Here is a 57671-nt window from a genome sequence, read left to right on the forward strand (position 1 = left end):
GCGTACGACATCCCCCTGCGGGGGACGCCGGTCACTCTTCTTTGCCTCGGCAAAGAAGACTAACGAGAAGAAAGCCGACCCTGCCGGGGGCAGAGCAATCAGGCCTATGAGGCTCGGTGGTTTCGTCGTACGGCCCTGAGTGTTGGCTGGCGTGCCTTGCCGGCTCGAAGGGCCGTGAAATCGCATGACCCATGGGTTTCGTGGTGGGGCCCCTGACCTCGTGCGCGGTGCCCGCTCCCACATCTGCCGTTCGCGACGCGAATTGCTGCAGCGTATCGTGCCTTGCTGGTTTCGTGGTTTTGTCTCTCACGGCGAATACCGTGCCATTTGACACCCTGCCGTACCGGCGCTGGCTATGGCTGGACGCCAGCTTCGTCGTTTCGTGGTGGGGACCGTGGCCCGGTCAGCGAACACGGAAGCATAGGGTGATGGTGTTGGCGGTTCGCTACCACTTCGTGAGCGGGGCCGCAGGTTGAGCGGGGGGGCCACCGCGCCCACCACGAAACCCATTATTGAAAAGTTGCGCGGCGTTCGCCACCGCGAACGGCAGGGACCGAACAATCGCCGCGCTTGCCGCCAGAGACAAACCACGAAACAGTAAGCCTCGAAGAATCGTGGCCCGTTGCCCCGCGAACGGCAGATGGGTGAATGGGCAGGGCGCCCGCCATCGGGGGCCGCACCACGAAACCCGTGTGGCCCGCAGCGCTATCGCCGTTGAAACCGGTAGGACATGCCAGCCGAAGCCACTGCCCGCACGACGGAATCACTGCCGCCAAATCGTCTGATTGCTCTGCCCCCGGCAGGGTCGGCTTTCTTCTCGTTAGTCTTCTTTGCCGAAGCAAAGAAGAGTGACCGGCGTCCCCCGCAGGGGGATGTCGTACGCTGTTGGGTAAAACAACCAACACCGCCCAAACAAAACCCCAAACACCCAACAACACGCCAACTGTTCTGCCCTTGGGTTCAAAAACCACCCTCAATTAAACCCCCCTACCCCTCCCTAACCAACTGCGGCAAAACCGGCAACTCCCCCGCCACCTCAGCAATCATCCTCCGCATCCACATAACATCCGGCGCAGCATGACACCGCTCATGCCAAAGCTGATAAAACCGCATCCGCGGAAACACCACCGGCGAAGGCACCATCTTCAACGGCAGGTACTGCGCATAGTGCGCGGCAAACTGCCGCCCCGTGGTGAACACCATATCGGTCTTCATCAGCACATACGGCACCAGCCCGAAATACGGCAACGTAACCTGGATATTGCGCTTGTACCCCTGCTCAGCCAGCGCCTGGTCAATCATGCTGCGCTGCATCGAAGCATAGGGCGCGGGCGCAAGATGAGGCATCTCCAGGTAATGCTTGAGGGTCAGCCCCTTGCGCGCCAACGGATGCTGCGCCCCCAGCATGCACACCACCTCATCGTCGAACAGCGGCGAGATATGCAGATGTTCCGGCGGCGACAGCCAGTTGCCGACCACGATGTCGAGCTGCCCTTGTTCCAGGCTGTCGAGGAAGTCGCTCGATGACGTCATCGGGTGCACGAACAGCTTGGCGCCGGGCGCAAGCCGGCGCACACGCTCGACGATATTGGGCAGGAAGAAGGCGTCCAGGTAGTCCGGCGCCCCCAGGTGGAAGGTACGGGTAGTGGTGGCGGGGTCGAAATGCTGGGGCGGCCGGGCGATGCGGTCCATGGCCGCCAGGCTCTGCTCGGCCAGTTGCAGCAGCTCACGGCCGCGCTCGGTCGGCACCATGCCGCTCTTGCCGCGCACCAGGATGGCATCCCCGGTGATTTCCCTTAGCCGCTTGAGCGTATTGCTGATAGCGGGCTGCGACTGACCGAGCCGGACTGCGGTGCGGGTCACGCTCTGCTCGGTCAGCAGCGTGTGCAGCACCCGCAGCAAATAGGTATCGAGATGGTCGCGTCCGTGCATGGCGAGGGGGCGCCAGGCGCGCATGGCAGCCGGTGGCGTGGGGGGTGGGAACGGCGCATAGTGTATGTCAGGCACCCCGTCATTGGTCAAATCCGGCTGCCGCACTCCTCGTCAGCCGTGCAACGCTCTCCCCTCTTGATGGGGCATATCACCTGGGCCGAATATTGCATCATCGGCACCAGTGCTATGTTTGCCCCCATCACAAAGAGAGAAGACACCATGGAGACGCAAACCATCCGCTTTTACCACCGCGGCCAGGTCCAGGAGGTCGCCGATGCCCCCGTGACCCGCACCGTGCTGCAGTACCTGCGCGAGGACGCGCGCTGCACGGGCACCAAGGAGGGCTGCGCCGAAGGCGATTGCGGTGCGTGCACCGTGGTGCTAGGCGAACTGGGCGAGGACGGCCAGGTCGCCTTCAAGGCGGTCAATTCCTGCATCCAGTTCCTGCCCACGCTGGACGGCCGCGCCCTGATCACCGTGGAAGACCTGCGCCAGGCCGACGGCGCGCTGCACCCGGTACAGCAAGCGATGGTGGAGTGCCACGGCTCCCAGTGTGGCTTCTGCACCCCCGGCTTCGTGATGTCGCTGTGGGCGCTGTACCAGCAAAAGGCCGAAGACGCCGGCACCGGCCGCGCGCCGGCCCGCGAGACCATCTGCGACGCCCTCACAGGCAATCTGTGCCGCTGCACCGGCTACCGTCCCATCATCGAGGCCGGCCAGCGCATGATGGCGCTGCCGGCGCCGCAGGCCAGCAAGCTGGACCCGCGGCAGATCGCCGACACGCTGCGCTCGCTGCAACGCGAAGGCACGTTCCACTACAGCGCCGGCGGCCAGCACTTCTACGCGCCCCGCACGGCATCGGCTTTCGCCGCCATCAAGGCGGCGGAGCCGGGCGCGCGCATCCTGGCCGGCAGCACCGACGTGGGCCTGTGGGTGACCAAGCAGTTCCGGGAGCTCGGCAACCTGCTGTACGTGGGCCAGGTATCCGACCTCAACAGTATCGAGCAGGTGGACGGCGCCGTGGAAATCGGCGCGGCGGTCTCGCTGGAGCGCGCCTATGCGGCGCTCAATGCCACGCACCCCGAACTGGAAGAAATGTGGAAGCGTTTTGCCTCGCTGCCGATCCGCAACGCCGGCACGCTGGGGGGCAATATTGCCAACGGCTCGCCCATTGGCGACTCCATGCCCGCGCTGATCGCCCTTGGCACCGAAGTGGTGCTGCAGCGCGGCGAAGCGCGCCGCGCGCTGCCGCTGGAAGACCTCTACCTGGCCTACCAGAAGACCGCCATGGCCGAGGGCGAGTTCGTCGCGGCCCTGCGCGTGCCGCTCGCGGGGCCGGAGCACTTCCGTACCTACAAGCTGTCAAAACGCTTTGACGAGGACATTTCCGCTGTCTGTGCGGCCTTTGCGCTGACGCTGGAAAACGGCGTGATCCATCATGCACGCGTGGCCTTCGGCGGCATGGCCGCCACGCCCAAGCGCGGCGCCCTGACGGAAGCCGCGCTGGTCGGCCAACCCTGGACCGAAACCACCGCCCGGGCCGCCATGAGCGCGCTGGCGCAGGACTTCACGCCGCTGACCGACATGCGCTCCACCGCCGCCTACCGCAGCCGTGGCGCCGCCAACCTGCTGTACCGCTTCTGGCTGGAAACGCGCGCCGACGCGCTGCCAGCCGCCGCCGTCAATGTCCGCGCCCCCGGCGCCGGCCAGATCGTCGCCACCGTCGCCACCGCATAAGGATAGATCGGCATGAACAAGCAAACCGAACCCTTCCTGCTCGACGCCGAGATCGAGGCCAAGGCCGCCGTCTCCACGCCACAAGTGGGCATTTCGCGCCCGCATGAATCGGCCCACCTGCACGTGGCCGGCACGGCCACTTATACCGACGACATTCCCGAGCTGGCCGGCACGCTGCACGCCGCGCTCGGCATGAGCACGCGCGCCCACGCCCGCATCAAGTCGATGTCGCTCGACAAGGTGCGCGCCGCGCCGGGCGTGGTGGCGGTGCTGACCGCCGAAGATATCCCCGCCGCCAACGAGTGCGGCCCGATCATCCATGACGACCCCATCCTGGCCAACGGCCTGGTGCAGTTCATCGGCCAGCCGATGTTCGTGGTGGTGGCCACCTCGCACGATGCCGCGCGCCGTGCCGCACGCCTGGGCAATGTCGAGTACGAGGACCTGGCGCCGGTGCTGTCGCCCGAGGCGGCGCACCAGGCCGGCAGCTATGTGCTGCCGCCGATGCACCTGACACGCGGCGAGCCGGCCAGCCATATCGCCGGTGCTGCGCACCGGGAGCAGGGCAGTATCCGCCTGGGCGGCCAGGAGCAGTTCTACCTGGAAGGCCAGATCGCCTACGCCGCGCCGAAGGAAAACGACGGCATGCACGTGTGGTGCTCGACCCAGCATCCCACCGAAATGCAGCATGCTGTCGCGCATATGCTGGGATGGCACGCGCACCAGGTGCTGGTGGAATGCCGGCGCATGGGCGGCGGCTTCGGTGGCAAGGAATCGCAATCGGCCATGTTCGCCTGCTGCGCCGCGCTGGCCGCGTGGAAGCTGCTGTGCCCGGTCAAGCTGCGTCCGGACCGCGACGACGACATGATGATCACCGGCAAGCGCCACGACTTCGTCTTCGATTTCGAAGTCGGCCACGATGCCGATGGCCGCATCGACGGCGTGTCGGTGGAGATGGTTTCGCGCGCCGGCTTCTCGGCCGACCTGTCCGGCCCGGTGATGACCCGCGCCATCTGCCACTTCGACAACGCCTACTGGCTGCCGAATGTGCAGATCGACGGCTACTGCGGCAAGACCAATACGCAGAGCAATACCGCCTTCCGCGGCTTCGGTGGCCCGCAAGGCGCCTTTGCCATCGAATACATCTTGGACAACGTGGCGCGCACCGTGGGCCGCGATGCGCTCGACGTGCGCCGCGCCAACCTGTACGGCAAGACCGAGCGCAATGTCACGCCTTACGGCCAGACCGTGGAAGACAACGTCATCCACGAACTGCTCGACGAACTGGAGGCCAGCAGCGCCTACCGCGAGCGCCGCGAGGCAACGCGCGCATTCAACGCCGGCAGCCCGGTACTGAAGAAGGGCATTGCCATCACCCCGGTGAAGTTCGGCATCTCCTTCAATGTGGCCCACTTCAACCAGGCCGGCGCGCTGGTGCACGTGTACAACGACGGCTCGGTACTGGTGAACCACGGCGGCACGGAAATGGGCCAGGGCCTGAACACCAAGGTGGCGATGGTGGTGGCGCACGAACTCGGCATCCGCCTGGAACGCGTGCGCGTCACCGCCACGGATACGAGCAAGGTGGCCAACACCTCGGCCACCGCCGCGTCCACCGGCACCGACCTGAACGGCAAGGCCGCCCAGGACGCGGCGCGGCAGATCCGCGAGCGGCTGGCTGCCTTTGCCGCGCGCCAGGCTGGCGTGGACGCGGACAGCGTGCAGTTCGGCGACGACCTGGTGGTGGCGGGCGAACTGCGCCTTGACTTCAGCGACCTGGCACGCCAGGCCTACGTGTCGCGCGTGCAGTTGTGGTCCGATGGTTTCTACACCACGCCCAAGCTGTACTGGGACCAGTCCAGGCTGCAGGGCCGGCCCTTCTACTACTACGCCTATGGCGCGGCCTGTTCCGAAGTGCTGGTGGACACGCTCACCGGCGAATGGCGCCTGTTGCGCGCGGACGTGCTGCACGATGCCGGCCGCTCCCTCAACCCGGCCATCGATATCGGCCAGGTCGAAGGTGGCTTTATCCAGGGCATGGGCTGGCTGACCACCGAGGAATTGTGGTGGAACAAGGATGGCAAGCTGATGACGCATGCGCCTTCGACCTACAAGATCCCGACCGTCAACGACTGCCCGGAAGCGTTCACCGTGCGGCTGTTCGAGAACGACAACGCGGAAGACAGCATCCATCGCTCSAAGGCSGTGGGCGAGCCGCCGCTGCTGCTGCCGTTCTCGGTGTTCTTCGCCATTCGCGATGCGGTGGCCAGCGTCGGGGATTACAAGGTGAACCCGCCGCTGGTGGCGCCTGCGACGAGCGAGGCGATCCTGGATGCGGTGGATGCCGTGCGGGTGGCTGCGCCGGTAGTGCAGTGAGCCGCACCCTCTGACACCGTAGCGACGTAACCAGCCTCACCAAAAGCATCAACCTAAAAAGGCATCACCATGCAGGACGCGCCCCTCAAACCCTTCCGCTTCGCCGACGCCACCCGCCTGGTGCGCGCCGGCGTGCCGGTGGCGATGGTCACCATCGCCGAAGTCAGAGGCTCGGCCCCGCGCGAGGCGGGCGTGCGCATGCTGGTGACCGCCGACGACCTGGTGGGCACCATCGGCGGCGGCCATCTGGAGTGGCGCGGCATGGAGATCGCGCGCACCATGCTGGCCGAGCGCGATGCGACGCGGCAGATCGTGCGCATCCCCCTGGGCCCGGCCCTGGGCCAATGCTGCGGCGGCGTGGTCCAGCTCGCCTTCGAGGTGCTGGGCGAGCCCGACCTGCCCTGGCTCGATGCGGTGCAGGCCGCCTTCTCCGCCAGCCGCGCGCTCACGCGCACCGTGCCGGCGGCCGGTCCGGTGCGGCACGCGGCGGCGCAGGCGGTCACGCCCTCGGTGAGCTTGCAAACCGATGGCGCCTGGACCGACGTCATGGTGCCCGATGAACTGCAGGTGGTGCTGTTCGGCGCCGGCCACGTTGGCCATGCGCTGGTCAAGGTGCTGGCCAACCTGCCGTGCCGGGTGCACTGGGTGGATGAGCGCGACACCTTGTTCCCGCCGGGCCTGCCCGACAACGTCACCCCGGAAGCCACGGATATCCCCGAAGCGGTGGTCGACCATGCCCCGGCCGGCAGCTATTTCCTGGTGATGACGCACAGCCACGCCCTGGACCAGACGCTGTGCGAGCGGATCTTGCGGCGCAATGACTTTGCCTATTTCGGCCTGATCGGTTCCAAGACCAAGCGCGCGCGCTTCGAGCATCGCATGGCGGAGCACGGGATTGACCCTGCCCGCTTTGCGGAAATGACGTGCCCGATGGGCGTCTCCGGCATCACGGACAAGGCTCCGGCTATGATTGCGGTTGCCATCGTCGCCCAGTTGCTGCAGGTTCGCGACCAGCGTCTCGCCCATCTGGGCGCGCTGAGCGCCAACCGCGGCGGCCAGGCGGCGAACACGACGCAAACCAAGACCGCAAAAGGAACCCCATGACGCTCGATGCCGCGCTCGCAGACCGTATCCGCCTGACGCCCAAGGCAGAACTGCACGTCCATATCGAAGGCACGCTCGAGCCCGAGCTGATCTTCCGGCTGGCCCAGCACAACAAGGTCAAGCTGCCGTATGCCAGCGTGGAATCCCTGCGCGAAGCCTACGCCTTCACCGACCTGCAATCCTTCCTTGACATTTACTACGCCGGCGCCAGCGTGCTGCTGACCGAGGACGATTTCTTCGACATGACGATGGCCTACGTGCAGCGCGCCGTAGCCGACAACGTGCGCCACGCCGAGATCTTCTTCGACCCGCAGACCCACACCGCGCGCGGCGTGCCCATCGGCGTGGTGATCGACGGCATCTCCGACGCGCTGGCCCAGGCCCGCACCCAGTTCGATTTCTCCAGCAGCCTGATCCTCTGCTTCCTGCGCCACCTGTCCGAGGAAGACGCCTTCGCCACGCTGGAAGCGGCGCTGCCCTACCGCGACCGTTTCGTCGGCGTGGGCCTGGATTCCTCCGAGCAGGGCAACCCGCCGGAGAAGTTCGCCCGCGTCTTCGCCCGCGCCCGCGAGCTGGGCCTGCGGCTGGTGGCGCACGCCGGCGAGGAAGGCCCGGCGCAGTATGTCACGGACGCGCTCGACATCCTCAAGGTGGAACGCATCGACCACGGCGTGCGCGCCATCGACGACCCCGCCCTGGTGGCGCGGCTGGCCCGCGAGCGCGTGGCGCTGACGGTGTGCCCGCTGTCCAACCAGAAGCTCAAGGTCTATCCCGACCTGCGCGACCACTCGCTGCACCGCCTGCTGGAAGCCGGCGTGCTGGTCACGCTGCACTCCGACGACCCCGCCTATTTCGGCGGCTATATGAACGCCAACTGGGAAGCCACCTTCGAAGCCCTGCCGCTGACCGCGGACGACGGCCACAAGCTGGCGCGCAATAGTTTCGAGGCGTCCTTCCTGCCCGCCACGCAGAAGGCCGCCTTCCTCGCCGAAGTCGACCACTTCTGGCAATCCCCCCTGCCCGCGACGGCCTCCACGGCCTGAGCGCGGTTCACACCAAGATGCCGGCGCGCCACGCGCGCGCCGGCGCATGACGAGACATCGCTATGACGACCACGCCCCCCAACCCGTCCATCACCCGCGCCATCCGTGGCCGCGTGCTGCACTTCCTGCGCGATCCGCAGTTTCATGACGACGCGTATCAGTATTGGGAAGACGGGGTGCTGGTTGTCACCGCCGGGCATGTCGCCGCGGTCGGCGACTACGCCGAGCTGGCCGCGCAGATCCCGGCCGGCGCCGAAGTGATCGACCGCCGCGGCAAGCTGATCGTGCCCGGTTTTATCGACACCCACGTGCATTACCCGCAGACCGACATCATCGCCTCGCCCTCGCCCGGCCTGCTGCACTGGCTGGAAACCTACACCTTCCCCGAGGAGCGCCGCTTCGCCGAGCCGGAGTACGCTGCGGCGGTGGCGGGCTTCTTTGCCGACGAGCTGCTGCGCAACGGCACCACCAGCGCCGTGGCCTGGAGCACCGTGCACACGGCCTCGGCCGACGCGCTGTTCGCCGAAGCGGACCGGCGCAACCTGCGCCTGGTGACCGGCAAGGTGCTGATGGACCGCAACTGCCCCGAATTCCTGCGCGACACCGCCGAGTCCGGCGCGCGCGATTCGGCTGACCTGATCTCGCGCTGGCACGGCAAGAACCGCCTGTCGTACGCGATCACGCCGCGCTTCGCGCCGACCTCCAGCGAGGCGCAACTGGCTGCCTGCGGCGAACTGGCCAAGGCCTATCCCGACGCCTATATCCAGACCCATGTGGCGGAAAACCGCGACGAAGTGAAGTGGGTTGCCGAACTGTTCCCGCAGGCGCGCAGCTATCTCGATATCTACGATCACTACGGCCTGCTGCGTCCGGGCGCGTTCTACGGCCACGCCATCTACCTCGACCAGGACGACCGCAAGCGCCTGGCCGACAGTGGCGCCGCGGTGGCGCACTGCCCCACCTCCAACCTGTTCCTGGGCAGCGGCTTCTACGACTTCCACCAGTCCGACGCCTATCGCCTCAACGTGACGCTGGCCACCGACGTGGGCGGCGGCACCTCGTTCTCGATGCTGCGCACCATGAATGCCGCGCACAAGGTGGCGCGCATGGGCGGCTATCACCTCACCGCGCTGCGCATGTTCTACCTGGCCACCCGCGCCGCCGCCGATGCGCTGGGCTGGAGCGAGCGCGTGGGCAGCTTCACGCCGGGCTGCGAGGCCGACTTCATCGTGCTCGATCCGCAGGCCACGCCGCTGATCGCCCGCCGCAGCGAGCGCTCGGAGACGCTGGAAGAGCAACTGTTCGCCTTCGCCATGCTGGGCGACGATCGTGTGATCGATGAGGTCTATGTGATGGGCGAGCCGGCAAGCGCGTCGGCCTCCGTCGCGCATTAATCATCACTTTCCACCGGGAAGCACCGGGTCCTGGCCACGCCGGCTTGACCCGGATCAACACCCCTGTCACGCAATCCTTCTAAGCTGTCACACCGTCGGCCCCCTGTGGCCGTGCATCGCCAGTCCCGGGCACAGCCAGGTGCCCGACCCCGCGTTCGACAACTGAAGGTTTTTGAATGATTGCCACGCAGCAAGCCCCCTTTCCGGAGCCGATTTCCCCTGAAGCGCCCCTGCCCTCGCGCAAGATCATCCGCGGCTGGCTGATCCCGCTGGGTCAGCGCAGCACCTCGCGCGCGCTGGCGCTGTTCGCGCTGGATACGGCGCTGTTCGTGGCCGCGCTGGCCGGGGTGGTGATGTTCTCCCACTGGCTCGCCAAGCTGGCGGCGGGCGTGCTGACCGGCATCATCATCGCCCGCCTGTTCATCATCGGCCACGATGCCTGCCACCAGAGCCTGACGCCCCGGCGCGGCCTCAACAAATGGCTGGGGCGGCTGACCTTCCTGCCGTCGCTCACGCCCTACAGCCTGTGGGAAGTCGGCCATAACGTGGTCCACCACGGCTATTCCAACCTCAAGGGCTTCGACTTCGTCTGGGCACCCTACTCGCTCGAGGAATTCCAGACGCTGCCGCGCTGGCGCCGCGCGCTGGAGCGCGTCTACCGCAACGGCTTCGGCGCGGGCCTGTACTACCTGGTCGAGATCTGGTGGTTCAAGATGTTCTTCCCCAGCCGCCGCCAGATGCCCACGCGCCGTGCTGTCTTCATGTGGGACTGCACGCTGGTGGCGATCTTCGGCGCCGCCTGGATCGGCGCGCTGGCCTGGCTGGCGGTGGCCAGCGGCCAGTCGGTCGCGCTGCTGGTGGGCCTGGGCTTCGTCGTGCCCTTCCTGGTATGGAATTTCACCGTGGGCTTCGTGCTCTATGTGCACCACACCCATACCAGCGTGGCCTGGTACGAGACCAAGACCATGTGGGCACGCGCCCAGCCTTTCGTCTCCACCACCGTGCACCTGCGCTTCCGCTACGGCATCGGCGCGGCCCTGCATCACATCATGGAGCACACCGCCCATCACGTTGACATGAGCGTGCCGCTGTACCGCCTCAAGCGCGCGCAGGCGCTGCTCGAACACGCGCTGCCGGGCCGCATCATCATCCAGAACTTCACCTGGCGCTGGTACTTCCAGACCGCGCGCCGCTGCAAGCTGTACGACTTCAAGGCGCTGTGCTGGACGGACTTCCAGGGCCGGCAGACCAGCGTCAACGCGCCCGTGCCGGCATAAGCGCCGCGCCCCGGCCAGCCGCCGGGGTTACTTCGGCTGCGCGGCCGCCTTGCCGCTGACCTCCGCCATGCGCGCCCGCATGGCATCGGCCGAACCGATCTGGTGGAACAGCGGGCCGCCCGGCGCAAAGCTGTCGGCCGTCGCCAGCCGCCCGATCACCACCGGTTCGAAGCCGGCATCCCGCACCAGTTGCTCGCCAACGCGCAGCGCGGCGGGATCGTCAGCCGCGATCGGCACGGCAATCAGCCCTTCGGCGCGGTGATGCTCGCTCGCGAATTTGGTGGCGCCCATGAAGTTGAAGGCACGAACGATGCGCGCGCCGCGCAGGTACTTTGCGGTGGTAATGCCGATGCCCTTGCGTGCCGCCTCTTCCGCGATGGCGCCATCGCGCGCCCGGATGGCATTGGTCGCATCCACCACGATCTTGCCGGCAAAGGCCTTGCCATGCTCGGCGGCGATATCGGGCAAGGCCTTGTATGGAACGGCCAGGAAAATCACCTTGGAAAAGGCCAGCGCCTCGGCGACCGTGCCCGCGCGGGCGAGCGGGCCGAGCTTGTCGACGAGCGGCTTGAGCTCTTCCGGATGACGCGAGGAGAACATCACAGGATGTCCCGCGCGCACCCACAAGCCGCCGACCGTTCCTCCGATACGGCCGGAGCCGATCACACCGATGGGAATCGGGCCGCCATCCCGGCTCGCCTGCGCACGCAAGCGCGCGGGCAACACGCCCAGCGCGAGCAGGGCAAAACCGAGACTGCGGCTTAGCAAGCGGCGGCGCCGGTCAACCGTACCGGCCTGACCGGCGCAAGCCACGGCGGCGGCCCCGGCGAAGCCGGTGCGCTCCGCACGGCCAGGCCTGAAGACGGGACGATCGGGAAACGGCATGGCGAACTCCTCGATCCGGTGAGGATCACGATGCTGCGACACAGCAAAACGGAGCGCCACGCCTTTCGGAAAGCCCGGTGGTGCGTGGCGAAGCGCTCTCGGGGGCACCTTCAAACTCTAGGCGAAAAATGCAGCGCCCGCGACAAACCGCCTGCGCGGCAGCCGGTTCGATTTGGCATGCGCCGGGCCGTGCACTACAGTAAGTATCACTTGCATCACCCTGGACGGCGTCGGCGTGCGCGATGCCTTGGTGACCGTGCGCCGGAATCCGTGCGCTTGCGTCCTTGTCCTCACGGAGAAGGTAATGCTCCCCGCCCTCCCCCGACCGCGCAGCCCAGGCCTGGCGCACGCAGCGCGGCGAACGGCGGCGAGGTGCGCACTGCTGGCGCTGGCCGCGGGCGCTCCGGTGGTTCTGGCCGCCGAAACGCCGCGGGACTTGCCCGCCGACGAGGTGCACAACCTCAAGGAAGTCACCGTGGTCGCGCCCGCGCCGCTGCCCTCGTTCTCCATCCCGCGCGAGGCGTTTCCCGGCAATGTGCAGACCGCCACGGATGCCGACATGGAGCGCGCCAAATCCGGCAACCTGTCATCGTTCCTCGGCGAGAACATGGAGAGCGTCGTGATCAACGATGTGCAAGGCAACCCGTACCTGAAGGACATCCTCTACCGCGGCTACCGGCTCTCGTCCACCCTTGGCGCGGGCCAGGGTCTGGCGCTCTACCTCGACGGCGTACGCCAGAATTCGGCGCTGGGCGACGTGGTCGACTGGACCGCGATCCCCGAGGCCGCCATCAGCACCATTACGCTGGTGCCGGGCAGCAATCCGCTGTACGGGCTCAACGCGCTCGGCGGCGCGCTGGCGCTGACCACCAAGTCCGGCGAGACACACCCCGGCGTGGAAGCCGACCTGAGCGTCGGCAGCCACGGCCGCGCGCGGCTGGATGTCAGCGCCGGGCAGATGCTGGGCGACGGCTGGCACGCCTTCGTCGCGGGCACGGGGTTCCGGGAGGACGGATGGCGCGAACTTTCCGGCAGCTGGCTGGGCAATCTCTTCGCCAAGGTAGGCCGCTCCACCACGGACACGCAATGGAGCGTGAGCCTGCTTGGCAGCACCAGCAGCCTGTCCGGCAACGGCTTGGTTCCCGACAGCATCTATGGCGTCCAGCGCAATGCCATCTACACCGCGCCGGACATCGCGCGCACACGCGCGTTCCAGGCGACGCTGAACGGCGCACACCAATTCAATGCCGAAGACCAGCTGGCACTGACCGCCTATCTGCGCGTGGGGCGCGCGCAGGCAACCACGGGCGACGTCAGCGACGCCTACCTGGACCGCCTGCTCGACTGCCAGGGCAACGCCGGCGACGACGGGTGCCAGCCCGGCAATGCGCCTGCCAACGCCGTGTTCAATACCTCGACCGTCAACACGCATGACTATGGCCTGTCCGCGCAGTGGTCGCATACCGGCGACATCCACAGCGCGGTACTGGGCGCCGCGGCCGCGCTGAGCCGCGCCGCGTACCGCCAGGACACACAGCCGGCCACATTCAACGCAGATCGCGTGGCGGTGGCGGACCCCGCTTCCTCGCCCACCACCGCGGCCTCGCTCGATGGCCGTACCACCACCTTCAGCCTGTATGCATCGGACACCATCAAGCTGTTGCCGCACAGTTATCTCACCGCGAGCGCACGCTGGAACACTTCGCGCACGCGCACCGAGATGACGTTGCCGAATGCCTCCGACGAGAGCTTCACGTTCTCGCGGCTCAACCCCGCGCTCGGCCTCTCGCACCAGTTGCTGAGCGGTCTCACCGTTTTCGCCTCGGCCTCGCAGGGCACGCGCATGCCCACCGCCATCGAGCTTGGCTGCGCCGACCCGGCCAATGCCTGCCAGTTGCCCACCGGCCTGCAGGCCGATCCTTACCTGCGGCAGGTGGTGTCGCGCACGTACGAATTCGGCGGCCGCTGGAAAGCCGCCGATGCCACCGACCTGACGCTGGCGCTGTACCGCAGCGACAACCGCGACGACATCCTGTTCGAGCGCTCGCCGGTCAGCCCGCTCGGCTTCTTCACGAACTTTCCCAAGACCCGCAGCCAGGGCCTGGAACTCGGCCTGCGCCAGCGTCTTGGCCGTCTGACGCTGCGCGCCGGCTACAGCTACCTGCAAGCCACCTACCAGGCCGACGGCCAGATCCAGACGCCGTTCGCGGCGCCCGTCAATGTGCGTCCCGGCACCCGCATGGCCGGCGTGCCGCTGCACAGTTTCAAGCTCGGCGTGGACTGGCGGGCAACGGACTCCGTCACGCTCGGCGGTTCCATGATCGTTTCGTCCTCGCGGCCCGTTGCCGGCAACGAAGACGGTGCATTGACCGCGCAGGATCCGCGTCTCGCCAGTACCGCCGGCTTCGCCCTGTTCAACCTGCGCGCGAGCTGGCAGGTCGACCCGCGCTGGCAGCTCTATGCGCGGGTGGACAATGTATTCGACCGCCGCTATGAAACCTATGGACAAGCAGGCCTCAGTGTATTTCCCGGCGGCACGCTGCTGCAGCCCGGCGCGTCGGTGCCGACCGAGCGCTTCGTCGCGCCGGGCGCGCCGCGTCTGTTCCTGGTGGGGGTGCGCTACGAATGGGATGGGCGTTAGTGGCTGCGGGCGCACCGAAAGTCCTTGGCAGCGACCACACCCTCGCCAAGAATAGAGCGACGCAGGGTTGCCATCCCGGGATGGCATGAAGCCGGCCGTCACGGCGAGCAACGCAATCGGGAGGCGCGCATGGCCACGGAAAAGGGATATCGCTGGCCGGGCCGGACCACGCTGGCGCTGTGTGCCGCGCTCGCCTGCGCCGCGTGCGCGTGGCGCGCACAGACGCCTGTCTCCCAGCCCGCCACGGCCTATGTATCCAGCGAGACCGGCGGCATCGCGGTGATTGACCTCGGCCGGCTCGAAGTCGCGCGCACCCTGGACACCGGCGGCAAGGGTCCGCGCGGCATCGGCATCAGCGCGGATGGCCGCTACCTGCTGGCCGCCAACAAGGGCACCAGCGACCTTTCCGTCATCGACACGCGCGACGGCCAACTGGTCAGGCGCATACCGATCGGCAAGAACCCGGAATTCGTGCGCGTGTCCGGCGGGCAGGCCTTCGTCACCTACGAGCCCGGCGAACGCAACGGGCCACCCGGAGCGGAACCCGCGCCGGAAGCCGGCAAGCCAGCCAAGGCCGGCGACGGCGCCCCGGTCCCGGCGGAAATCGCGGTGATCGATCTCAAGGACTGGCGCGTCACGCGCGCCATCCCCAGCGGGCTGGAAACCGAAGGCATCGAATTCTCGCCGGATGCTCGCCTGCTGCTGGTCACCAACGAGGGCGACGACACCGTCTCGGTCTACGAGCGCGCCAGCGGCCGCCGCCTCAATCTGCTCAAGACGCCGCCGGGATCGCGGCCACGCGGCATCAAGGTGAGCCCGGATGGGCGGCGCTATATCGTCACGCTCGAATCGGCGAACGCATTCCTGGTGCTCGACGCGGCCGACTACCGCATCCTGCGCACGGTGCCGACACGCGCCGGGCCCTACGGGGTCGCGTTCGACCGCGCCGGCGAACGCCTGTTCGTCGCGGCCTCGCGTGCCGACACCATCCAGGTCTTCGATGCGGGCAGCTATGAAAATATCGCCAACATCGCTACGGGCAAGCGCTGCTGGCATTTCAGCTTCACCCCCGACGACGCGCGGCTGCTGATCGCCTGCGGCCGCTCGAACGCGGTCTATGTGGTGGACGCGCGCAGCTACCAGCCGCTGCGGGAAATCGCCGGCGTCGCGCTGACCTGGGGCATCGTCACCTACCCGAAAAGCCCCGGGACGCTGGATGCGCCATGAACGCCGAGGCACACGATGTCTCATCGCGCCAGCGTCCGTGGATCGCCCGCATATAGGCCGAAAGGCCAATTGACGCACCAGGGAATCGCGGACAAAGTGAATCAGTCTGGAGCGCAATTCCATGTCGAGACTGGCTCAGGGGCCCGCATGACCCTCCTTCGGCGCGTCGTCAGAATGCTCTTGCCGGCTACGCTTCCGTGGCTCATGGCCGCCGGTTTGCCAGCGCATGCCGCGGACGGCGATACGCTTGCGCAGGCCAGGGCGCGCGGCACGCTGCGCTGCGGCGTCAGCGAAGGCATTGCAGGGTTCTCGGCGAAGGATGCCTCGGGCCGCTGGTCAGGCATCGACGCCGATTTCTGCCGCGCCGTAGCGGCCGCGGCCCTCGGCCAGGCGGACAAGGTGACATTCGTTCCGCTGAAGGCTTCAGGCAGGTTCCCGGCACTGCGCACCGGCGTGGTGGACCTGCTCAGCCGCAACACCACGTGGACCCTGGCGCGCGAGAGCACGCTGCGCGTGCAATTCGCCGGCATTCTCTATTACGACGGCCAGGCGTTCATGGTGTCCAGGCAAAACGGCATCCGGTCGATTGCGGGACTCGATCACGCCACGGTCTGCGTCGAAAAAGGTACGTCCAGCGAAGACCATCTGGCGACCTACTCCGCAGCGAATCGCCTGAGCGTGAAGCCGCTCGTCGTGGACTCCGCGACGGAGGTGGCCGACGCCTTTTTCTCGGGGCGCTGCAGCGCCTACACTGCCGACGCGTCCCAACTTGCGGCCGCGCGCCTGCGCGTCCGGGACGGATCGCAAGCCTACGCCATCCTGCCCGAGCGGATATCGAAGGAGCCGCTCGGTCCGGTCGTGCGCAACGACGACCAGCGCTGGCTGACGCTCGTCCGTTGGGTACTCTTCTCGCTCATTGCCGCGGAAGAAGCCGGGATCACGCAAGCCAGCGCGGGCGCACGCATGCGGGATCCGGCGGTGGCCCGCGCATTCGAAGCCGGCGCGGACGCCAGCCAGGCGCTCGGCGTCGAGCCCGGCTGGGCCGCGCGCGCGGTGCAGAGCGTGGGCAACTACGGAGAAATGTTCGATCGCAATCTCGGCGCGCAAAGCCCGCTCGGTCTCGAACGCGGACTTAACCGGCTCTGGACGCAGGGTGGCCTGATGTACGCGCCACCGGTGCGCTAGGTCCCATCGATGCAACGGGCAGCGGAGGCCGCCGCATGAGCGAACTGCAGATCTACATCGTCCTTGGCGTATTCGGGGCCGTGATTCTCACCATCGCCTTCAACCTGATGGACATGGCGGTGGCCGCCCTGATCGGCGTGTGCGTTCTGATCGCACTGGGGATCCTGAACGAGCAGGATCTGCTGAGCGCCACCCGCACCTCGGGTGGGCCGATCAGTCTGCTGTTCGGTGGCATGGTGGTGGCGCGCATCCTGTCCACCACCGGTCTCTTCGACCGCATCGGCGACCTGTACCTGAGCGCCACGGGCGGAAGCGGCAGGCGGTTCCTGCTGCTATTGATCGCGCTGGTCGCGCCCCTGTGCGCCTTCCTGCCGAACGCGACCACGGTCATCCTGATCGCGCCCATCATTATCCGGGTTGCCGTCGCCCTGGAAGTGGACATTGTCGGACCGATGGTGCTGACCGCCATCGTGAGCAATTCCGCCGGCCTGCTGACACTGGTGGGAGATCCGGCGACATTTCTCGTGGGCAGTTCGATCGGCATGACGTTTGGCGAGTACCTCCACCGCGTGAGCCTGGGTGGCGTCGTCGCCTTGCTCGTCATCGTCCCCCTGCTGCCGCTGCTGATGCCGGACCTTTGGCGCATGCGGCGTCCGTTGCCGCCGCGCGCGCAGCCGCGGCAGCTCGAGCGGCCCATCTACGCGGCGCTTTCGCTCGCCGTCCTGTTGACGATGGTGGGGCTGTTCGTTTTCGGCGAGCACCTGCCCACGCGGCTCGTGCCGCCCACGGTCGCGATGATCGCCAGTGCCCTCGCCCTGCTGGTCGGATATGAAGCCCGCTTCGAGCCAACCGACAGCGTGCTGCGGGACGTCGACTGGAAGACGCTGTTGTTCCTGGGGTGCATCTTCTGCCTGGTGCAAGCGGTGACCAAGACGGGGCTGATCCAGGTCATGGCGCTGAAGCTCCAGGCGTCGTTCGGCACCCAGCTGACGCTCGTTGCACTAGTGATGATTGTAGCCATCGGGCTGCTTTCCAGCCTGCTGGCCAACGTTCCCGTTGCGGCGGCGTCGATCCTGATGGTCAAGGGCTACCTGGTCGCGGCGGAAGTGGTGCCCGACGCAGCGCTTGCCGAGCAGTTCACCCAGTGGCCGGCGGCCGCGATTCCGGTGTTCGTCGGGATGATGTTCGGCGCAACGCTCGGCGGCAACGCCACCCTCATCGGCGCATCGGCCAACATCGTGGCCGCCGGCATCTGCGCGCGCGAGGGCAAGCCGGTCACGTTCGCCACATACATGCGCTATGGACTGCCAATCACCGTGGCCCAGCTTGCGGCGTCGGCGGTCTATGTCATCGTGCTAGCGCGCTTGATGCGCTGACGACGGGGTCCGGGTATTCGCAAACCCCGCGCAAACCCCGCGCAAACCCCGCGCAAACCCAGCGAAAATCCAGCCGATGCTCAGGCTGGCGTTGGCACCACGCGATAGTAGACGCCGTTGGCGCCATAGGAGGGCTTGAACCACGTGTTGCCGCACAAATAGTAAGTGCCGCCCTGCACGGTGGGCGTGATGCAGCCCGCTGGCAGCGTCGGGTAGATCGCCCCCATCGCAAACGCCGTACTGGCCGGGGCAGCGGCAGCCGTCGCCCCGGCGACCACGCCGGCGTTGTAGGCATTGGATGTGGCGGCGGCCGTATTCGCCGATGCCACGGCCGCGCCTGCCGCCACGCCGACCACCACGCCCGCCGCCGCGGCCCCTGCGGTGGACCAGCCACCGCAGTTGTAGCACCCGGACCCGTAGTTGTTCACGACGACCGGCGGATGGTACGCGGGGTACGTCGCACCGTAGTAGGGACTGTGGTACGCCGTCGCGCCCGAGGAGTTCGTATAGGTCGTATAGCCGGATCCCGTGGCGTGCGTCGCCGTGCCGCCATACGCACCGGTGGCGGTAGTGCCCTGCCCGTAGGTGTGGGTCGCGGTCCCGCCATAGCGGTTGGTGGCGGTCGTCTGCCCAGAACCTTCCGTGTGCGAGGCGGTGCCGCCGTAGCGGCCGGTTGCGGTCGTGCCCTCGCCGTAGGTGTGCGTTTCGCTGCCACCCCAGGCGTTGCTCCGGGTCGTGGAATCCGAACCGGGCGCATGCGAGGTCTCGCCTCCGCGATAGTTGGCGTGCGACCACGCCCCCGCAGGACCGGCCACGAGCGCCGGGATCAGCAACCCCATCAGATGCATGACGGCTTTCTTCATGATGCGTCTCCTCATTGCCCCTTGGCAGGCTTGAACTTCGGAGGAGGCTTCATTCCCGGCCCACCCTTTGCATCCGGCGGCTCGAACGCAATGCGCGCCGCGCCGGCCGCGCTGGCTGAAACGAAGGCGCTTGCGGGAACGGCGGCGTCCAGTTCCCAGTTGGAGAGTTCCAGCACATGGCGCAAGCGGGTACGGTCATTGAGGTAAACGGCATAGATGCGGCGCGGCAGCTTGTCCTGCGTGCCGATCCAGGCCTGCACGAACACATCCCCGGTGACATACGCCACCATGTCCGTTGTCGTATTCCCGACCACGCCTGACTGACCGATATAGAACGCGGTCTTCAGTCCGCCGGCGATGTCCTTGTAGGGATCCGTGACGATCACGTCGGTAAACGGGAAATAGATCGCCGCGGTATCGTAGGCCTTCTGCAGCGCGGCGTCGATGGTCGGCGGCGCGTCCGCGACGGCGACGAGGTTCTCTGCCGGCGCAAGTGCCATCATGCTCTTGCCGTCGTAGTAGAACTCCGAGGGGGGCCCGTCTCCGAGCGTGACGATCTTGAGCTTGTCCGGCCGCTGCATGACCACCTGCGATTTGGTGGAATAGACGAGCGGCGGACCGAGGCGGCTCGGACTTTCATAGGAAACGACGGCCGTGAACGCCATCGTCCTGGCAGCGGCCAGGCGGGCGCTCGCCTCTTTGAGGATGTCTACCGCGCGCGGTTCGATGCCGGCCTGGAACGCCGGCGCGGCAGCCTTGGGCACCGGCTTGGCGGCGGCCTTCGGCTTGTTCTGCGCCGGCTGGGACGGCTGTGCCATGCCGTTCGCGGACAGCAGCAAGCCCAGCACCACAAAGGCTGCGCGCAACAGCAATTTCTCGTTGATCATCGCGGTCTCGGTAGATCATTCAGTCTGGTGTTGCACCCGACGGCGATCACGGAATCATGCCGCACTCGAACATCTTGTTGACGATCGGCGCCGCCACCCTGTTGATGAACGCGTTGCGCATCTGCGGATCGTCGCGCAGCAACTGCACGGCTTCCTGCTCCTTCGCGGGCTTCGGCTGCCCCTGTTTCTGGGCTTTCTCCTGCCATAACTGCTCGCAGGACGCGCGCTGGTACTTTTGAACGAGCTTCTCGGCGACCTCGTTCATGATCGGGTACTGAGCCCTGGCGACACCMGCAAACAGCAGCGCCGGCACCACCGCAAACCACAGCAGACGCCTGGTCATGATCTTCCTCGCTTCGTCGTGTCGATGATGGTGACGAGGCAGCGAATGTGCAGGCACTATCGCTTCCGGACACGCTGCCTGACCCTGGATTCCCTCAGCACGGGTCCGTCACGACCTGACGCCAGGGAAGAGCCATTCCATCCATAGACTATGCAACCCGCCGGGGGGCCGATATAGGACCATGGTCCAATGCGCGCGAACGCCATCACGCGGCGAGATAATCGTGGACCACGGTACCCAGCCCGAGCGTCAGGTCGGTCAAGATATGCACGCCCGAGATCACTTCGAGCACCGGCAGCGACGCAACCGGCGCGAGCGCGTGATGAAACAGCTCGAGCCCGGCCGGCCCTTCCCAGGCCCCCTTCACGGTGATGTCTTCGCAGAAGTAGCGCACCAGTTCGCAAATACGAGCGGTGCCATCCACATGCGGAATGATCTTGAGCAGGAAGTTGGGTGCCGACAGCGACGCCAGGATCTTGTCGTGGTCAAGCGCCCTGTGCTTGTACCCCATCGTCGCCACGGCGATCGGGACCGGGCCGTAGCGCAACACGCCGCCGATCGTATCCTTTTCGATGCGTAGCTGCGGCGATGCCAGCTTCTTGGGAAAGCCCCAGATTTCACGGCCCGCCGCGATCGGCGATCCATCGTCGAGAAACATCGCGTGCACGTAGCCGCCGGTTTCGCCGCGAAAGCGCACCGGGATCACCTGGCCGCTTTCCGTATAGTCGCCGAAGCCGGTCGAATCCGGCATCCGGATAAATTCAAACTTCACGACCGGGTCGGTCATCTCCAGCGGGGCGGGAATGACGGCAGCCAGCGCGGCGGGATCGGTCCGGTAGGTAACGATCAGAAACTCGCGATTGATAAAACGATAGGGGCCCGGCGGGAACGCGGGACTCGTGAGCGGCATCGCGAAGGCGAGCCTCTTGATCTCTGCTTCGGTCATGGCGTGTGTTCCTGTTGGCGGGGCGCTACGAGGTCATGTCGTAAATGCCGATCCCGCTGGTAAGCGCCAACGCTTCCTTCCATTTCGGACTGGCGACGGCGCGGCGTGCGTCCTCAAGCCCGCCGTTCCACAGATCGGTCACCGTGGCGCGCGAGAACTCGTAGTCCTTGAAATCGGAGGATTGCGTGTTGTGCCGGTTAATGAAATGCAGCAGCGCGACGGTGCCGCGCGTGCTGATCGCCGTGAGCCGCTCCACATCCGGATCCGACTGCAGCGCCTTGGGCAATTTGTCGATGACACGGCGCAGTGCGCCGCGAAGGCCTTCGATTTCCCTGACGCGCATCGTGTTGAAGCGCGTCTTGCTTGCATACTGGATGTCCTTGACTCGTTCCTGGACCTGCCGCAGATTCTGCGGCATCTCGCCCGCCCCGCTGAATACATCGACCTGCAAGACCAGCGCCCCCAACCGGAAGTTCTCGTCGACGATGTACCACAGCGGCGAGTTCGAAACGATGCCGCCATCCCAGTACAGTTCCCCGTCCACCTCCACGGGCGGGAATCCCGGTGGCAGCGCACCGCTCGCCATCACGTGCTCGGGCCCGATCTGCATCTGCGCGTTGTCGAAATAGACCGAGTTCCCGGAGCGCAGGTTGACCGAACCCAGCGAGAGCCGCACATCCTTGCGGTTGATCACGTCGAAGTCGACCAGTTTCTCGAGTGTTGCCTTGAGCGGCCGAGTGTCATAGAAACTCAGGGCTTCGATGCTGCCGTCGGGTGCCAGGAAAGGCGGGGGAACCCGTGGCGTGAAGAAGCCAGGAACCCCGAACGTTACCGAGGATGCCGCGCTGAAGGCATTCAGCATCGGACGCCACGGGTCCAGGTAGGCAGGTGGAATAAATGGCGCATGCGCCGACATCCGGTCCCAGAATTCGCTCAGGCGCTCCACGCGGCGCTCCGGCGCATTGCCGGCGATCAGCGCGGCATTGATCGCCCCGATCGAAACGCCGGCAACCCAGTCAGGCATCAGGCCGCAGTCGGCAAGTCCAGCAAAGATGCCCGCCTGGTACGCACCCAGCGCGCCGCCGCCTTGCAGGACCAGAATCGTATGGTCGAACCTTCCCCCGAGCGCGGCTGCATCCGAAGGGGTCGCTTTTTTTGGCTGCGCCATGATCGTTCCCGGGGAATGGAGCCGGTGGTGAGACGTGATGAGATTGTGGAGCGCTTCACCCGCGACGATAGCGCCGCGCTCAGAGCCGTGCGCACAGCCAGGCTCCCTGACGTCGGCCTGGCCCGCCGTGGCGAACGCAGGCACGAGAGGCTGAAAGCGGGACCATGCGGCCAGCCAAATACACTCACCTGAAAAAATAGTCCGCGTGCAATGTGCCGGCAATTGGACCTTGGTCCCATTCGATCGCGAATTCGAGCATCCGGCCGGCCTCACCCGCTGGGTATCGCCGCTTTCGTAGTTGCGCAATCGAGACTAATGCCTTTTACAAAGGGACGACAGCGCCTAAACTTTTTTTGCCCATATGCCACTTGATAACCGGTTTGCCCTGGCCGCCAGTGATGCTTCATTCACCCCAGCGCCCTGTCGCAAGCCAGTATCCGCCAGCAGAAACGGAATTGCGTCGCGTTTCAGGGACGCGATGCAGCAACAAATCAAAGAGGGATATGGGACAGGTTCGCTTCATGGCCCTGCGGAGATGTCCGGTAACGCRCACGTTGTTGCAACTGCGCAAGCGCCTGATACGACCGCATGCGCGCTGAGTTGCTCGTCTGCTCGCCGGCTTGCCGACGGCAGCGGGTTCGCGCAGGCCGCGCGAACCACTGACAGGGGAGCACGGCGCCATGACCATCGTTCACACCGCTGCCGTCCTGGAGGCTGCGCTCATCGCACTGCTGCTGATGTTGCAGTTCCGGCGCGCGCGCCATCGCCAGGCACCCGCAGCCACGGATGCGCCGATCACCCCGGCCCTTGGCACAACAAAGCCGCCGCACCGGCCTTTTGCTTTTAACTTCCTGCGTACCCGTGTCGCCAACGCAACGTGGGAGCAGCAGGCCACAGGATCGTCCGCGGAACAGCCATGCCCTCGCGAGGCGCCAGGATCTCGCCAGTCTTGGCGGCAGAGCTGGCGCCCCATCCGCGCGCGCCTCACTGCCGCCGGCGGGTTCCGGCGCACCGCCGCTCACCATGAGCCGCATGAAGCCCTTGCGGAAGCGCGCGGCGATCTGCCAGAAAGCGCCCGCGACGCCACGCAGCGAGTGCAGCGCGACGAGACATTGCGCTGCACGCTGGAACTGCTGCCGTTTGCCATATTGATGACGAATGCGCACGGCCGGATCGTGCTGGCCAATGCCAGCGTGGCAACGCTCTTTGGCTATCGCCAGGATGAGTTGATCGGCGCTAGCGCAGACGCGCTCGTTCCCGGATTGCAGGGCGATCCCGTCCGCCGTGCCGGCGCCGTGGACGCGCCGCTGGCCGGGGCGACAGGCGGTACGCGTGACCTGTTCGCGCGGCGCAAGGATGGCACCGAATTCCCGGCGGAAATCACAGCCAATCACGCTGCGTCCGACGGCGACCCGCTTACGCTGACGGTCATCATTGACCGGACAGAGCGGTACGAACTCCAGCGCAACAGGCAGGAGCTCGTCCACCTGACTCGTGTCTCCACGCTCGGAGAACTGGCAAGTTCGCTCGCGCACGAATTGAACCAGCCGCTCACGGCCATCCTGAGCAACGCGCAGGCAGCCCAGCGATTCATGGCGAAACAACCGATCAATCTCGCCGAAGTGCGCGAGATACTGCAGGACCTGGTCGATGACAACCATCGCGCGAGTGAAGTGCTTCGCAGGATCCGCGCGCTCGTCAAGAAAGGCGAACTCGAGGCGGCGCCGCTCAGCCTTGCCCGCGTCATCGGCGATGTGGTCCTGCTGGTGCACAGCGACGCGATCGTGCGCGGCATTCGCGTGCTGCTGAACGTCGATCCCGGACTGCCGCCCGTGCAGGGCGACAGCGTCCAGGTGCAGCAGGTCGTGCTGAACTTGTTGCTTAACGCATTCCACGCGACGGAGTCCCGCTCGGCGCACGATCGCGAGATCGTGGTTGGCGCCGCGCTCGATGGCGCCGGCATGGTGCGCGTCTGGGTGCGCGATCGCGGACCCGGCCTCGCCGCCGACAAGCTGGACAAGCTCTTCAAGCCGTTTTATACGTCGAAGCGCGAGGGGCTCGGGCTAGGGCTGTCGATCAGCCGCACTATTGTTGAACTGCATGGGGGCCGCATCTGGGCGGAAAACAACAGTGGCCATGGCGCCACCTTCCATTTCACTTTGCCCATCGCCACTGAAGCCGAGTTCCTTCACTCCGGACAACGACCATGAACCACGCCACACCAACCGTCTTCGTGGTGGATGACGACGACGCCGTGCGCCGGGCGTTGACGCGCCTGATCCGCTCCGCAGGCTACCGGGCCGAAGGGTTCGGATCGGCGCTCGAGTGCCGTGCGTACCTCGAATGCGGTCCTCCCGCGGACTACAACGCCTGCCTGGTACTCGACGTGCAACTGCCTGACTTGAACGGCCTGGAGTTTCAGCGCGAATTGCGCGGAGCAGGCATGCCCCTGTCGATCATCTTCCTCACCGGACACGGCGATATCCCGATGAGCGTCAGCGCGATGAAGGCGGGCGCGACCGACTTCCTGGTGAAGCCGGTCAGCGATACCGACCTGCTCAATGCCATCGAGACCGCATTGGGGAGCGCGTCGCAAGCGCTCGCGAGCCGCATCGAAATCGAATCGATTCACAATCGCATCGAGCGGCTTACGCCGCGCGAGCGGGAAGTGCTGGCGCTGGTGGTCGAAGGCCGCCTGAACAAGCAAATGGCTTGCGAACTGGGCACGGCCGAAAAGACCATCAAGGTCCACCGCGCCCGCGTGATGAAGAAGATGGAGGCACATTCACTGGCAGAGCTGGTGCGGGTCGCCGATAAGGCTGGCATTCATCTGCCGTCCCCTCACCAACCCCGGAGCCCCGCGTCAGTCGCGGCAACATGACTGCGCCTGCGTGTGCCTGGCTCCATCCGTGGATCTTCAGTTGCAGCCCTCATGCCGGGCCGTCCTGGCGCATGTCTTCCCGCTCGGGCTTGTATATACGCCCTTGCCATTCTTGGTCTTGGCCTCTCCGCCCTTGCTCGTCTCTGTCGTCGTCACGCCATTCTGATTTTTTTCGGACATCGCAGCGTTGCCCGTGTTCCGGTTATAAGCACCAGCCGATTCTCCATTGTTGCAAACCACAACGCCGCGCGCGTTGGTGGTGCATTCGGCAAACGCGTTCGAGCAAAGCATCACACATGCCAACAAAGCTAGAATTCTCATGGCTACCCCTTGTTATGGCCGGCACAAGGACCTTGCGCCATCGCATACTCTGCTACAGAGTAGATCATTTCCGCCGGCTTCCCGTGCCTCTGGCAAAGACATGCCGATTGACTCGCGTTCCACCCAATCAAAGTCGGTTGAAGCGCGCAGATGGCGCGCGGACCGGGCAGGATTAACGACACGTGCCGTACGGCGCCTTCGGTACGCGAGCACCGGCATGATCCTCCTTTGGGCAGTCTCCGGGTCTGCGCAGGAAATGGAGCCGCGCGCCTATTCCGCCGTGCCGGTCGGAACGAACTTCCTGTTGATGAGCTATGCGCGATCGAGCGGCGAGGTCCTGCTGGATCCTTCGCTGCCGGTGACCGACCTGCAAGCCACGATCAATACCTACGCAGCGGGCTACTCCCATAGCTTCGGGATTGCGGGACGTACGGCAAGCGTCGCGTTGTTGGTTCCTTACGCCAATGCGGACCTGACCGGCAACGTCGAGGGCGCGCCCGGGCACGCCTACCGGTCAGGCATGGGCGACATCAGGATGAGATTTGCCGTGATTCTGCTGGGTGGCGAGGCACTCACACCGGAACAATTCGCGCGACGCAGCCCCACCGCTTCACTCGGCGCCAGCCTCAGCGTGGTCGCGCCGACCGGCCAGTACCTGCCATCGCGCCTGGTGAACGTGGGTTCGAACCGTTGGGCATTCAAGCCCGAGATCGGGTTATCCCAGCCTCTCGGCAACTGGTTCGTGGAGGGAATGGCGGGCGTGTGGTTCTTCACCGACAACAACGACTTCTTCGGCGGCAATCGGCGCAGCCAGGAACCGCTGCCTGTATTCCAATGGCACGGAGGCTATAACTGGCGACCCGGCCTTTGGCTCGCTGCGGACGTGACGTATTTCACTGGCGGTCAGACAAGCGTAAATGGCGCTCAGGGCCAGGATCTGCAGCGCACCGTGCGCTACGGCGCCACGCTGTCCGTTCCGCTTGCGGCGCAATGGTCCGCGAAGCTCGCGTGGTCGCGCGGGCTGACAGCACGCATCGGCGGCAACTTCCAGACCGTTTCCATCACGCTTCAATACCGGTGGTTTGACCGCTGACCTGCTGGCCCGCCGACCTACTGGCCGAGATGGGCGAGCGCGTCGCGCATAGGCGCAAGCGACACGCTGACCAGCCCGTAGAGCGGCGTGCTCATCTCCTCGATCAGGAAAATCGCCCCTGCCGTCGATAGCGCGCACATCATCAAGGCTGCAATGATGGTCCCGTTGCGGTCGGCGAACAAGCCGAAGGTGCCGAACACAATGGAGAGCCACAGCACCAGCACGATCAGCAGGGATATCGGAATCGTAGCCTTCGTCTGCAGCAACGCCAGCCAGCGCGCAGCAAACACGTTATCGATAATCTGGAGGGCTTGCGCCTTCAGTTGACGCTGCCGGTCGTCGCGGGGCGCCAGTGCCTCCAGCGCGCGCTGGAACTCTTCCAGCCGGCTGACCGCTTCGGCATTACCCAGCGTCCCCAACTGCGTCTCGTCCAAAGAACCGAGGATCTGGACCTTTTCGGCGTAGATACTCTTGAGCAAGCCCCGGACCTCGCGCGTTTCCGGCCCATACTTGGCCAGCACGCGATCGAGATGGATGACGCTGGCGGAATTCTGCACAAGCTCGGCGCTCGTGGTGTCAAACGTGCCCTTTGCCGACGACACCAGCAGCCCGAGCACCAGCGCGGCCATCGTTGCGATCAGGCCGGTCGCCATTTTGACAACACCGATTGATTGATCGCTGAGGTGGTTCTCCGGCAGCACGGCGCGCGTGTACATGCCGACCAGCGAACTGCCGAATACGCACACGAACACGATCAGGGCGATGACGATGTGATTCATGCTTCAACCCTCCGCATGTGGTCATGAGCGCAGCGCCCGTGGGTATCCAGAGAGCTACCCGAGAACACCGCGGCCCGGCGGACCTGGCCTTGCCCCCCCGATTCACTGGGGTCCCCGCCGCCTCGTGCGGCACGCACCGCGGATGGCTGGCACGACATATTGGGATGGCAGGCGCCGCGACGGAGCGGCATTGGAAAAGAGGGACCCAGCCATATCTTGCTCCCCGCTCGCCATGACGCAATTGGACCAAGGTCCCATAGTGCCGGCTCTTCAGTGGTGCTAGGTTCACTGCGCAATGCGTCGAGACTGTGCGCCGGCATGGCCCCGCCCGCTTCCGACGCGGATGGGAGCGGCTATGGCACATGCGCAATGGTGGCGTGAGCACGCGCAGCAAATACGCGCCGGGAGCATGGTAGCGCTCCTGGTCCTGCTCCTGCTGCTCGTGTTCGTCGTACCGTTTTCAGTGGCGCCGGACAGCTTCTACGCGCGGCTGATGCGGGAGTTGCTCCTGTCGCTGATTCTCCTGACCGGCGTGGCGGCGGTGTCGGACCGCCGCTTGCAGTTCCTGATGGTCGCGCTGGTCGCCGCTGCGGCCATCCTGGTGCGCTGGGCGGGATGGCTCTTTGCGCCGGCGCATTCGCAGGGGATACTTGACGAAACCGTGCTTGTTTCACTTGGCCTTCTTGGCGTGGTCATCGGGATCAAGGTGTTCAGCCCCGGCACGGTGACATTCGACCGGATCCTGGGCGCCGTGGCCCTCTATATATTGATCGGGGTTGTCTGGGCGGAAGCCGACCAGCTCGTCAGCGTTCACGTTCCCGGCGCCTACACTGGAATCCCGAACACCGACACGGCTTCGGATCGCTCGGTCTGGCTCTACTTCAGCTTTGTCACGCTGACGACGGTAGGCTATGGCGACATCACGCCGGTCGCCAACGCTGCGCGGGCGCTTGCGATTCTTGAGGCGCTGATCGGCCAGCTTTATCCGGCGATCGTGCTTGCGCGGCTGGTGTCGCTACGGGCTGCGGGCGAAGGGTCCGGCGCGAACCGATCGTGAACGATGCCGGAGAGTCTGCGGCGCCGGTACCCTATTGGACCAAGGTCCAATTGCCTTTGAGCGCCAGCGATACCAATATTGCCTACAGCCGTGGCGAACCGCGAAGCATCGTGGACGCATCGAAGCGTATGCGCGTCCTGCAACCACCAGTCACCTCTGCACGAGATGAGCGGCCCGATCCTGGCATTCCCACGGGCCGGGCGCGAGTTCCGGCCTGAGGCCGGAGAGGTTTTCTCACCGTCCCGGATCAATCGGGCGGTGACGCCGTAGCGAATGACACCCGGGACCTGGAGCCATGCAAGGAACTGCTCGAACTCTGATCGGCCTGGCAATCGCGTCGCTGGCATCGGCCGCAGCAGCGCAGCAACCCATCATCTACCCCGCAAGGGGACAGAGTCCGCAGCGCCAGCAAACCGATACCGCGGAATGCCAGTCGTGGGCGCAGCAAACCACCGGCGTCAATCCTGTCGCGCTCGCGGAGCGCATGGCCCAAAGTCCGCCACCCCAACAACAGCAAGGCCGGCTCCTTCGCGGCGCCGGGGGTGGCGCATTGTTCGGGACCCTGATCGGCGGGGCCGCGGGCGGCCACTGGGGCGAGGGAGCCGCGGTCGGTGCGCTCGTCGGCACGATGGGCTCCGGCATGCGGATGCGGCGCGAACAACAACAAATGGACATGCAGCAACAAAGCATGCAGCAGCAGGCATCGGGTCAGCTTTCGACGTACAACCGTGCGGTGGCGGCATGCATGACTGGCCGTGGCTACACGGTCGAGTAGCGATCACGTCAGCATCATCGGGGCGCCGGCCAGCCAGTCCGTTGCCCCGTCTTTCGCTGGCCGGTTCACGACAGGCAGGAGGAAGCGCCATGCTGAAGACATTGCGGGCAACCGCCCTCGCTACCCTTGTTTGTGCAACACCTGCATGGGTGCTCGCCGCGGACTTCGACGGCAGCAAGCCGCTCTTGTGCGCCACCGTCGACGCACACTTCTGCGATATCGGGGAGGTCTGCTATCGAACGCTTCCTGCGATCCTGGGCGCGCCGCAATTCATGAAAATCAATTTCGCAAAGAAGACCGTGTCGGGACCGCAGCGTTCCACCGACATCCGCTTCATGGAGCCAAGCAATGGGCAGTTGCTTCTTATCGGCACGGAGCTGGGCTACGGCTGGAGCATTGCGCTCGACACCAAGACCGGCTCCATGTCCGCGACGCTTGTGAACCGCGAAGACGTGTTCGTACTATTTGGCGCCTGCACACCGTCGTAGATCGCCCCGCGCTCCGCGTTCGCTGCCGTTACCTGCGCGAGCGGCCTTGGCGCTTGCGTAGATATGCGTAGATCATGAACAGCACCGATGTCGACCGACAGCGCGGCGGGCTGGTCGCGCTCGCCATCGCGTCCCTCATCGTGGGAGCGGCCACCGGACTGCTGGGGACGCTCTTCCGGTTGGCGCTTGAGCATGCGGACAGACTACGCGGCCTGTTCGTCTCGTGGGCACACGGGCACGTCATCGGACTGGTCCTCGTCCTGTTCGCCGCCGCGGCCTCGACCGCCCTGGCGGCATGGCTCGTCAGGCGCTTCGCGCCAGAGGCGAGCGGCAGCGGCATCCCTCACGTCGAGGCCGTGCTGAGCGCCGACCAGCCTGCCGCACCCCTCGCGCTCGTCCCGGTCAAGTTCTTTGGTGGCGTGCTCGCCATCGGCGCCGGGCTGGCCCTGGGCCGCGAAGGCCCCACCGTGCAAATGGGTGCGTCGATCGCCCACCTGTTCGGGACACTGGTTCGCCGCAACGCGGACGACTGCAGGGTTCTGCTCGCGGCTGGCGCGGGTGCTGGACTGGCGACGGCGTTCAATGCGCCGATCGCCGGCGCGGTGTTCGTCCTCGAAGAACTGATGCGCCGGTTCGAGACGCGCACGGCCATTGCTGCGCTCGGCGCGTCGGCGGGCGCCATTGCGGTAGCGCGCCTGATCCACGGCGATCTGCCGGATTTCCAGATGGCAGCACAACCGTTTCCCGGTGCCGGAACGGTGCCGGCGCACCTCGCGCTCGGTGTGGTCGTCGGCCTTGCAGGGGTCGCCTATTGCCGCACGATCCTCTGGGCGCTAGCCACAGCCGATGGGCTCGCCCGCTGGCCGGCCGAAGTGCGCGCCGCGCTTGTCGGGGCCGGGGTCGGACTACTCGCGTGGTTTGCTCCGGACCTGGTGGGTGGCGGCGACGCAATCACACAGCGCGCTCTCGCGGGAACGGGCGCGCTTTCCGGCATCGCGCTGGTGTTCCTGATCCGCTTCGGCCTCGGAGCCGTATCGTACGCCGCGGGTACGCCAGGCGGCCTGTTTGCGCCGATGCTCGTTCTGGGCGCGCAGACGGGCCTTGTCTTCGGCAGGATCTGTATTCACTGGTTCCCGGGCGTGGCCGCTTCTCCCGGCGCGTTCGCCGTGGTCGCCATGGCGGCCTTCTTTACGGCAGTGGTGCGCGCCCCGATCACCGGCATCGTCCTGGTGACGGAGATGACGGCAAGCTTCACATTGCTGTTGCCCATGCTCACAGCCTGCTTCACCGCGATGGTCGTCCCCATCATGTTGCGCTGTCCGCCAATCTATGAATCGCTGGGCGAGCGCCTTCCGCAAAAACAGCGGACCGCGGCGAAGCCCGACCCCTGATTCGCTCCATGCGGCCGGCGCCGATCCCAAGTTGTCACTCTCCACGCGTCGTGCGGATCGCCGCGGCAATATCGCGGCAGACCGCGGCCAGCGCCCGGCTGTGCGCAGCGACCAGCGCATCGTAACCCTGAGCGCCGGCAGGCTCGCTCACGATACTGCGGCCGCTCACCGGCGTCCCCTGCTTTGGCGGCCGCACCAGCCACAACACCGAGATCGACGCCGCATCGCCCGGTGCGGAATCAAAGCGCTGGATGTCGACCGCAACCTGGTACGCCGTCGCACGATCAGCCCATTGCAAATAGCTTGAAACATGCGCACCGGGAAACAGCTGGGCCAGGTCTGCAGCCATCACGTTCGCAACCTGGCTCTTCAGCGGCTCGGCCCAGCGGGCGAACTCGTCGATCCTTACCTGCGTCGCATTGACCCGCAACACCAGTTGCGGGCGGTCGACAATGTCCGGCACCGCCACCAGCCCGATCGAGATAGCAAGTGGCGCGACACTGGCCTCAACGGGCACCGTTGTCCGCTCCGGACTCAAGGTATAGAAAACCGCCTGAGGCGAACTCGCGCAACCACCGAGCACCGAAACCGCAAGTACCGCAGCTATCAGAAGAAGAGAGCGCATCACTTCTTGTCCTCCGTCTTGCCGCGAATCAACGCTTCCGGATGGCGTTCGAGATAGTCCGCGAGAGCGCGAAGCGATGCCGCCGTGCGTGACAGCTCCCGCATCGTATCGGCTGTACTCTGCGACAGTGCCGAGTCCGGCTGCATCGCGCTGTTGGCCGAATCGAGCGCCGTGCGCGCCGACACAATCGCGGCGCGCGCCTCCGGCGCCACTTCCGCATCGAGCGTCTTGAGCAGCTTGTCCACATTTTGCAAGGTCACTCGGACATCCTTCCCGATGCCCTCGAACGGCACTTTGTTGAGCTTGGCAACCAGGCTTGTAATCGAGTCCTGAAGAGACTGCAGGCCGCCCGGAACCGTAGGCAACTCAGGCGGCTTGGCGTCCCAGTCCACCGTGGCCTTGGGAGCCGCGGGGAAGAAGTCCAGCGCGAGGTAGAGCTGCCCGGTCAGCAGGTTGCCGGTTCTAAGCTGCCCGCGGAAGCCATGTTCGACCAGCCACACAGCAAGCGCGTGAGGGTTGTCCGTGAGCCTGCCCCCCTTGACTCCCGTCTCATACCGCGACGTGAAACGCTCCGGATAGATCCGCACTTCGACCGGAATGCTGAACTCCTTCTTTTCCCGGTCGAAGCGCGTGTAGATCCCTGTCACCTCGCCCACCACGATGCCGCGGAAATCGACGGGCGCACCGACCGTCAGGCCGCGTACCGATTCCCTGAAGCTGAACACGAATGTCTCGGCAATCTTGTCATGGCGCTTCATCGCCTCCGCACGGTCGCGGAACAAATCGAACTGGGCGTTGGCCTCAGCCTGCGGTCCACTCTCTGCATCATCGGGGGACTGAAACGCGACCCCGCCAATGAGGATCGCGACCATCGATTGCGTATTGACCTTCACGCCGCTTGTATCGAGCGACACATCGACACCGCTTGCGTGCCAGAAGCGCGTATCGGCGTGCACATACTTGTCGTAGGGTGCATTGATAAAGACCCGCAGCGTGACACCATTTCCGTCGGCATCCATGTTGTAGGAGGAAATCTGGCCGACCTGCAAGCGCCTGAAGAAAACGGGAGTGCCTATATCGAGCGAGCCCATATCCTCGCTCTTGAGCACGAACTCCTTCCCGGGGACATCCTTCGCGAAAACCGGCGGGGTCTCGAGGCCGACGAAGTCGCGTCGCGACTTGGTCTGGTTGCCGACGTCCGTGCCGATATACGAGCCGGACAGCAGCGTACCCAGGCCCGATACGGTGCCGCCGGAGATGCGCGGCCGCACGACCCAGAAGCGGGTGTCGTCGACCAGCAAGTCCGACGCGTCCTTGGCCAGTTCAGCGCTTGCAATGACGCCGCGATGGTCTTTTGACAGGATGACGCTCTTGACTACGCCGATGTCCACATCCTTGTACTTGATCTTGGTCTTTCCCGCCTCGAGACCTTCGCCGGTCTTGAAGCTGATGGTGATGGTCGGGCCTTTCTGGAGGATCGCCTGTGCCGCCAGCCAGCCGCCGATCAGCACTGCGATGAGCGGCACCAGCCAGACGAGTTGCAGGCGCCAGCGCGAGTGCTGCGTGGCGACCACCTCGGGAAAGTCAGGCGCGCCGGGTTCGTCGCCTTGTTCAGGAGGATTAGCCACGATCCTTCTCCACGGCATCCCAGATCAGACGCGGGTCGAACGACATAGCGGCGAACATCGTCAGCACCACCACCGCACCAAACGCGACCGAGGCCGGGCCGGCCTTGATCGTCGCCAGCGAACTGAACTGCACGAGCGCAACCAGAAGCGTGATGACGTAGATATCGAGCATCGACCAGCGCCCGACGATTTCCACCAGACGATAGATGCGCGCCCGCCTCTCACGCAACCATCGCGAGTGAAACTGTGCCGAACTGACGAGAAACAGCATGGCGATGATCTTGAGCATCGGCACCGCGATACTCGCAATGAATACCACGCATGCCAACAACCKGGAGCCCGAGGTCCAGAGGTAGACCACGCCGCTCAGGATCGTATCCTCCTCCGAGCCGAAGAGCGAACTCGTGTCCATCACGGGCAGCAGATTGGCCGGGATATACAGGATCATCGCTGCAATCAGGAACGCCCAGGTACGGGCGATGCTGGCCGGCTTGCGAAAGTGCAGGTGAGTGCCGCACCGCGGGCAGCTGCCTTCATGGGCATGAGGAGCCAGCCGCGACAACAGCCCGCAACTGTGGCAGACCAGCAAGCCCGCGCGGGCAGCCGTGGTGGCCGAGGCAGCGATCACGCCACGCCCTCTTACGTGCGATGCCGCATCTATCCGGGCCCACAGGTCGCGAACGTCGAAGGCGGAGGACGCGGCGGCGAGCAGCAGCATCACCGCCCCGAACGCCCACATGGCGACGCCGGTCACCACCGTGGCGATATGCGCGAGTTTGACCAAGGCGACCAGCATGCCGAGGATCAGGACTTCGGTCATGCCCCAGGGCGCCGCCAGTTCCAGGACGCGAAACACCGCGTCGGGCCGGCGCGGCAACCGTCGCAGCCGCAGCGGTAGCAAGAGATACGTCATCGCCAGCATTCTCAGCAGCGGCATCATGAGCGTGGTGACGAACACGAGGCCGGCGAGCGGCCACATGCCGTCGCGATAGAGTATCCGAACCGCGCCGAACAGCGTCGTCTGGACGAGATCGCCGTTCACCGACAACCCCACCACCGGAAACATGTTCGCCACCACGAACAGCACGAGCGCCGCGAGCGTCAATGCAAGCGCTCGGTCGAGGCTCTCCGGCCGGCTCCGATAGAGCTCCGCGCCGCAGCGCCGGCAGCGTGCGATGCCGGCTCTTGGCAACGCCGTCTCACGCTGCAGCAGATCGCACTCGTGGCAGGCGATCAGGCGCGCCGCGGTCATGGCAGTGATTTGCTTGTACCGGAGGGCGATGCGTCCGGTGGTACGGAATTGCCGCCGTCGCCATACACTACCGAGGTCATACGTTCCGCGTCGACCACCCAGCCGCCACCCATCGCTTTATAGAGATTCACGCTTGAGGTAAAGACCGTTCCCTGCGCTTGGGCGTAACTCAGTTGCGCGTTGAAGAGGCTGCGCTCGGCATCCAGCACCTCGATGTAGCTCGTGTATCCGCCCTCGTAGCGCAACCGTGCGAGCCTCGCGTAGGTCGCCAGCGCGTCGACCTGCCGTCCCTGCACAACGAGTTTCTCGCGCGTCTTCTGCAAGGACACCAGCGAGTCCGCGACCTCCTGGAAAGCTACCTGGATCGCCTTCTGGTACGTGAACAGCGCCTGTTGCTGCAGTGCCTCGGCCTGCTTGACCTGCCCGCTGATGTTGCCCGCGGTGAAGATCGGCACCGTCACCGCACCGGCGTATGACCACAACCTGGCCGGGCCGGTGAAGAGCTGCGAGAACTGGGTGCTCGCCGTGCCGAACACGCCAGTCAGCGAGATCGACGGGAAGTAGAGCGCGCGCGCCGCGCCAATCAGCGCGTTGGCGGCGATCAGGTCCTGCTCGGCCTGCCGCAGGTCGGGGCGGCGTTCGAGCAATTCGGATGGCAATCCGGCCGGCACCAATGGCAACACCAGGTCGTCCAGCTTGCGGTCACGCTGGATCGGTTGCGGGTTCTGCCCCAGGAGGATGGATAGCGCATCCTCCTGTTGCGCGATCTGGAGTTCGATCTGCGGAATCGTCGACAGCGAGGATTCGTATTCGGACTGGCTCTGCGCCAGTTCCATCTGTGAAACTTCCCCGCCCTTGTAGCGCAGATCGAATACGTGCACCGACTCTGCCCGGCTTGCCACGGTCGCCTTGGCGATTTCCAGTTGCCGGTCGAGCGACAGCAGATTCACATAGGACGACGCCACGGAAGCGACGAGCGTCAGGATCGTCGCGCGCCTGCCTTCCTCGCTCGCCAGCAGGCTCGCCCGGGCGGACTCGGTCTGACGGCGCAGCTTGCCGAAGACATCGATCTCCCATGCCGCCGAGAGCGTCGCCTGGTACTGGTTGAATACCTGTCCGACGCCGGACGGCAATGTCGTCGTCCCTAGCGGCACGCGCTCACGCTGTGCCCCGGCCCCTGCGCCGAGTTGCGGGAACAACTGCGAGCGCGTGCTCTGGAATTGCCCGAGAAACTGCTCGACGCGCGCCGCCGCGATCTTCACGTCCTTGTTCTCGGCCAGCGCCGTCGCGATCAGATCGTTGAGCGCCGGATCCTCGAACTGCACCCACCACGTCGTATTGACGAGATCCTGAGCATCCGCCTCGGCAAAGCGGAAGGTAGCCGGCGTGTTGACGGCCGGCCGCTGATAGTTCGGCCCGAGCAGGCAACCGCCGAGCGTCAGCAAGGCCATTAGCGAAAGAGCCGAAGTGCGCATGTCATTCGTCCTCGCGTCTGGCGGACGGCGTGGCCGTCGGGCCGCCCGCTCCCGCCCCAATGGAGCCCGGTGCCGGCTCGCCGGGCGCGCCGCCTTCCGGACCGGGAGTCTTCTTGCCTCCGCCCTTCTTCTCCGACATGGTTTCGAGCACGTAGAAGAACATCGGGATGAAAAACACCGCGATCACCGTGGCGCCGAGCATGCCGCCAATGACGCCGGTCCCGATCGAATGCCGGCTGTTCGCCGATGCGCCGAGTGCGATCGCCAGCGGCACGCAGCCCAGGATGAAGGCAAGGGAGGTCATCACGATCGGACGCAGCCGTTCGGTCGCCGCCGTGACCGCGGCGTCATAGACCGACTCACCCTGTTCCCGGTTCAGCACGGCAAACTCGAAGATCAGGATCGCGTTCTTGGCCGCCAGCGCCACCAGCATCGTGAGGCCGATCTGGAAGTAGACGTCGTTATCGAGGCCGCGCAGCAGGATGGCAAGCAACGCGCCAAAGAGCGCAAACGGCACCGCCATCAGCACGCCCACCGGCAAGCTCCACTTCTCGTACTGCGCAGCGAGAATCAGGAACACCATGATCAGGCCGAACACGAACACAAGCGCCGACGAGCTGCTGGCCTTCAGGGCTTCGTACGCCTCGCCGCTCCACCCCACCCCGTAGTCGTTGGGCATCACCTCGTCCGCCACCTCTTGCAGCGTGGAAAGGACCTGCCCCGAGCTGTATCCCGGGGCCGCATTGGCGGTAATCTTGACCGCCGGGAAATTATTGAAGCGCGTCACCAGATCCGGACCGGTGACGAACTTGGTGGTCACCACGGCCTTGAGCGGTACCATGTTGCCGGTCTTGCCGCGCACGAAGATCTGGTCGAGATCCCCGGGCTTGAGCCGGTAGGACGGCTCCGCTTGCAGGATGACCTGCCAGAGCCGGCTCGAACGATTGAACTGCGAGACGTACAGCGAGCCGAACATGGTCTGCATCGCGCTGTACACTTCCTCGACCGGCACCCCCAGGGTTTCCGCCTTTTCACGGTCCACGTTGACCAGCAGCTGCTGTGCCGCCGCATTGAAGGTCGACGTGACGCGGGCCAGTTCGGGCCGCTGCTTCGCCTTGGCCATGAAGTCGTTCACCACGCCCGCGAGTTGCGGGATGGAACCGTCCCCTTTGCTCTGGATCCACATCTCCGTGCCGCCGGTCGTACCCAACCCCGGGATCGACGGCGGATTGACCGGCAGGATGATCCCCTCTTTTACCTTCGACAGCTGCTCGTAGGCGTCGATCAGCACGGCGCGCGCATTCTGCGTTTTGATGTTGGCGAATTTATAGCGCTCGTCGAAGCTCTTGAACCCGATAAAGAACGCTCCGGCGTTATTCTTGTTCTGGCTGTCGAGCAGGCTATAGCCGTCGACCACCGTGACGCTGCCCACGGCCGGCTGCTTCATGAAATAGTCGGTCACGTGCTGTGACACCGCCCCGGTGCGATCCAGGCTCGCGGCGTCCGGCATGATCACCGCCCCGAGCAGATAGCCCTGGTCCTCGGGCGGGAGAAACGAGGTCGGGATCGACCGCATCATGACAACCGCAAGCGCGATCATGCCGACGAACAGCAACAAGGCGACCACGAAGCGCTTGATGACCATCTTCACCAGGTTCGTATAGCCAGCGGTCATGCGCCCGAAGGCATTCTCGAACCACCTGAAGAAGCCCTTCTTTTCATGGTGTCCGGGTTTCAGCAGCAATGCCGCCAGCGCAGGCGACAGCGTGAGCGCGACCAGCCCCGAGAACACCACCGAGATCGCAATGGTAATGGCGAACTGCTTGTACAGTTGTCCGGTAATACCCCCAAGGAACGCCACCGGCACGAATACGGCGCACAGCACAAGCACGATCGCGATCACCGGCCCCGTGACTTCGTCCATGGCCCGTTTGGCGGCGTCCTTCGGATTCAGCTTGTGGACGCTCATATTCCGTTCGACGTTCTCGATCACCACGATGGCATCGTCCACCACGATGCCGATCGCCAGCACCATGCCGAACAAGGTCAGCATGTTGATCGAAAACCCGAGCGCCATCATGCCCATGCAGGTACCGACAATCGACACAGGCACCGCCAGCACCGGGATCAAAGTGGCGCGCAGGCTCTGCAGGAACACGAACACGACGATCACCACCAGCACGAGCGCTTCGAAGAAGGTGTGAATGACGTCCGAGATCGACGCACGGGTGAACTCGGTCGTGTCCATCGCGATTTCGTACTCAAGCCCTTCCGGAAACGACTTCTTCATCTCCGCCAGCGTCTTGCGCACCTGGTTGGACACGTCGAGCGCGTTGGCGCCCGGCTGCTGATAAACGGCGATCACCGTCGCCGGCTTGCCCTGGAACTTGCTACGGATCGAATAGTCCTTGCTGCCGAGTTCGGCACGGCCGACGTCCTTGAGACGCACCATCGCGGCATCGCCGCTCGCCGCGCGCAGGATGATGTTCTCGAACTCGGCCGGATTGCTCAGGCGGCCGGTGGTGGTTACCGCGAATGACTGCTCGACTGCCGTGCCGGTTGGCGACTGGCCGATGCTGCCGACCGCGAACTGCTGGTTCTGGTTGGCGACCGCCTTCTGCACGTCGGAGGCCGTGATACCGAGCTGCGCCATGCGGTCAGGCTTGAGCCAGATACGCATCGCGTAATCAGGCGTGCCGAAGATGCTCGACTGATTGGCGCCGGGTATGCGCTTTAGCGCATCCAGCACGTAGATGTTGGTGTAGTTGGCAATGTAGGTTGCATCGTAGCGTTCGCTGGGCGAGTAGATGGCGAGGACCATCATGAACGCCGAGGATTTCTTCTGCACCTGGATGCCTTGGGCCTGAACCGACGAAGGCAATTGCGGCAGCGCCAGGTTCACCCGGTTCTGCACATCGACCTGGGCAAGCTCGGGGTTGGTGCCGATCTCGAAAAAGACGTTAAGGGTGAAGTTGCCGGTCGATGAACTCGAAGAGTTCATGTAGATCATGTTGTCCGCGCCATTGACCTGCTGCTCGATCGGCGCGGCGACATTGTTTGCAACCACATCCCCGGTCGCACCGGGGTACGTGGCGGAGACGGTAATCTGCGGCGGCGTAATGTCAGGATACTGCGCGATGGGCAGGTTGAGCATCGCCAGCGCGCCGCCGAGCGTGATCACGATCGAAATGACCGACGCGAAGATCGGCCGGTCAATGCAGAAATGGGAAATGTTCATTTCGCCTGCCCGGTCAGTTCGTCGCGATAGTGTCAGACTGACGCCGCGACAGGCTTCGCTCTTCGCTGCGCGGCGCATCGGCGGCGGCTTTCTGGGCCGGCGCCTGCGTGATTTTCAGCGGCGTGTCGGCGACGACGCGAATGGCGCCGTCGACGACGATCCGCTCGCCGGCTTTCAGGCCCGCGTTGATGAACCAGTCATCGCCGTTCCATTCCCCGACTTCGACAACCCGTTGATGGCCTTTCGAATCCTTATCGACGGTCCAGACGAAATGGCTCTTGGAACCCTGCAACACGGCACGTCGCGGCACGAGAATCGCATTGGGGCGCACCGCGCCGGCAACCCGTGCGCGCACGAACTGCCCGGGGCGCAGGGTGCCTTGCGGATTGGCGAACGAGGCCCGCACGAGGAAGGTTCCGGTTTGCGTGTTGAATGCCGGATTGGTGAAATTGATATGGCCGCTGCCCGGGAACAGGCTGCCATCGGCAAGCACAACCGTGACCTCGAAGTCGTTGTTGGGCGGAAACCGCAGCTGTCCCTTCTCGACCTGGTCGCGGTAGGACAGCAATTCATTTTCGGAAATGCTGAAGTTCACCCACATCGGATCAAGCTGGTAAACATAGGTCAGCAAGCCCGTCGCGGCCGCTGTCACGTAGCTGCCGTCCTGCTGCCTTGCGAAGCTCGACAGACCCATGAGCGGGGACTTGATCGTCGTGTAGCTCAGGTTGAGCTCCGCGGTCCGGACCTCGCCTTGGGCGGCGATCACCGCGGCCTCGGCCTCCTTTTCGTTGCCCGTTGCGTTGTCAAGGTCCTTCTGGCTGAGGGCGTTCTGAGCGGCTAGCGGAACCACTCGGGCCAGATTGGCCTTGGTCACGGTGAGCCTGGCCTGCTGCTGCGCGAGCTGGCCTTTTGCCGACTGGAGCGCCGCTTCGAATGGCTTGGCGTCCATCAGGAAAAGCGTCTCCCCGGCACGCACCAGCGCACCCTCGGTATAGACGCGCTTTTCCAGGAAGCCGTCGACACGTGCGCGAATCTCGACCTCGCGCGAACTTTGCGTCTGGGCGGTGAACTCGAATTCGACCGGCGTGTCACGCTGCGCGACAGTCATGACTGTCACTTCGGTTATCGCACGCGGCACTTCGTTCGCCTGCTTGTGGCAGCCGGCAAGCAGCACTAAGGTCGCCCCGGCAAACGCGAACTGCAGGCGGGCGCGGTTGAGCGCGTGCCTGCAACCGACGTTTACGATCCGCGAAGGTGAAATCACCATTTGAGTCTCCCATTGGGAACTCGGACTCTTGGAACACAACGCAAGCAAGCCGGACCCGCAGCCAGCTACGGCGGCATGCCGTAGCCAGACAGCACAAGCACGTCGTCGCGATTCACCAGCATCAACGCCATTGCGCCGGGGATCTCGCCGAGCGCGATAGTCCCCGCGTCTCTGCGCCATGCTGTCGCGGACGCGAACGCGGTTCGCCTTGGTTTCGTTGTCATCTGTGGATCCCCAACTCTCCGCCCCTGCCCTCTACTGCACTACCGCACTACAGCACTACTGCACCGTGTATCCCCGGCCCGTCATGCACGCCGCCACCGCCCGGTTGAACGTGGCCATTTGCTGGGACGCCTGTTGCTGACCCGCTTGCTGCTGTTCGGCCGCGGCCTGGTTGCCGCGTCGCTGGCGCGAGCCACCGACCACGGTCCCCGTGACCGCGCCAGCCGCCGCACCCTTGCCGGCATCGCCCGCGATCGCACCCACCGCAGCGCCTACGGCGGCGCCGCCCGCGGCGCCCCTGACCCGCCCCCCTTGCTGCGGCGGAGCACTTGGCTGGCCGGATTGCTGCGCAATGGCAACGGGATCCACCCCGGTGTTCTGCTTCGCCCACAACTGGCATTCGGCGGTGTCCGAGTTCTGCTTCTGCGTACTCTGCCCCTTGGCTGGATAGATGATGGGCTGCTGCGCGGCGGCACAGAACGCCAGCATCCACGCGATCAGGCCAATTGGGACTCGCTGCATTCGTAGCATGACCTGAGACTCCCCCATATTCCTTGGCCGGCCAGTTCGCTGGTCCTCCGTGAACCAGGCCAACAGGCAATGCCGCGCAATGCACGCCGCCCCACGCTGCTGTCGCGCTCAGGCGAACCTAACGCGCGTCGAGCGCAAGGGGCGCGACGCGCGTTAGCTGTAAGTGGAGCCCCACCGACAGGCACCGTCATCGGCTTCATTTACTGAGCTTGGTGATCTTCTGACCTTGCAAACCGAGGCCGGCCATCAAGCCCTGCTGCCCATAGATGAAGGCGTAGACGTCCGATGTCAGGTTTTGGCTGGTCATGGATTTTGCAACGCCCTCATCCACCACGACAACGCTCGGCCCAACGCCGACCGACAACCCGTCACTATCATTGAGATCGCTCAAAGCCTTGTCGTTCATGAAGAACATTGCCAGTGAGAAGGTCTGGGCGCCCGCCTGCAGGCCATACGAGACCGCCGTGGCGTTGTAGTAGCCCAGCACCCTGCCATCCGGGGCAAACATCACGCCGTTGCCGCCTTGCGCGCCCACGAGGAAGCCCGCTTTCATGATGTCGGGGAACACGAGAACCCCCTTCGCCGCGGTCAGGAGGTTCTTGGTCCTGGGATTCGTATCATTCAGCTTTGCCAGGGCCGCACGCGCGGCCGCTTCCAGTTGCGGGTCACCGCCCACGGTTGACGTCTGCTGGGTCGAACAGGCTACCGCGACCAGCAWGACCGGAATCGCGAGAATRAGCCGAAGGTACTTGATCATGATGCGTGCTCCATTCAGAAAATGACGACATGGTGTAAAGCGCATTCCCACCTGAWGTTCTTGCCGGTTCATATCAATAGTGATATCCGGGTCCCGCTAAAACAATTGGACCTTGGTCCAATAGCCGCTTGCCGGGCGCTCGAAGCCGGTTCGCGTTCCTCACCCCTCGGAAGTCGGATCGATGGCCGTGCGCACGGCCTTGATAAAGATTTCATCGTTAAACGGCTTGCGCAGATAGGCCGCCGCTCCAGCCGCCAAAGCCTGCTCGCGGACACCGGCTTCGTCATGCGCCGTGATGAAGATCACCGGGATGCCGCTGCCCGTGAGCCGCCGCTGGACCTCAAGCCCGTTCAGGCCGGACATCTGCACATCGAGCACGACGCAGCCTGGGCGATATGACGGAATGGAATCGAACATATCCAGGAACTCGTCCCCGGTTTTGAACGTTTCCGATGACAGCCCGATGGAGCGCAAAAGCCGCTTGATGGCACGACGCACCGATTCGTCGTCATCAACCACTGCGACGAACGGTTTGACTTTGCTCATGGCGAAATTCCCCATACAGGCACCGCAGGGCCCCACCTGATTCGACGCTCGATTAAGACTATGACAGTTGGAAGACCGCAGATATTGGACTTTGGTCCAACTACGCGCGAGGATGCGGGCGCCTTCCCGGCGCCGCCAGCACCGCGGCGTACGGCGGTCTGACGAGGCGGTAGCGGAATCCCGGCATGACAGGGGGCCAGGCCGGCATCGGGTGCCGGGCCTGCCGCGCCGCAAGCAAGGCGCTCAGCGCGGCGCGTCCAGCAAGCTCGCCACCTTCGACGCGTGCACCTGCTCCGCGATCTCGCGCGCGGTCAGTCCGCGATTGTCGCGCAGATCCTGCCTGGCACCTTTGGCGAGCAGCAGGCGCACCGTATCGGCCCGGTCGTAGCCGGCCGCCCACATCAGCGCGGTGAGCCCGTTGCCGTAGGTGGCGTTGACGTCCACGCCAGCATCCAGCAACTGCCGCACCACCCCGGCGTGGCCCTCGCCTGCCGCATAGACCATGGCGCTCTTGTTGACGCGATCCGTGGCTGTCAGATCAGGATGGCGCACCAGCAGCATCGCCACGATCTCCTCATAGCCGCCAAAGGCCGCGGCCATCAGCGGCGTGACGCCTTGCACGTTGGCCTGGCTGACATTGGCGCCGTGATCGACCAGCGTGCGCGCCATCTCGGTCAGGCCCCGCTTGCTGGCGGAGAGCAATGCGGTATCGCCAATGCGGTTGCGCGCGTCCACCGCCGCGCCTTGTTGCAGCGTGGCACGCACGCCCGCGGCGTCGCCCGCCCTGGCGGCCGCGAGCAAGCGGGCATTGAGGCCGATGTCGTCGTCGGCCCTTGCCGGCAGCCACAACATGCCCATGCCGCAGAGCAGCGCGGCGATCCCCGCGCGCCATCCTGTGCGTCCGTCCATGTCCGTCTCCCCCGCCACGCATAGGTGGCCAGCCTCATCGCTGCACGTTTCCGGCTAAGTGTGGTGCGTAAGGCGCGCTAATTCAAGGAGCGTCCGAGCGCGTGTTGCGGCGCGGCATGTTTTGATATTGCGGCGCGGCGGCGGCAGTGATGCAAGCGATTGCGATACAAGGTTGTTTTGCCTGCACTCTTTCCTATACTGCTTTTGACCCCGGGCCGCCTCGGTGCGCAACGCGCACATGCTTTTGTCCTGGGAAAGCCGGGGGCACAAAAGAATGCAAGAAAGGAGCTCCCCATGCTCGCAGCTCGCAGCCATTCCCGGTTGACCCTCCCCCTGCTACTCCTGGCCCTTGCCGCCTGCGCCGCGTCCGTTGCGACCGTCGCCTTCGGCGCGGACGAAGTCCAGGGCGCCGCCACGACGACCGGCGCCGCCATGACCAGGCCCCTGCCATCGGTTACGCAGGCGCAACTCGATGCCGCCGGCGGCAACGCGAACGACTGGCTGCACTCGAACGGCTCCTACCTGCAAACCCGCTATTACCCGGGCAGCCAGATCAACACCAAGAACGTCGCCAGGCTCAAGCCGGCCTTCCAGTTCCAGACCGCCGTGATCGAGTCCATGGAGACCGCGCCGATCGTGGTCAACGGCGTGATGTTCCTCACCACCTCCTACAACCACGTCTATGCGATCGATGCCGTGACCGGCAAGGAGTTCTGGCACTACAAGCACAAGATGGGTCCGATCACGACCTTCTGCTGCGGCCCGAACAATCGCGGCGTGGCTGTCAGCGGCGACCGCCTCTACATGGGCACGCTCGACGCCAAGCTGGTCGCGCTCGATGCCAAAACCGGCAAGTTGCTGTGGGAAACCCAGATCGCCAATCCCGAGCTGGGCTATTCGGAAACCATGGCACCGGTCGTGGTGGACGACAAGATCCTGATCGGCACCAACGGCGGGGAGTACGGCATCCGTGGCTTCCTCAAGGCTTACAGCGTCACCGACGGCAAGCTGCTGTGGACCTTTTACACCATCCCCGAGAAAGGGCATGAAGGCGTCTGGGCCACCACGGACGCGACGGGACGCGACATGAAGCGCGACATCGCGGCGGAGAAGAAGCAACTGGCCGACAAGGGCGGCGACTTCTACAAGTCCCTTGGTGGCGGCGTCTGGATGCCGCCGGCGATCGACCGCAAGAACAAGATGGCGATCTTCGTGGTGGGCAACCCATCGCCCGACCTGTATGGTGCCATCCGCCCCGGAGACAACCTCTATACCGACTCGATGGTGGCAGTCGACCTGGATACCGGCGCCTACAAATGGCACTCCCAATATGTCGCCCACGACGTGTGGGACCTTGACGCCGCCAGCCCGCCGATCCTGGTCGACGTGCGCGACAAGAGCGGCCAGATGATTCCCGGCGTGATCCACGGCGGCAAGACCGGCCACATCTATGTGCATGACCGCCGCGATGGCCATCTGATCCGCTTCTCCCAGGCCATGATCCCGCAGGAGAACATGTGGACGCTGCCCACCGCCTCCGGCGCGCGCATGCTGCCGGGCGCCAACGGTGGCGTGGAATGGTCGCCAATGGCGTTCGACCCGAAGACGCGGCTGGCCTATGCCGCCAACCTGCACCAGCCCATGACTTACCAGGTGGAAGCGACGCCCTACCCCGGTGGCAAGCTATGGCTGGGCGGCGCGTTCAAGACCATCCCGTCCGAGGCGCAATGGGGCAAGCTCTCCGCGGTCAATATCGATACCGGCAAGGTTGCCTGGGACTTTAAGACCGAGCAGCCGCTGATCGGCGGCGTGCTGGCCACCGCCGGCGGGCTGGTGTTCAACGGGGAAGGCAACGGCCTGTTCAGGGCCTTCGACGCGAGCACGGGTAAGAAGCTGTGGGAGTACCAATGCGGCGCCGGGGTCAACGCACCCGCGGTTTCCTACATGGTGGGCGGCAAGCAGTACATCGCGGTAGCGGCGGGCGGCAACACGCAACTGGACTTCAAGCGCGGCAACACCGTGCTGGTGTTCGCCGTGCAATAGGCATGCGCATCCCCCCCGGACGGCCCCGGCAGTTTGCGCTGTCGGGGCTGGCACTTGTTCTGTGCGTGTTGCTGGCATGCGCGGCCGGCATCGCGCGCGCCGACCCCGAGGCCGGCAAGCGCAAGGCGGAAACCTGCGTGGCTTGCCACGGGCCGACGGGAAACCCCGGCAATCCGGGCTATCCGGTGCTCGCCGGCCAGACCGCGCGCTACATCTACATGCAGCTAAAGGACTTCCAGGAAGGCCGCCGCGGCCACCCGCCGATGACGCAGATGGCCGCGCCGCTATCGCGCGAGGATATGCTGGACCTGGCGGATTATTTCGCTGCGCAGAAACCCATTCCTTCCCAGTTCAAGGCAGACGGGCAAAAAGTGGAAGCCGGCAGGAAGAAGTCCGAAGAGGTGCTCTGCACCATGTGCCATCTCGGCGGCTTCAGCGGGCAGAATGAAATTCCCCGCGTGGCCGGACAGCAGTACGCCTATATCGTCAAGCAACTGGAAGACTTCCGCTCGCGCAAGCGCACCAATGACGCCGGCAACATGACCAGCGTGGCGCGTGGCTTGTCAGACGCGGATATCCAGAACCTCGCCAACTACATAGCGAACCTGCAATAGGCCCCTGGCCCCTGGCCCGCCGCCGTGCGGAAACAAAAAAACGGGGCGTGCGCCCCGTTCAAACCCTCGCCAGTCCGGACCTCCGGCCGCAAGCTGCACGGCCACCGGACCGTCGATCACCGATGCTCGGTCAGGGGGGATCCGCGAGGATCCCCGTCAATCAGTTGGCGGATCAGTTGGTCGTCTTGGCGCCGGCCTCGAACCACTGGCCCAGCAGCGCCCGTTCGTCGTCCGTGATCTGCGTGACGTTGCCAAGCGGCATGGCCTTCTGCTGCACCGCTTGCTGATAGATCAGCTGCGCGTGCGCCTTGATCTCGTCGGCCGTGTCCAGCTTGATGCCCTTGGCGGCAGTCGGCATCATCTTCGGCGCGGCGGCATGGCACTGGACGCAGCGCGAGTTGATAACCTCCTGCACCTTGGTAAAGCTCACCTGCGCGGCAGCACCATCCTTGTTCGCCACCGTCTCGCGCGGCTGCGGCGCGATCATGACCGCGACCACGGCCAGCACCGCGACACCGGCGGCAGGCCAGGCGACATTGATCTTGCCCTTGTGCTTGAGGATGAAGAACTGGCGGATCAGCACGCCGGCCAGCATGATCAGCACCAGCACGGCCCAGTTGTACTTGTAGCTGTAGGTCATGCTGTAGTGGTTCGACAGCATGGCGAACAGCACCGGCAGCGTGAAGTAGGTGTTATGCACGCTGCGCTGCTTGGCGTTCTTGCCATGCACCGGATCCACCGGATCGCCGGCGCGCAGCGCGGCAACCACCTTGCGCTGGCCGGGAATGATCCACACCAGCACGTTGGCGCTCATGATGGTGGCGATCATCGCGCCGGTCAGCAGGAACGCCGCGCGGCCCGAGAACACGTGGCAGGCCACGTAAGCAGCCAGCGCGACGTAGATCGCCACCAGGATGCCGACGGTGCGGTCGCTCTTGCCAAACACGCGGCAGATGCAGTCGTAGACCACCCAGCCCACGGCGAGGTAAGACAGCGCAAACCCGATCGCCGCGCCCGCCGACATGTCCATGACGTTCTTGTCGACCAGGAACGTGCTGGCGTTGAACAGGTACAGCACCACCAGCAGGCCGAAACCGGTCATCCAGGTGGAATACGACTCCCAGTAGAACCAGTGCAGGTTCTCCGGCAATGTCTTGGGCGCGCTCAGGTATTTCTGCGGGTTGTAGAAGCCGCCGCCGTGCACCGCCCATAGCTCGCCGCCCACGCCTTTCTCCTGCAGGTCGGGGTCATCGGGGCGGGTCAGGCTGTTGTCCAGCCAGACGAAATAGAACGAGGAACCGATCCATGCGATCGCGGTGATCACGTGCACCCACCGCAGCAGCATATTGGCCCAGTCGAGGATATAGCCTTCCATGTCTTGTCTCCTTTGTTTCCCGTACCGCGCTCAACTGCCGCGGTAGGTCGAGTACGACCAGGGGGAAACCAGCAGCGGCACGTGGTAGTGCGCGGCGGTATCGGCAATACCGAAACGCAGCGTCACCACGTCGAGGAAAGCTGGCTCGGGCAACTTCGTGCCCTGGGCGCGGAAATAATCGCCGGCACCGAATTCGAGTTCGTACACCCCGGCGGCCATGGTGTCGCCATCCAGCAGGGGCTGGTCGCAACGGCCATCGTGGTTGGTGACGACTGTCTTCAGCGTCTCCTTGCGATTGTCGACAATTTTATGCAGGGTAATCGACATGCCGGCGCCGGGTGCGCCGGCTGCGGTGTCGAGTACATGAGTGGTCAAGCGTCCCATCCTGTTCTTCCTTAGGGCTTTGGGTTGTGAGAGGCGCCGCTGCCTTCACTAGCACCATTTGTGGGAATGGTGCCCGCTCGGTACGTATTTCTAACGCATCCCGGCGCTGGACTGGTGCAGGGCGACAATGCTTTGCACCACTCCGTATGGCAACTCGGGAATTACCCTGAGTTGTCGAAAACCTAGCTCGGTTTTGTTGACAATATTGCCGCCATAACCAAATAATTGTCAACAATTTTTGGGGCGCGCCACCCTGCTTTTACTCGCTGCCGGCGGCGCGCCGCTCCCCCTCCTCACCAATACACTGGTGCCAAGATGTCCAAGAGTCTCAAGCTGATTGGCGGTGCCGATGACACCGCCGCCCCGACCGAAATCAAGCCCGCCCGCAGGGGCTCCGTCGAGGAGCGCATGTATCACGAGATCTATGACGCGATCATGGAGCACCGGCTGCCGCCGCGCACCAAGCTGACCGAGCATTCGCTGTGCGAAATCTATGCCACCGCGCGCCACACGGTGCGCAAGGTACTGGCGCACCTGGCCGCAGACGGCATGGTCGATCTCGAGCCCAACCGCGGCGCCTTTATCGCCAGCCCCTCCACCGACGAAGCGCACGACATGTTCGAGCTGCGCCAGATGCTGGAGCGCGCCGTGCTGGAAAAGCTTGCCGCCATGCGCGACGTCAAGCGCGTGATCGCGCCGCTGCGCAAGATGGTAGAGGCCGAGCGCCAGGCTTTCCTCACCAATGAGCGCCCCAAATGGATCCGCCTGTCGGCCGAGTTCCATACCGCGCTGGCCGAGCTCTCCGGCAACGCGCTGCTGGTCACCATGATGCGTCGGCTGGTCTCGCGCACCACGCTGATGATTGCCAGCGTCGAGGCGCCAGGCAATAACGCCTGCTCCTTCGACGAGCACGAAGAGATTCTCGATGCACTGGAACAGGGCGACGCCGCCCTGGCCCAGAGCCGCATGGCGCACCACCTCGGCGCCTGCGCCGACCGCGTCCAGCCGGACGAACCGGGCAATTTCGATCTTCGCAGCGTGCTGGGTCACTCCACCTAGCAAGCTGTTCCCGCTGCCAACCCGCGGCCAAGGCCCGATTCCTGCTCATGACAACGCGTCCCCGATGAGGCGCGCTGCCGGAATCACATACCGAGAGCCCCCCCGCCCGGCAGCGTTCCCATCAAATCCAAAGGAGAGGAGACACACCCATGACTAGCGCTAGCACCACGGTGCCCACGGATCTAACCAACGAGCGGCTGCCTTCGGGCCGGCTGCTCGCGCTCGGCCTGCAGCACGTGCTGGTGATGTACGCCGGTACCGTGGCGGTGCCGCTGATCATTGGCGGCGCGCTCAAGCTGCCCAAGGACCAGCTCGCCTTCCTGATCAACGCCGACCTGTTCGCGGCGGGCCTGGCCACGCTGATCCAGGCCTTCGGCTTCTGGAAGTTCGGCATCCGCATGCCGGTGATGATGGGCGTGACCTTCGCTTCGGTGGCGCCGATGATCGCCATCGGTTCCGATCCCAATGTCGGCCTGCTCGGCATCTACGGCGCGGTGATCGCCGCGGGGGTGTTCGGTATCCTGGTGGCGCCGCTGATGGGGCGGATGCTCGGCCTGTTCCCGCCGGTGGTGACCGGCACGGTGATCACGCTGATCGGCGTATCGCTCATGCGGGTGGGCATCAACTGGGCGGCCGGCGGCCAGCCCACCACGCGTGCCGTGATCGACGGCGTGGTCAAGGACGTGCCGAACCTGGCGTACGGCGACCTGGGCAACCTCGGCATCGCGGCGCTGGTGCTGGTGGCGATCCTGCTGCTGAGCAAGTACGGGCGCGGCCTGATCTCCAACTGCGCGGTGCTGCTCGGCATCGTGATCGGCACGCTGGCGGCCATGGCGCTGGGCAAGGTCTCCTTCGAAGGCCTCGACGAAGCCAGCCTGATCGCGGTCATCACCCCGCTGCACTTCGGCATTCCCAAGTTCGACGTTGCCGCCACCCTGTCGATGTGCGTGGTGATGCTGATCACCCTGGTGGAATCCACCGGCATGTTCCTCGCGCTGGCCGATATCACCGGCAAGCGCCTGTCCAATGAAGACCTGACCCGCGGCCTGCGCGCCGACGGCCTGGGCACCGTGATCGGCGGCGTGTTCAACACCTTCCCCTACACTTCGTTCTCGCAGAACGTGGGCCTGGTGACCGTGACCGGCGTGCGCTCGCGCTATGTGGCGGCGGCCGGCGGCGTCATCCTGATCGCGCTGGGCCTGTTCCCGAAGATGGCGCACATCGTGGCCTCGGTACCGCAGTTCGTGCTCGGCGGCGCCGGCATCGTGATGTTCGGCATGGTGGCCGCGACCGGCATCCGCATCCTTGGCTCCTGCGATTTCAACCGCAACCGCTTCAACCTGTTCATCGTCGCCATCTCGATCGGCTTCGGCATGATCCCGACACTGGCGCCGACCTTCTTCCAGTACCTGCCCAAGTGGACCGACCCGTTCACCCATAGCGGCATCGTGCTGGGGACCATCGTGGCGGTGGTGCTCAACGTCTTCTTCAACGGCATCCAGTCGCGCGAAGAGGCGATGCGCAACGCCGCTGCCAATACGCACGGCACGGAATAAGTCCTGCCGGCGGCGGCCGGCACAGTCTTCCTGAAGAATCATGACCCTGATGACAAGCAACAACTATCCACGCGATCTGATCGGTTACGGCAGCCAGCCGCCGCACGCCCGCTGGCCGGGCGGCGCACGCCTTGCGCTGCAGTTCGTCCTGAACTACGAAGAGGGCGGCGAGAACAACGTGCTGCACGGCGATGCCGGCTCCGAGCAGTTCCTGTCGGAGATCATCGGCGCGGCGGCCTACCCCGACCGCCACATGAGCATGGAGGGCGTGTACGAGTACGGGTCGCGCGCCGGGGTCTGGCGCATCCTGCGCGAGTTCGAGCAGCGCGGGCTGCCGCTGACCATCTTCGGCGTGTCGATGGCGCTGCAGCGCCATCCCGAACTGACCCGGGCGTTCGTCGAACTCGGCCATGAGATCGCCTGCCACGGCTGGCGCTGGATCCATTACCAGGGCATGGACGAAGCCACCGAGCGCGAGCACATGCGCATCGGCATGCAGATCATCGAGGAACTGACCGGCTCGCTGCCGCTGGGCTGGTACACCGGCCGCGACAGCCCCAACACGCGCCGCCTGGTGGTGGAACACGGCGGCCTGCTGTACGACTCGGACTACTRCGGGGACGACCTGCCCTTCTGGACCGAGGTGGAAGTCACCGGCGGCGAGAAGAAGCCCCACCTGGTGGTGCCCTATACGCTCGACTCCAACGACATGCGCTTCGCCACGCCGCAAGGCTTCAACACCGGCGAGCAGTTCTACCAGTACCTGAAGGACGCCTTCGACGTGCTCTACGCCGAAGGCGACCCGCAGGGGCTGGACCGGCCCAAGATGCTTTCGGTCGGCATGCACTGCCGCCTGCTGGGCCGGCCGGGGCGCATGCGCGGGCTGCAGCGCTTCCTCGACTACGTGCAGGGCCACGACAAGGTCTGGATCTGCCGGCGCGTGGACATCGCGCGCCACTGGGCCGAGACCCATCCCTACTCCGCAAAGAACCGCGCCTGAGCCAATCGACCAGGCGACCAAGCGACAAGCCAATCCATGAGCAATACCTACTCCCTAGATCAACTCAATGCCCTGCCGGCCGCCGACTTTGTCCAGGTGCTCGGCGGCATCTATGAACACTCTCCGTGGGTGGCCGAAGCCGCCGCCACGCAGCGCCCCTTCACCAACGCCGCCACCCTGGCCGATGCCATGCGCGCCATCGTGGACGGCGCCGGCGACGCCGCCCAGATCAGGCTGGTGCGCGCCCACCCGGAGCTCGCCGGCAAGGCCGCCGTGCGCGGCGAGCTGACCGCCGAGTCGACCCGCGAGCAAAGCGGTGCCGGCCTCGATCAATGCTCCGCCGAGGAATTCGAGCAGCTGCAAGCGTTCAACCGCCGCTATAACGAGAAATTCGGTTTTCCTTTCATCCTGGCCGTACGCGGCTATAACCGCGCCGGCATCATCGGCGAGTTCGCAAGGCGCGTGGAAAACGATCCGGCCGCGGAGTTGCAAACTTGCATCAACCAGATCCATCGGATTGCACAGTTCCGCCTGAACGACTTAGTATCCGGCTGAGCCAAAAAAAGGCAGTTTGCGTTACCCCTTACCGATGTAGCAGGCAGTGCCCGGGCCGAGCCGGCAACACCCTAGCCCAGGGCATGCCAGTAGCAAACAAAACGAATAGAACCCGTCAGGGACCCAGTACACAAAGAACGCAACGGATCAACCACGGAGAACTCACCAATGCAGAAGCAGATCACGCCGGCCCTCAAGCTGGCAGCGACGGCCGCCGCCCTTTTCAGCGGCGCGGCCATGGCGCAATCCAGTGTCACGCTGTACGGCCAGGCCGACATGTTCGTTGGCGGCGTCAAGAACGTCGGCGCGGCCGACCGCGCCTATGTCGCCAATTCGGGCGGCATGCAAACCTCGTACTGGGGTATCAAGGGCACCGAAGACCTCGGTAGCGGCACCAAGGCCATCTTCGACCTGAACGGTTTCTTCCGCACCGACACCGGCAGGCAGGGCCGCTTCGACGGCGACTCGATGTTCAGCCGCAATGCCTTCGTGGGCCTGCAAAACGACAAGCTGGGCGCGCTCAAGCTGGGCCGCAACACCACGCCCTACTTCGTGTCGACCATCCTGTTCAACCCGCTGATCGACTCCTACGTGTTCTCGCCGATGGTGTTCCACACCTACTTCGGCGCCGCCACCGCCAACGTGGCCGACCCGGGCATCATCGGCGATTCGGGCTGGAACAACTCGCTGCTGTACAGCACGCCGAACTTCGGCGGCCTGACCGCCAACGTGATCTACTCCTTCGGCGAGAAAGCAGGTTCGACCGGCCAGAACAAGTGGGGCGGCAACCTGATGTACTTCAACGGCCCGTTCGCTGCCACGCTGGCCTTCCAGCAAGTCAAGTTCGACAGCACGCCGGGTGACGTCACCGCTTCGGCCAATCCGATGCTGGTTGGCTTCAGCAAGCAGAACGCGGTGCAGGGCGGCTTGAGCTACGACTTCAAGGTCGTCAAGCTGTTCGCGCAAGGCCAGTACATCAAGACCGAGCTCAACAACAACCCCAACGGCGACATCAAGCACGCCAACGGCCAGGTCGGCCTTTCGGTGCCCATCGGCGCCGGCAACGTCCTGGCGTCTTACGCCTATGACAAGACCGAGAACTCGGTCGCGAACTTCAAGCGCAACACGGTGGCGGTCGCTTACGACTACAACCTGTCCAAGCGCACCGACGTCTACGCCGCCTACTTCTACGACAAGATCACCAGCCTGTCGCACGGCGACACCTTCGGTGTAGGCGTGCGTCACAAGTTCTGACGCTTGCCTTGACTTGTCAACGGGAATTGAAGACCCGCCCTGGTGGCGGGTTTTTTATTGCCTGCCGAATATGGTGCCGGACTCCCCCGATCCGGCCTGCGAGCGCCTTGCCCCTGGTCCAGGGCCCGTGAAGTTCATGAGTCACCCCAAGGGATATCAATCCCCCGGCCCCGAAAGCATCTGGCGGCTCCGCCTCTTTGCCGCAGACCGCCCAGGCCAGTAAAGGTCATCGATATTTCGCGCTGCAGCATGGATATGCTGCAGCGCGATAGGGACAGGCTACCGGCGATTGAGGATCGAAAGTCGCTGCTTAATAGTCCGATTCAATTGGCGGGGCTGCCGATGCCTGCCTAGATTTAGGTTCCAGGCAACAAGACGGCAACGGACGAGGTGACACATGCGTCGTGATGCAAAGACCCGGTCGGAGTTGATGGCCATCCTGAACCAGTTCCTGAACAACAATCCGGAGTGCGGCGAATGCGAGCTCCACGCCATGCGTGGGCACCAACCCGACCACACCGGTTGCAACTGGAGCGCGGAAGTCGATTTTCCGCGCGAGCCCGATGATCACCTGCCCACCCGGCTGGCAGCGGCGAAGTCCATCATCGTCGTGATGCGGGAGCAGTACAACCTGCTGCAGTAGCTAAGAAAGCACAGCTTTTCCGGGCCGGCGGAACTGCAGGACAAGCCGGTCACAAAAAACGGGGCTCCCAAGGAGCCCCGTTTTCATTGCGCGATGCCTGGCGGCATGTGCGCTCCCGGCGGCGGCATTGCTGCGCCGCCGCACCGCGGATCAACGCGCCGCGTTGGCTTCCGCCACCGCTACCGCCGTCATATTGACGATGCGGCGCGTGGTGGCTTGCGGGTTGAGGATGTGCACCGGCTTGGCCGCGCCCAGCAGGATCGGACCAATGGTGACACCCTGTCCGCCCGTGATCTTGAGCAGGTTGAAGGCGATATTGGCCGCGTCCAGCGTCGGCATCACCAGCAGGTTGGCGCTGCCAGCCAGCTTGGTGCCAGGCAGGAAGTGGCGGCGTACATCCTCGACCAGGGCGGCGTCGCCCTGCATCTCGCCTTCCACTTCTAGGTGCGGCGCCTCGCGGGCCAGGATCTCCTGGGCCGCGCGCATCTTCCGGGCCGACGGCCGGTTCGACGAGCCGAACATCGAGTGCGACATCAGCGCCACCTTCGGATGCTGGCCGAAACGCGCGATTTCCTCGGCAGCCAGCTGCGTGATGGCGGCCAGTTCCTCGGCGGTGGGGTCGTCATTGACGAAGGTGTCGGTGATGAACAGCGTGTACTTCTCAAGCATCAGCGCGTTCATCGCGGCGAACACCTTGGCGCCCGGCGCCAGGCCGATCACGTCCCGCACGTGCTCCAGGTGGGCTTCGAAGCGGCCCACGGTGCCGCACAGCAGCGCGTCGGCGTCACCCATATGCATCAGCATGGTGCCGATCAGCGTATTGGAGCGGCGCAGCGCCACCTTGGCCATGTCGGGCGTCACGCCGTCGCGGCCGCGCAGCGCGTGGTAGGCCTCGTGGTAGGCGCGGTAGCGCGGATCGTCTTCCGGGTTGATCAGCTCGAAGTCCACGCCGGCCTTCAGGCGCAAGCCCGCTTTCTCGATGCGCATCTGGATCACGTGCGGGCGGCCGATCAGGATCGGGCGCGCCAGGCCTTCGTCCACCACGGTCTGCACCGCRCGCAGCACGCGCTCTTCCTCGCCCTCGGCGTAGACCACGCGCTTGGGCGCGGCCTTGGCGGCCGTGAACACCGGCTTCATGATCAGGCCGGTATGGTAGACGTACTGGGTGAGCTGCTGGCGGTAGGCCTCCAGGTCCTTGATGGGACGCGTGGCCACGCCGGATTCTTCAGCGGCCTTGGCCACCGCCGGCGCGATCTTCTCGATCAGGCGCTGGTCGAACGGCGTCGGGATAATGTAGTCGGGGCCAAACTTCAGTTCCTGGCCGCCATAGGCGGCGGCAACGGCGTCGTTCAGCTCGGCTTCGGCCAGCTCGGCAATGGCCTTGACGCAGGCCAGCTTCATTTCCTCCGTGATCTTGGTGGCGCCGCAATCGAGCGCGCCGCGGAAGATGTACGGGAAGCACAGCACGTTGTTGACCTGGTTCGGATAGTCCGAACGGCCGGTGGCGATGATGCAGTCCGGGCGGGCGGCCTTGGCCACTTCCGGGCGGATTTCCGGTTCCGGGTTGGCCAGCGCCAGGATGATCGGCTTGTCGGCCATGGTCTTGACCATCTCGGCGGTCAGCACGCCGGCAGCCGAGCAACCCAGGAACACGTCGGCGCCGTCGACCACGTCGGCCAGGGTGCGGGCCGAGGTTTCCTGTGCGTAGCGGGCCTTGTTGGGCTCCATGTTGGCGTCGCGGCCGACATAGATCACGCCCTTGGAATCCACCACGGAGACATTGGTGCGGGTCACGCCCAGGCTCACCATGGTGTCCAGGCAGGCGATGGCCGCCGCGCCGGCGCCCGATACCGCCAGCCTGACCTTGGCGATATCCTTGCCCACCACCTTCAGGCCATTGAGCAGTGCCGCCGCCGAGATGATGGCGGTACCGTGCTGGTCGTCGTGGAAGACGGGAATATTCATGCGCTCGCGCAGCTTCTTCTCGATGTAGAAGCACTCGGGCGCCTTGATGTCCTCGAGGTTGACGCCGCCCAGGGTCGGCTCCAGCGCCGCCACGATCTCGACGATCTTGTCCGGGTCGCGCGCATCGAGTTCGATGTCGAACACGTCGATGCCGGCGAATTTCTTGAACAGGCAGCCCTTGCCTTCCATCACCGGCTTGCCGGCCAGGGGACCGATATCGCCCATGCCAAGCACGGCGGTACCGTTGGTGATCACCGCCACCAGGTTGCCGCGCGAGGTGTACTCGGCGGCCATCGCCGGATCCTTGGCGATTTCCTCGCAGGCGTAAGCCACGCCGGGCGAGTAGGCCAGGGACAGGTCGCGCTGGTTGGACAGTGCCTTGGTCGCGGTTACCTGGATCTTGCCCTTGGTCGGGCTGCGGTGGTATTCCAGCGCGGCCAGGCGCAATTGCGCTTCAGGACTATTGGGGGCATGTTGCGGTGCATCACCGCCGGTCTTGCTGGTCATTATGCTCGTCCAGGAAGTGGCCCAGCCAGTGCCCGCCGGGGCCGCGCCGGTCGTATCCGGCGTGCTTGCCGGAATCTTCCATTGCAGCTTTCAAAAACGGGCGCCGGCGGCTCGGGCCGAAAAATCGAGCCGTCATTCTAGCTCACGCAAGCCCGGCGCGAAGCCCCTCCCAGAGGTGCATCCAGGGTTTTAGGGCCTTTCGCCGGGCAATTCAGTTTTTACCCGCGCGCGGGCAATGCCCAGCCTCCTCCATTTGCCTCATGTCTACTTGTCATTCGGATCCAGCGGCAATGTCACCCGCCGGGAGCGGCCGCTCTCGCCCGGAAACTGCACGAAGGCGCTGCGGATCAGGTACGGCATCGCCGCCTGCAGGGACGCGTTCTCGTCGCGGTGTTGCGCGGTAACCTGGTACACACGGCGCCCCGTAGCCGCATCCTTGAAGAACACGCGCAGCGTGGACTGCGTCACCGGCACATCGCGCACGACGGTTTGCGGCGGCCAGTAGCCCGGACCGCCCCAGCCCCAGGGTCCCCAAGGGCGGTAGTAAGGCCCCCAGTACGGGCCGCCATACCAGGGATCAGGGTACACGGTCTCCTGCACCCGCATCAGCCCCGAGTTGCTGTCGTATTCCATATTGACGAGGTAGTGCGCCTGCGGGCGCGCCACCTGTTCGAAGCCGACCCCCGTCAACGCCTGCGCCAGCCATTGCTCGTAGGTCTGGTCCTCGAACCGGGCCTCCTTGCCTGCCCCGTGATCAAAGGCATAGGTGCGCGGCGGATCGTTCTGCCAGTTGCCCTGGCTGAAGGCCGTCACCTCCGTGGTGACGGTGCTGGCGCAGCCGGACAGCAGCGCCACGCCAAGCAGGGCCATGCCCGCCACCAGCCTGCTGCCGCGCAAGCCCCTGCCGGCCAGCCGGCTCCATTCCCTGCAAAACCATAGTCCGGTCATGACGCCCCCACACCGATTGTTGTTAGCCACGTGATTCAGACCGTGCCGGGCGGGCGAAATTCCGCGGCGGCGCGGCGCATCCGAGCCGTCGTCCCGCCGCTTGGCTACAATGGGTTTTTCAGTGCCTGGGCGCGCGGCCCGGCAGGGGC

Annotated in this window: 48 protein-coding genes; 25 read left to right on the top strand and 23 right to left on the bottom strand. The window is 65.1% G+C overall.

Going from position 1 to position 57671, the window contains the following annotated elements; translation table 11 throughout:
* Positions 1-987 precede the first annotated feature (987 nt).
* A complete protein-coding gene (locus AC1DT6_RS08795; RefSeq protein WP_045238672.1) occupies positions 988-1932 on the bottom strand; it encodes a LysR substrate-binding domain-containing protein in 945 nt (314 codons plus the stop codon).
* Between the two features lie 219 nt (positions 1933-2151).
* Between AC1DT6_RS08795 and xdhA the strand changes: the two genes are divergently transcribed.
* From xdhA to AC1DT6_RS08825, 6 genes are all read left to right on the top strand, one after another.
* Positions 2152-3669 carry a xanthine dehydrogenase small subunit gene (gene xdhA, locus AC1DT6_RS08800; protein WP_441628068.1) on the top strand — a complete coding sequence of 506 codons (1518 nt, stop codon included), beginning with the start codon at positions 2152-2154 and terminating at the stop codon, positions 3667-3669.
* Between the two features lie 12 nt (positions 3670-3681).
* A complete protein-coding gene (gene xdhB, locus AC1DT6_RS08805; RefSeq protein ID WP_441628070.1) occupies positions 3682-6045 on the top strand; it encodes a xanthine dehydrogenase molybdopterin binding subunit in 2364 nt (787 codons plus the stop codon).
* Positions 6046-6114: 69 nt separating this feature from the next.
* Complete coding sequence (gene xdhC, locus AC1DT6_RS08810) at positions 6115-7149, top strand: xanthine dehydrogenase accessory protein XdhC (RefSeq protein ID WP_441628072.1); 1035 nt, start codon at positions 6115-6117, stop codon at positions 7147-7149.
* Positions 7146-8192: an adenosine deaminase gene (locus AC1DT6_RS08815; RefSeq protein ID WP_441628074.1), complete on the top strand. Its 1047-nt coding sequence runs from the start codon at positions 7146-7148 to the stop codon at positions 8190-8192. The genes xdhC and AC1DT6_RS08815 overlap by 4 nt, the downstream gene beginning before the upstream one ends.
* A 62-nt stretch (positions 8193-8254) precedes the next feature.
* Positions 8255-9586, top strand: coding sequence for a guanine deaminase (guaD, locus tag AC1DT6_RS08820; protein ID WP_477102385.1), 1332 nt, complete (start codon positions 8255-8257; stop codon positions 9584-9586).
* Between the two features lie 176 nt (positions 9587-9762).
* Complete coding sequence (locus AC1DT6_RS08825; RefSeq protein WP_477102386.1) at positions 9763-10863, top strand: fatty acid desaturase; 1101 nt, start codon at positions 9763-9765, stop codon at positions 10861-10863.
* A gap of 27 nt (positions 10864-10890) precedes the next feature.
* Here AC1DT6_RS08825 and AC1DT6_RS08830 read toward each other — a convergent pair whose 3' ends face one another.
* The gene (locus tag AC1DT6_RS08830; RefSeq protein ID WP_477102387.1) at positions 10891-11748 is read right to left on the bottom strand and encodes an NADPH-dependent F420 reductase; all 858 of its coding nucleotides are present in this window, start codon (positions 11746-11748) and stop codon (positions 10891-10893) included.
* A gap of 304 nt (positions 11749-12052) precedes the next feature.
* On the opposite strand from AC1DT6_RS08830, the gene AC1DT6_RS08835 reads away from it, so the two are divergent.
* The 4 genes from AC1DT6_RS08835 (at position 12053) to AC1DT6_RS08850 (ending at position 18177) form a co-directional block, all read left to right on the top strand.
* Entirely contained in the window at positions 12053-14389 is a 2337-nt protein-coding gene (locus AC1DT6_RS08835) for a TonB-dependent receptor (RefSeq protein ID WP_441628082.1), read from the top strand.
* A gap of 129 nt (positions 14390-14518) precedes the next feature.
* A complete protein-coding gene (locus AC1DT6_RS08840; RefSeq protein ID WP_477102388.1) occupies positions 14519-15616 on the top strand; it encodes a beta-propeller fold lactonase family protein in 1098 nt (365 codons plus the stop codon).
* Positions 15617-15763: 147 nt separating this feature from the next.
* A complete protein-coding gene (locus tag AC1DT6_RS08845; RefSeq protein WP_477102389.1) occupies positions 15764-16801 on the top strand; it encodes an amino acid ABC transporter substrate-binding protein in 1038 nt (345 codons plus the stop codon).
* Positions 16802-16836: 35 nt separating this feature from the next.
* A complete protein-coding gene (locus tag AC1DT6_RS08850; protein WP_477102390.1) occupies positions 16837-18177 on the top strand; it encodes an ArsB/NhaD family transporter in 1341 nt (446 codons plus the stop codon).
* Positions 18178-18257: 80 nt separating this feature from the next.
* On the opposite strand, the gene AC1DT6_RS08855 is transcribed toward AC1DT6_RS08850, so the two are convergent.
* The 5 genes from AC1DT6_RS08855 to AC1DT6_RS08875 form a co-directional block, all read right to left on the bottom strand.
* Positions 18258-19040: a hypothetical protein gene (locus AC1DT6_RS08855; protein WP_477102391.1), complete on the bottom strand. Its 783-nt coding sequence runs from the start codon at positions 19038-19040 to the stop codon at positions 18258-18260.
* A gap of 11 nt (positions 19041-19051) precedes the next feature.
* Positions 19052-19927, bottom strand: a complete 876-nt coding sequence (locus AC1DT6_RS08860) for a DUF2092 domain-containing protein (protein ID WP_477102392.1) — start codon at positions 19925-19927, stop codon at positions 19052-19054.
* A gap of 46 nt (positions 19928-19973) precedes the next feature.
* The gene (locus AC1DT6_RS08865) at positions 19974-20270 is read right to left on the bottom strand and encodes a hypothetical protein (RefSeq protein WP_045238578.1); all 297 of its coding nucleotides are present in this window, start codon (positions 20268-20270) and stop codon (positions 19974-19976) included.
* 205 nt (positions 20271-20475) lie between these two features.
* On the bottom strand, positions 20476-21216 hold the full coding sequence (locus AC1DT6_RS08870) for an acetoacetate decarboxylase (protein WP_441628094.1): 741 nt from the start codon (positions 21214-21216) through the stop codon (positions 20476-20478).
* Positions 21217-21241: 25 nt separating this feature from the next.
* Positions 21242-22690, bottom strand: a complete 1449-nt coding sequence (locus AC1DT6_RS08875; RefSeq protein WP_441628096.1) for a patatin-like phospholipase family protein — start codon at positions 22688-22690, stop codon at positions 21242-21244.
* A 374-nt stretch (positions 22691-23064) separates the two neighbouring features.
* Between AC1DT6_RS08875 and AC1DT6_RS08880 the strand changes: the two genes are divergently transcribed.
* The 3 genes from AC1DT6_RS08880 (at position 23065) to AC1DT6_RS08890 (ending at position 26679) form a co-directional block, all read left to right on the top strand.
* Positions 23065-24594: a sensor histidine kinase gene (locus AC1DT6_RS08880; RefSeq protein WP_477102393.1), complete on the top strand. Its 1530-nt coding sequence runs from the start codon at positions 23065-23067 to the stop codon at positions 24592-24594.
* The gene (locus tag AC1DT6_RS08885) at positions 24591-25265 is read left to right on the top strand and encodes a response regulator transcription factor (protein WP_441628102.1); all 675 of its coding nucleotides are present in this window, start codon (positions 24591-24593) and stop codon (positions 25263-25265) included. Before AC1DT6_RS08880 ends, AC1DT6_RS08885 begins: the two co-directional genes overlap by 4 nt.
* Before the next feature lie 538 nt (positions 25266-25803).
* Positions 25804-26679, top strand: coding sequence for a transporter (locus AC1DT6_RS08890; protein WP_441628106.1), 876 nt, complete (start codon positions 25804-25806; stop codon positions 26677-26679).
* A 17-nt stretch (positions 26680-26696) separates the two neighbouring features.
* On the opposite strand, the gene AC1DT6_RS08895 is transcribed toward AC1DT6_RS08890, so the two are convergent.
* The gene (locus tag AC1DT6_RS08895; RefSeq protein WP_441628108.1) at positions 26697-27458 is read right to left on the bottom strand and encodes a bestrophin-like domain; all 762 of its coding nucleotides are present in this window, start codon (positions 27456-27458) and stop codon (positions 26697-26699) included.
* A gap of 409 nt (positions 27459-27867) precedes the next feature.
* Between AC1DT6_RS08895 and AC1DT6_RS08900 the strand changes: the two genes are divergently transcribed.
* The 4 genes from AC1DT6_RS08900 to clcA all read left to right on the top strand — a co-directional run bounded on the left by AC1DT6_RS08900 (position 27868) and on the right by clcA (position 31169).
* Entirely contained in the window at positions 27868-28515 is a 648-nt protein-coding gene (locus tag AC1DT6_RS08900; RefSeq protein WP_441628110.1) for a potassium channel family protein, read from the top strand.
* A gap of 295 nt (positions 28516-28810) precedes the next feature.
* On the top strand, positions 28811-29290 hold the full coding sequence (locus tag AC1DT6_RS08905; protein WP_441628112.1) for a glycine zipper family protein: 480 nt from the start codon (positions 28811-28813) through the stop codon (positions 29288-29290).
* Between the two features lie 89 nt (positions 29291-29379).
* Entirely contained in the window at positions 29380-29778 is a 399-nt protein-coding gene (locus tag AC1DT6_RS08910; protein ID WP_477102394.1) for a hypothetical protein, read from the top strand.
* Between the two features lie 74 nt (positions 29779-29852).
* A complete protein-coding gene (clcA, locus tag AC1DT6_RS08915) occupies positions 29853-31169 on the top strand; it encodes a H(+)/Cl(-) exchange transporter ClcA (RefSeq protein ID WP_477102395.1) in 1317 nt (438 codons plus the stop codon).
* Between the two features lie 34 nt (positions 31170-31203).
* Here clcA and AC1DT6_RS08920 read toward each other — a convergent pair whose 3' ends face one another.
* From AC1DT6_RS08920 to AC1DT6_RS08970, 11 genes are all read right to left on the bottom strand, one after another.
* A complete protein-coding gene (locus tag AC1DT6_RS08920) occupies positions 31204-31794 on the bottom strand; it encodes a PqiC family protein (RefSeq protein ID WP_441628118.1) in 591 nt (196 codons plus the stop codon).
* Entirely contained in the window at positions 31794-33440 is a 1647-nt protein-coding gene (locus tag AC1DT6_RS08925; protein WP_441628120.1) for a PqiB family protein, read from the bottom strand. Before AC1DT6_RS08925 ends, AC1DT6_RS08920 begins: the two co-directional genes overlap by 1 nt.
* Positions 33415-34674: a paraquat-inducible protein A gene (locus AC1DT6_RS08930; protein ID WP_477102396.1), complete on the bottom strand. Its 1260-nt coding sequence runs from the start codon at positions 34672-34674 to the stop codon at positions 33415-33417. The genes AC1DT6_RS08925 and AC1DT6_RS08930 overlap by 26 nt, the downstream gene beginning before the upstream one ends.
* Positions 34671-36149 (bottom strand): efflux transporter outer membrane subunit, encoded by a 1479-nt coding sequence (locus tag AC1DT6_RS08935; protein WP_477102397.1) that lies wholly within the window; start codon positions 36147-36149, stop codon positions 34671-34673. Before AC1DT6_RS08935 ends, AC1DT6_RS08930 begins: the two co-directional genes overlap by 4 nt.
* A gap of 1 nt (position 36150) precedes the next feature.
* Positions 36151-39387 carry an efflux RND transporter permease subunit gene (locus AC1DT6_RS08940; protein WP_441628126.1) on the bottom strand — a complete coding sequence of 1079 codons (3237 nt, stop codon included), beginning with the start codon at positions 39385-39387 and terminating at the stop codon, positions 36151-36153.
* Between the two features lie 13 nt (positions 39388-39400).
* The gene (locus AC1DT6_RS08945; protein ID WP_477114635.1) at positions 39401-40654 is read right to left on the bottom strand and encodes an efflux RND transporter periplasmic adaptor subunit; all 1254 of its coding nucleotides are present in this window, start codon (positions 40652-40654) and stop codon (positions 39401-39403) included.
* 65 nt (positions 40655-40719) lie between these two features.
* Positions 40720-40878, bottom strand: a complete 159-nt coding sequence (locus tag AC1DT6_RS08950; RefSeq protein ID WP_441628130.1) for a hypothetical protein — start codon at positions 40876-40878, stop codon at positions 40720-40722.
* Positions 40879-40933: 55 nt separating this feature from the next.
* The gene (locus tag AC1DT6_RS08955; protein ID WP_477102398.1) at positions 40934-41407 is read right to left on the bottom strand and encodes a YMGG-like glycine zipper-containing protein; all 474 of its coding nucleotides are present in this window, start codon (positions 41405-41407) and stop codon (positions 40934-40936) included.
* 196 nt (positions 41408-41603) lie between these two features.
* On the bottom strand, positions 41604-42164 hold the full coding sequence (locus tag AC1DT6_RS08960; protein ID WP_477114636.1) for a lipid-binding SYLF domain-containing protein: 561 nt from the start codon (positions 42162-42164) through the stop codon (positions 41604-41606).
* Between the two features lie 159 nt (positions 42165-42323).
* Positions 42324-42710, bottom strand: coding sequence for a response regulator transcription factor (locus AC1DT6_RS08965; protein ID WP_441628136.1), 387 nt, complete (start codon positions 42708-42710; stop codon positions 42324-42326).
* Between the two features lie 243 nt (positions 42711-42953).
* Positions 42954-43619, bottom strand: a complete 666-nt coding sequence (locus AC1DT6_RS08970; protein ID WP_477102400.1) for an ankyrin repeat domain-containing protein — start codon at positions 43617-43619, stop codon at positions 42954-42956.
* A 294-nt stretch (positions 43620-43913) separates the two neighbouring features.
* Here AC1DT6_RS08970 and AC1DT6_RS08975 point away from each other — a divergent pair, with 294 nt between their 5' ends.
* Positions 43914-45662: an outer membrane protein assembly factor BamB family protein gene (locus tag AC1DT6_RS08975; RefSeq protein ID WP_477102401.1), complete on the top strand. Its 1749-nt coding sequence runs from the start codon at positions 43914-43916 to the stop codon at positions 45660-45662.
* Between the two features lie 2 nt (positions 45663-45664).
* The gene (locus AC1DT6_RS08980) at positions 45665-46276 is read left to right on the top strand and encodes a c-type cytochrome (RefSeq protein ID WP_477102402.1); all 612 of its coding nucleotides are present in this window, start codon (positions 45665-45667) and stop codon (positions 46274-46276) included.
* Positions 46277-46448: 172 nt separating this feature from the next.
* Here the strand turns inward: AC1DT6_RS08980 and AC1DT6_RS08985 are convergent, their stop codons facing one another.
* Positions 46449-47651, bottom strand: coding sequence for a urate hydroxylase PuuD (locus AC1DT6_RS08985; RefSeq protein ID WP_477102403.1), 1203 nt, complete (start codon positions 47649-47651; stop codon positions 46449-46451).
* A gap of 30 nt (positions 47652-47681) precedes the next feature.
* On the bottom strand, positions 47682-48035 hold the full coding sequence (gene uraH / locus AC1DT6_RS08990; RefSeq protein ID WP_441628146.1) for a hydroxyisourate hydrolase: 354 nt from the start codon (positions 48033-48035) through the stop codon (positions 47682-47684).
* A 315-nt stretch (positions 48036-48350) separates the two neighbouring features.
* Here uraH and AC1DT6_RS08995 point away from each other — a divergent pair, with 315 nt between their 5' ends.
* From AC1DT6_RS08995 to AC1DT6_RS09020, 6 genes are all read left to right on the top strand, one after another.
* The gene (locus AC1DT6_RS08995) at positions 48351-49094 is read left to right on the top strand and encodes a GntR family transcriptional regulator (RefSeq protein ID WP_441628148.1); all 744 of its coding nucleotides are present in this window, start codon (positions 48351-48353) and stop codon (positions 49092-49094) included.
* A gap of 149 nt (positions 49095-49243) precedes the next feature.
* Positions 49244-50650, top strand: coding sequence for a nucleobase:cation symporter-2 family protein (locus tag AC1DT6_RS09000; protein ID WP_477102404.1), 1407 nt, complete (start codon positions 49244-49246; stop codon positions 50648-50650).
* A gap of 49 nt (positions 50651-50699) precedes the next feature.
* Entirely contained in the window at positions 50700-51650 is a 951-nt protein-coding gene (gene puuE / locus AC1DT6_RS09005; RefSeq protein ID WP_477114641.1) for an allantoinase PuuE, read from the top strand.
* A 36-nt stretch (positions 51651-51686) separates the two neighbouring features.
* A complete protein-coding gene (gene uraD / locus AC1DT6_RS09010) occupies positions 51687-52205 on the top strand; it encodes a 2-oxo-4-hydroxy-4-carboxy-5-ureidoimidazoline decarboxylase (protein WP_441628152.1) in 519 nt (172 codons plus the stop codon).
* A gap of 168 nt (positions 52206-52373) precedes the next feature.
* A complete protein-coding gene (locus tag AC1DT6_RS09015) occupies positions 52374-53459 on the top strand; it encodes a porin (protein ID WP_441628154.1) in 1086 nt (361 codons plus the stop codon).
* A gap of 397 nt (positions 53460-53856) precedes the next feature.
* Positions 53857-54102: a hypothetical protein gene (locus AC1DT6_RS09020; protein WP_035859483.1), complete on the top strand. Its 246-nt coding sequence runs from the start codon at positions 53857-53859 to the stop codon at positions 54100-54102.
* A gap of 150 nt (positions 54103-54252) precedes the next feature.
* Here AC1DT6_RS09020 and AC1DT6_RS09025 read toward each other — a convergent pair whose 3' ends face one another.
* On the bottom strand, positions 54253-56574 hold the full coding sequence (locus tag AC1DT6_RS09025; protein ID WP_441628156.1) for an NADP-dependent malic enzyme: 2322 nt from the start codon (positions 56572-56574) through the stop codon (positions 54253-54255).
* 264 nt (positions 56575-56838) lie between these two features.
* Positions 56839-57444, bottom strand: a complete 606-nt coding sequence (locus AC1DT6_RS09030; protein ID WP_477102458.1) for a DUF4136 domain-containing protein — start codon at positions 57442-57444, stop codon at positions 56839-56841.
* Positions 57445-57671: the final 227 nt, after the last annotated feature.

It is taken from the genome of Cupriavidus sp. 01L45 (assembly GCF_056399885.1).

Bases quoted from the DNA above. Each gene is read 5' to 3' on its own strand.
- AC1DT6_RS08795 (WP_045238672.1), bottom strand. From the start codon at position 1,932: ATGCACGGACGCGACCATCTCGATACCTATTTGCTGCGGGTGCTGCAC.
- xdhA (WP_441628068.1), top strand. From the start codon at position 2,152: ATGGAGACGCAAACCATCCGCTTTTACCACCGCGGCCAGGTCCAGGAG.
- xdhC (WP_441628072.1), top strand. From the start codon at position 6,115: ATGCAGGACGCGCCCCTCAAACCCTTCCGCTTCGCCGACGCCACCCGC.
- AC1DT6_RS08815 (WP_441628074.1), top strand. From the start codon at position 7,146: ATGACGCTCGATGCCGCGCTCGCAGACCGTATCCGCCTGACGCCCAAG.
- guaD (WP_477102385.1), top strand. From the start codon at position 8,255: ATGACGACCACGCCCCCCAACCCGTCCATCACCCGCGCCATCCGTGGC.
- AC1DT6_RS08825 (WP_477102386.1), top strand. From the start codon at position 9,763: ATGATTGCCACGCAGCAAGCCCCCTTTCCGGAGCCGATTTCCCCTGAA.
- AC1DT6_RS08830 (WP_477102387.1), bottom strand. From the start codon at position 11,748: ATGCCGTTTCCCGATCGTCCCGTCTTCAGGCCTGGCCGTGCGGAGCGC.
- AC1DT6_RS08835 (WP_441628082.1), top strand. From the start codon at position 12,053: ATGCTCCCCGCCCTCCCCCGACCGCGCAGCCCAGGCCTGGCGCACGCA.
- AC1DT6_RS08840 (WP_477102388.1), top strand. From the start codon at position 14,519: ATGGCCACGGAAAAGGGATATCGCTGGCCGGGCCGGACCACGCTGGCG.
- AC1DT6_RS08845 (WP_477102389.1), top strand. From the start codon at position 15,764: ATGACCCTCCTTCGGCGCGTCGTCAGAATGCTCTTGCCGGCTACGCTT.
- AC1DT6_RS08850 (WP_477102390.1), top strand. From the start codon at position 16,837: ATGAGCGAACTGCAGATCTACATCGTCCTTGGCGTATTCGGGGCCGTG.
- AC1DT6_RS08855 (WP_477102391.1), bottom strand. From the start codon at position 19,040: ATGAAGAAAGCCGTCATGCATCTGATGGGGTTGCTGATCCCGGCGCTC.
- AC1DT6_RS08860 (WP_477102392.1), bottom strand. From the start codon at position 19,927: ATGATCAACGAGAAATTGCTGTTGCGCGCAGCCTTTGTGGTGCTGGGC.
- AC1DT6_RS08870 (WP_441628094.1), bottom strand. From the start codon at position 21,216: ATGACCGAAGCAGAGATCAAGAGGCTCGCCTTCGCGATGCCGCTCACG.
- AC1DT6_RS08880 (WP_477102393.1), top strand. From the start codon at position 23,065: ATGACCATCGTTCACACCGCTGCCGTCCTGGAGGCTGCGCTCATCGCA.
- AC1DT6_RS08885 (WP_441628102.1), top strand. From the start codon at position 24,591: ATGAACCACGCCACACCAACCGTCTTCGTGGTGGATGACGACGACGCC.
- AC1DT6_RS08890 (WP_441628106.1), top strand. From the start codon at position 25,804: ATGATCCTCCTTTGGGCAGTCTCCGGGTCTGCGCAGGAAATGGAGCCG.
- AC1DT6_RS08895 (WP_441628108.1), bottom strand. From the start codon at position 27,458: ATGAATCACATCGTCATCGCCCTGATCGTGTTCGTGTGCGTATTCGGC.
- AC1DT6_RS08900 (WP_441628110.1), top strand. From the start codon at position 27,868: ATGGTAGCGCTCCTGGTCCTGCTCCTGCTGCTCGTGTTCGTCGTACCG.
- AC1DT6_RS08905 (WP_441628112.1), top strand. From the start codon at position 28,811: ATGCAAGGAACTGCTCGAACTCTGATCGGCCTGGCAATCGCGTCGCTG.
- AC1DT6_RS08910 (WP_477102394.1), top strand. From the start codon at position 29,380: ATGCTGAAGACATTGCGGGCAACCGCCCTCGCTACCCTTGTTTGTGCA.
- clcA (WP_477102395.1), top strand. From the start codon at position 29,853: ATGAACAGCACCGATGTCGACCGACAGCGCGGCGGGCTGGTCGCGCTC.
- AC1DT6_RS08920 (WP_441628118.1), bottom strand. From the start codon at position 31,794: ATGCGCTCTCTTCTTCTGATAGCTGCGGTACTTGCGGTTTCGGTGCTC.
- AC1DT6_RS08925 (WP_441628120.1), bottom strand. From the start codon at position 33,440: ATGCCGTGGAGAAGGATCGTGGCTAATCCTCCTGAACAAGGCGACGAA.
- AC1DT6_RS08935 (WP_477102397.1), bottom strand. From the start codon at position 36,149: ATGCGCACTTCGGCTCTTTCGCTAATGGCCTTGCTGACGCTCGGCGGT.
- AC1DT6_RS08940 (WP_441628126.1), bottom strand. From the start codon at position 39,387: ATGAACATTTCCCATTTCTGCATTGACCGGCCGATCTTCGCGTCGGTC.
- AC1DT6_RS08945 (WP_477114635.1), bottom strand. From the start codon at position 40,654: ATGGTGATTTCACCTTCGCGGATCGTAAACGTCGGTTGCAGGCACGCG.
- AC1DT6_RS08950 (WP_441628130.1), bottom strand. From the start codon at position 40,878: ATGACAACGAAACCAAGGCGAACCGCGTTCGCGTCCGCGACAGCATGG.
- AC1DT6_RS08955 (WP_477102398.1), bottom strand. From the start codon at position 41,407: ATGCTACGAATGCAGCGAGTCCCAATTGGCCTGATCGCGTGGATGCTG.
- AC1DT6_RS08965 (WP_441628136.1), bottom strand. From the start codon at position 42,710: ATGAGCAAAGTCAAACCGTTCGTCGCAGTGGTTGATGACGACGAATCG.
- AC1DT6_RS08970 (WP_477102400.1), bottom strand. From the start codon at position 43,619: ATGGACGGACGCACAGGATGGCGCGCGGGGATCGCCGCGCTGCTCTGC.
- AC1DT6_RS08975 (WP_477102401.1), top strand. From the start codon at position 43,914: ATGCTCGCAGCTCGCAGCCATTCCCGGTTGACCCTCCCCCTGCTACTC.
- AC1DT6_RS08980 (WP_477102402.1), top strand. From the start codon at position 45,665: ATGCGCATCCCCCCCGGACGGCCCCGGCAGTTTGCGCTGTCGGGGCTG.
- AC1DT6_RS08985 (WP_477102403.1), bottom strand. From the start codon at position 47,651: ATGGAAGGCTATATCCTCGACTGGGCCAATATGCTGCTGCGGTGGGTG.
- uraH (WP_441628146.1), bottom strand. From the start codon at position 48,035: ATGGGACGCTTGACCACTCATGTACTCGACACCGCAGCCGGCGCACCC.
- AC1DT6_RS08995 (WP_441628148.1), top strand. From the start codon at position 48,351: ATGTCCAAGAGTCTCAAGCTGATTGGCGGTGCCGATGACACCGCCGCC.
- AC1DT6_RS09000 (WP_477102404.1), top strand. From the start codon at position 49,244: ATGACTAGCGCTAGCACCACGGTGCCCACGGATCTAACCAACGAGCGG.
- uraD (WP_441628152.1), top strand. From the start codon at position 51,687: ATGAGCAATACCTACTCCCTAGATCAACTCAATGCCCTGCCGGCCGCC.
- AC1DT6_RS09015 (WP_441628154.1), top strand. From the start codon at position 52,374: ATGCAGAAGCAGATCACGCCGGCCCTCAAGCTGGCAGCGACGGCCGCC.
- AC1DT6_RS09020 (WP_035859483.1), top strand. From the start codon at position 53,857: ATGCGTCGTGATGCAAAGACCCGGTCGGAGTTGATGGCCATCCTGAAC.
- AC1DT6_RS09030 (WP_477102458.1), bottom strand. From the start codon at position 57,444: ATGGCCCTGCTTGGCGTGGCGCTGCTGTCCGGCTGCGCCAGCACCGTC.